The organism is Pseudomonas sp. FG13, assembly GCF_057809755.1.
The window spans coordinates 1-49,810 of the sequence record NZ_JBMDKO010000037.1; the positions used below are offsets into that span (position 1 = coordinate 1).

At 60.5% G+C, this 49,810-nt stretch carries 44 protein-coding genes; 26 read left to right on the forward strand and 18 right to left on the reverse strand.

Features of this window, described 5'->3' with window-relative positions; all coding sequences use genetic code 11:
• Positions 1 to 169 precede the first annotated feature (169 nt).
• Positions 170 to 3,016 carry a valine--tRNA ligase gene (locus tag ACODTO_RS22650; RefSeq protein WP_139645014.1) on the forward strand — a complete coding sequence of 949 codons (2,847 nt, stop codon included), beginning with the start codon at positions 170 to 172 and terminating at the stop codon, positions 3,014 to 3,016.
• 254 nt (positions 3,017 to 3,270) lie between these two features.
• On the forward strand, positions 3,271 to 4,296 hold the full coding sequence (gene rlmF / locus ACODTO_RS22655) for a 23S rRNA (adenine(1618)-N(6))-methyltransferase RlmF (RefSeq protein ID WP_489107079.1): 1,026 nt from the start codon (positions 3,271 to 3,273) through the stop codon (positions 4,294 to 4,296).
• An 85-nt stretch (positions 4,297 to 4,381) separates the two neighbouring features.
• Here the strand turns inward: rlmF and ACODTO_RS22660 are convergent, their stop codons facing one another.
• Positions 4,382 to 4,666, reverse strand: coding sequence for an HU family DNA-binding protein (locus ACODTO_RS22660; RefSeq protein WP_024777638.1), 285 nt, complete (start codon positions 4,664 to 4,666; stop codon positions 4,382 to 4,384).
• Between the two features lie 396 nt (positions 4,667 to 5,062).
• On the opposite strand from ACODTO_RS22660, the gene yejK reads away from it, so the two are divergent.
• Together yejK and ACODTO_RS22670 are read left to right on the forward strand one after the other, a co-directional pair.
• Complete coding sequence (gene yejK / locus ACODTO_RS22665; protein ID WP_014340016.1) at positions 5,063 to 6,067, forward strand: nucleoid-associated protein YejK; 1,005 nt, start codon at positions 5,063 to 5,065, stop codon at positions 6,065 to 6,067.
• Positions 6,067 to 6,423, forward strand: a complete 357-nt coding sequence (locus ACODTO_RS22670; protein ID WP_139645010.1) for a glutaredoxin family protein — start codon at positions 6,067 to 6,069, stop codon at positions 6,421 to 6,423. The genes yejK and ACODTO_RS22670 overlap by 1 nt, the downstream gene beginning before the upstream one ends.
• A 194-nt stretch (positions 6,424 to 6,617) precedes the next feature.
• Here ACODTO_RS22670 and ACODTO_RS22675 read toward each other — a convergent pair whose 3' ends face one another.
• The 5 genes from ACODTO_RS22675 to ACODTO_RS22695 all read right to left on the reverse strand — a co-directional run bounded on the left by ACODTO_RS22675 (position 6,618) and on the right by ACODTO_RS22695 (position 10,525).
• Positions 6,618 to 7,553: a glutathione S-transferase family protein gene (locus ACODTO_RS22675; protein WP_139645008.1), complete on the reverse strand. Its 936-nt coding sequence runs from the start codon at positions 7,551 to 7,553 to the stop codon at positions 6,618 to 6,620.
• A gap of 79 nt (positions 7,554 to 7,632) precedes the next feature.
• Positions 7,633 to 7,947 carry a GIY-YIG nuclease family protein gene (locus ACODTO_RS22680; RefSeq protein WP_139645006.1) on the reverse strand — a complete coding sequence of 105 codons (315 nt, stop codon included), beginning with the start codon at positions 7,945 to 7,947 and terminating at the stop codon, positions 7,633 to 7,635.
• A gap of 41 nt (positions 7,948 to 7,988) precedes the next feature.
• Positions 7,989 to 8,459: a nuclear transport factor 2 family protein gene (locus tag ACODTO_RS22685; protein WP_139645004.1), complete on the reverse strand. Its 471-nt coding sequence runs from the start codon at positions 8,457 to 8,459 to the stop codon at positions 7,989 to 7,991.
• Between the two features lie 88 nt (positions 8,460 to 8,547).
• The gene (locus tag ACODTO_RS22690; protein WP_489107080.1) at positions 8,548 to 9,876 is read right to left on the reverse strand and encodes a CynX/NimT family MFS transporter; all 1,329 of its coding nucleotides are present in this window, start codon (positions 9,874 to 9,876) and stop codon (positions 8,548 to 8,550) included.
• Positions 9,866 to 10,525, reverse strand: coding sequence for a FadR/GntR family transcriptional regulator (locus ACODTO_RS22695; protein ID WP_139645000.1), 660 nt, complete (start codon positions 10,523 to 10,525; stop codon positions 9,866 to 9,868). The genes ACODTO_RS22690 and ACODTO_RS22695 overlap by 11 nt, the downstream gene beginning before the upstream one ends.
• 167 nt (positions 10,526 to 10,692) lie before the next feature.
• Here ACODTO_RS22695 and ACODTO_RS22700 point away from each other — a divergent pair, with 167 nt between their 5' ends.
• Together ACODTO_RS22700 and ACODTO_RS22705 are read left to right on the forward strand one after the other, a co-directional pair.
• Positions 10,693 to 11,004, forward strand: coding sequence for a type II toxin-antitoxin system MqsR family toxin (locus ACODTO_RS22700; RefSeq protein ID WP_489107081.1), 312 nt, complete (start codon positions 10,693 to 10,695; stop codon positions 11,002 to 11,004).
• Positions 11,001 to 11,483, forward strand: a complete 483-nt coding sequence (locus ACODTO_RS22705; RefSeq protein WP_489107082.1) for a type II TA system antitoxin MqsA family protein — start codon at positions 11,001 to 11,003, stop codon at positions 11,481 to 11,483. Before ACODTO_RS22700 ends, ACODTO_RS22705 begins: the two co-directional genes overlap by 4 nt.
• A 62-nt stretch (positions 11,484 to 11,545) precedes the next feature.
• Here ACODTO_RS22705 and ACODTO_RS22710 read toward each other — a convergent pair whose 3' ends face one another.
• The 4 genes from ACODTO_RS22710 to ACODTO_RS22725 all read right to left on the reverse strand — a co-directional run bounded on the left by ACODTO_RS22710 (position 11,546) and on the right by ACODTO_RS22725 (position 15,707).
• Positions 11,546 to 12,310 carry an amino acid ABC transporter ATP-binding protein gene (locus ACODTO_RS22710; protein WP_003178331.1) on the reverse strand — a complete coding sequence of 255 codons (765 nt, stop codon included), beginning with the start codon at positions 12,308 to 12,310 and terminating at the stop codon, positions 11,546 to 11,548.
• A 10-nt stretch (positions 12,311 to 12,320) separates the two neighbouring features.
• A complete protein-coding gene (locus ACODTO_RS22715) occupies positions 12,321 to 13,418 on the reverse strand; it encodes an amino acid ABC transporter permease (protein ID WP_139644994.1) in 1,098 nt (365 codons plus the stop codon).
• 10 nt (positions 13,419 to 13,428) lie between these two features.
• Positions 13,429 to 14,610 carry an amino acid ABC transporter permease gene (locus tag ACODTO_RS22720; RefSeq protein WP_139644993.1) on the reverse strand — a complete coding sequence of 394 codons (1,182 nt, stop codon included), beginning with the start codon at positions 14,608 to 14,610 and terminating at the stop codon, positions 13,429 to 13,431.
• Between the two features lie 65 nt (positions 14,611 to 14,675).
• Positions 14,676 to 15,707 (reverse strand): amino acid ABC transporter substrate-binding protein, encoded by a 1,032-nt coding sequence (locus tag ACODTO_RS22725; protein WP_139644991.1) that lies wholly within the window; start codon positions 15,705 to 15,707, stop codon positions 14,676 to 14,678.
• A gap of 474 nt (positions 15,708 to 16,181) precedes the next feature.
• Here ACODTO_RS22725 and ACODTO_RS22730 point away from each other — a divergent pair, with 474 nt between their 5' ends.
• The 5 genes from ACODTO_RS22730 (at position 16,182) to ACODTO_RS22750 (ending at position 21,486) form a co-directional block, all read left to right on the forward strand.
• A complete protein-coding gene (locus ACODTO_RS22730) occupies positions 16,182 to 16,838 on the forward strand; it encodes an alpha/beta hydrolase (RefSeq protein ID WP_139644989.1) in 657 nt (218 codons plus the stop codon).
• 89 nt (positions 16,839 to 16,927) lie between these two features.
• Complete coding sequence (rhlB, locus tag ACODTO_RS22735) at positions 16,928 to 18,394, forward strand: ATP-dependent RNA helicase RhlB (protein ID WP_175363651.1); 1,467 nt, start codon at positions 16,928 to 16,930, stop codon at positions 18,392 to 18,394.
• Between the two features lie 126 nt (positions 18,395 to 18,520).
• Positions 18,521 to 19,468, forward strand: coding sequence for an ornithine cyclodeaminase family protein (locus ACODTO_RS22740; RefSeq protein ID WP_489107083.1), 948 nt, complete (start codon positions 18,521 to 18,523; stop codon positions 19,466 to 19,468).
• A gap of 175 nt (positions 19,469 to 19,643) precedes the next feature.
• On the forward strand, positions 19,644 to 20,771 hold the full coding sequence (locus ACODTO_RS22745; RefSeq protein WP_175363649.1) for an NAD(P)/FAD-dependent oxidoreductase: 1,128 nt from the start codon (positions 19,644 to 19,646) through the stop codon (positions 20,769 to 20,771).
• A gap of 88 nt (positions 20,772 to 20,859) precedes the next feature.
• Positions 20,860 to 21,486 carry a helix-turn-helix transcriptional regulator gene (locus ACODTO_RS22750; protein ID WP_041021610.1) on the forward strand — a complete coding sequence of 209 codons (627 nt, stop codon included), beginning with the start codon at positions 20,860 to 20,862 and terminating at the stop codon, positions 21,484 to 21,486.
• Positions 21,487 to 21,586: 100 nt separating this feature from the next.
• Here the strand turns inward: ACODTO_RS22750 and ACODTO_RS22755 are convergent, their stop codons facing one another.
• From ACODTO_RS22755 to ACODTO_RS22785, 7 genes are all read right to left on the reverse strand, one after another.
• Entirely contained in the window at positions 21,587 to 22,363 is a 777-nt protein-coding gene (locus tag ACODTO_RS22755; protein WP_139644982.1) for an ABC transporter substrate-binding protein, read from the reverse strand.
• 236 nt (positions 22,364 to 22,599) lie between these two features.
• Entirely contained in the window at positions 22,600 to 23,055 is a 456-nt protein-coding gene (gene moaE, locus ACODTO_RS22760) for a molybdopterin synthase catalytic subunit MoaE (protein ID WP_139644980.1), read from the reverse strand.
• A gap of 3 nt (positions 23,056 to 23,058) precedes the next feature.
• Positions 23,059 to 23,301, reverse strand: a complete 243-nt coding sequence (moaD, locus tag ACODTO_RS22765; RefSeq protein WP_139644978.1) for a molybdopterin converting factor subunit 1 — start codon at positions 23,299 to 23,301, stop codon at positions 23,059 to 23,061.
• On the reverse strand, positions 23,298 to 23,771 hold the full coding sequence (gene moaC, locus ACODTO_RS22770; RefSeq protein ID WP_139644976.1) for a cyclic pyranopterin monophosphate synthase MoaC: 474 nt from the start codon (positions 23,769 to 23,771) through the stop codon (positions 23,298 to 23,300). Before moaC ends, moaD begins: the two co-directional genes overlap by 4 nt.
• A gap of 277 nt (positions 23,772 to 24,048) precedes the next feature.
• Positions 24,049 to 25,443 (reverse strand): PhoH family protein, encoded by a 1,395-nt coding sequence (locus tag ACODTO_RS22775; protein WP_041021615.1) that lies wholly within the window; start codon positions 25,441 to 25,443, stop codon positions 24,049 to 24,051.
• A gap of 86 nt (positions 25,444 to 25,529) precedes the next feature.
• Entirely contained in the window at positions 25,530 to 25,736 is a 207-nt protein-coding gene (locus ACODTO_RS22780; RefSeq protein WP_175363646.1) for a hypothetical protein, read from the reverse strand.
• A gap of 43 nt (positions 25,737 to 25,779) precedes the next feature.
• Entirely contained in the window at positions 25,780 to 26,904 is a 1,125-nt protein-coding gene (locus ACODTO_RS22785; RefSeq protein ID WP_139644974.1) for a polysaccharide deacetylase family protein, read from the reverse strand.
• Positions 26,905 to 27,106: 202 nt separating this feature from the next.
• On the opposite strand from ACODTO_RS22785, the gene yaaA reads away from it, so the two are divergent.
• From yaaA to ACODTO_RS22850, 13 genes are all read left to right on the forward strand, one after another.
• Entirely contained in the window at positions 27,107 to 27,886 is a 780-nt protein-coding gene (gene yaaA / locus ACODTO_RS22790; RefSeq protein WP_139644972.1) for a peroxide stress protein YaaA, read from the forward strand.
• An 810-nt stretch (positions 27,887 to 28,696) separates the two neighbouring features.
• Entirely contained in the window at positions 28,697 to 30,013 is a 1,317-nt protein-coding gene (locus ACODTO_RS22795; RefSeq protein WP_139644970.1) for a nucleotide sugar dehydrogenase, read from the forward strand.
• Positions 30,014 to 30,113: 100 nt separating this feature from the next.
• Positions 30,114 to 31,595: a mannuronan synthase gene (gene alg8, locus ACODTO_RS22800; RefSeq protein WP_373682460.1), complete on the forward strand. Its 1,482-nt coding sequence runs from the start codon at positions 30,114 to 30,116 to the stop codon at positions 31,593 to 31,595.
• A 35-nt stretch (positions 31,596 to 31,630) separates the two neighbouring features.
• On the forward strand, positions 31,631 to 32,800 hold the full coding sequence (locus ACODTO_RS22805) for an alginate biosynthesis protein Alg44 (RefSeq protein ID WP_139644966.1): 1,170 nt from the start codon (positions 31,631 to 31,633) through the stop codon (positions 32,798 to 32,800).
• 9 nt (positions 32,801 to 32,809) lie between these two features.
• Positions 32,810 to 34,318: an alginate biosynthesis TPR repeat lipoprotein AlgK gene (algK, locus tag ACODTO_RS22810; protein WP_175386805.1), complete on the forward strand. Its 1,509-nt coding sequence runs from the start codon at positions 32,810 to 32,812 to the stop codon at positions 34,316 to 34,318.
• Between the two features lie 5 nt (positions 34,319 to 34,323).
• A complete protein-coding gene (locus tag ACODTO_RS22815) occupies positions 34,324 to 35,808 on the forward strand; it encodes an alginate export family protein (protein ID WP_175386814.1) in 1,485 nt (494 codons plus the stop codon).
• Between the two features lie 26 nt (positions 35,809 to 35,834).
• On the forward strand, positions 35,835 to 37,424 hold the full coding sequence (gene algG, locus ACODTO_RS22820) for a mannuronan 5-epimerase AlgG (RefSeq protein WP_139644962.1): 1,590 nt from the start codon (positions 35,835 to 35,837) through the stop codon (positions 37,422 to 37,424).
• Between the two features lie 11 nt (positions 37,425 to 37,435).
• Complete coding sequence (locus ACODTO_RS22825; RefSeq protein WP_489107084.1) at positions 37,436 to 38,884, forward strand: alginate O-acetyltransferase; 1,449 nt, start codon at positions 37,436 to 37,438, stop codon at positions 38,882 to 38,884.
• Between the two features lie 23 nt (positions 38,885 to 38,907).
• Positions 38,908 to 40,029, forward strand: a complete 1,122-nt coding sequence (locus ACODTO_RS22830; protein WP_489107085.1) for a mannuronate-specific alginate lyase — start codon at positions 38,908 to 38,910, stop codon at positions 40,027 to 40,029.
• Between the two features lie 193 nt (positions 40,030 to 40,222).
• A complete protein-coding gene (locus ACODTO_RS22835) occupies positions 40,223 to 41,788 on the forward strand; it encodes an MBOAT family O-acyltransferase (RefSeq protein WP_175386804.1) in 1,566 nt (521 codons plus the stop codon).
• Between the two features lie 11 nt (positions 41,789 to 41,799).
• Positions 41,800 to 42,975 (forward strand): alginate O-acetyltransferase, encoded by a 1,176-nt coding sequence (locus ACODTO_RS22840; protein ID WP_041021623.1) that lies wholly within the window; start codon positions 41,800 to 41,802, stop codon positions 42,973 to 42,975.
• Positions 42,976 to 42,989: 14 nt separating this feature from the next.
• Positions 42,990 to 43,655, forward strand: a complete 666-nt coding sequence (locus ACODTO_RS22845) for an alginate O-acetyltransferase AlgF (protein WP_139644954.1) — start codon at positions 42,990 to 42,992, stop codon at positions 43,653 to 43,655.
• Between the two features lie 146 nt (positions 43,656 to 43,801).
• Positions 43,802 to 45,253 carry a mannose-1-phosphate guanylyltransferase/mannose-6-phosphate isomerase gene (locus ACODTO_RS22850; protein WP_464709636.1) on the forward strand — a complete coding sequence of 484 codons (1,452 nt, stop codon included), beginning with the start codon at positions 43,802 to 43,804 and terminating at the stop codon, positions 45,251 to 45,253.
• A 100-nt stretch (positions 45,254 to 45,353) separates the two neighbouring features.
• On the opposite strand, the gene ACODTO_RS22855 is transcribed toward ACODTO_RS22850, so the two are convergent.
• Positions 45,354 to 48,143, reverse strand: coding sequence for an RHS repeat domain-containing protein (locus ACODTO_RS22855; protein WP_489107086.1), 2,790 nt, complete (start codon positions 48,141 to 48,143; stop codon positions 45,354 to 45,356).
• Between the two features lie 166 nt (positions 48,144 to 48,309).
• Between ACODTO_RS22855 and ACODTO_RS22860 the strand changes: the two genes are divergently transcribed.
• Positions 48,310 to 48,774: a multidrug transporter gene (locus tag ACODTO_RS22860; RefSeq protein ID WP_489107087.1), complete on the forward strand. Its 465-nt coding sequence runs from the start codon at positions 48,310 to 48,312 to the stop codon at positions 48,772 to 48,774.
• Between the two features lie 39 nt (positions 48,775 to 48,813).
• Entirely contained in the window at positions 48,814 to 49,638 is an 825-nt protein-coding gene (locus tag ACODTO_RS22865) for an SDR family oxidoreductase (protein WP_139644945.1), read from the forward strand.
• Positions 49,639 to 49,810 lie beyond the last annotated feature (172 nt).

The following is a 49,810-nucleotide window of genomic DNA, read 5'->3' on the forward strand; positions in this document are numbered from 1 at the left end:
GCATTGGATGCAACTGATCCGCCGCCATCGCGAGCAAGCTCGGCTCCCACAGGGTTCAACGGTGTCCATAAACTCTGCGCCCGGCGCCTCCCGCCAGTGGCTTGCATCTGCCCCGCCCGCTATACTTCCCGGCTTTTCCTGAATAAATGCCAATAGGGTCCCGCCGCGCATGGATAAGACCTACCAGCCGCACGCCATTGAAACTTCCTGGTACAACACCTGGGAGTCCGAGAATTATTTCGCTCCGCAAGGCGCGGGCGATTCCTACACCATCATGATCCCGCCGCCGAATGTCACCGGCAGCCTGCACATGGGCCACGGCTTCAATAACGCGATCATGGACGCCCTGATCCGTTTCCGTCGCATGCAAGGCCGCAACACCTTGTGGCAGCCGGGCACCGACCACGCCGGCATCGCCACGCAAATGCTGGTGGAACGCCGCCTTGAAGCCCAGGGCCAGAATCGCCACGACCTGGGCCGCGAGAAGTTCCTCGAGAAAGTCTGGGAATGGAAAGACGAGTCCGGTGGCAACATCAGCCGCCAGATCCGTCGCCTCGGCTCGTCCGTTGACTGGAGCCGCGAGCGCTTCACCATGGACGACGGCCTCTCGGAAGCGGTGAAGGAAGCCTTCGTGCGCCTGCATGAAGACGGGCTGATCTATCGCGGCAAGCGCCTGGTCAACTGGGACACCAAGCTGCACACCGCCATTTCCGACCTCGAAGTGGAAAACCACGACGAGAAAGGTTTCCTGTGGAACCTGAAGTACCCATTGGCCGATGGCGCCAAGACCGCCGAAGGCAAGGATTACCTGATCGTCGCCACCACCCGTCCGGAAACCATGCTGGGCGACTCGGCCGTGGCGGTGAACCCGAACGACGAGCGCTACAAGGCCCTGATCGGCAAGTTCGTGGAGCTGCCCCTGGTCGGCCGTCGTATCCCGATCATCGGTGACGATTACTGCGATCCTGAATTCGGCACCGGCTGCGTGAAAATCACCCCGGCCCACGATTTCAACGACTACGAAGTCGGCAAGCGCCACAACCTGCCGCTGCTGAACATCTTCGACAAGAACGCCAACGTTTTGCCGGCAGCCCAGGTGTTCAACCTGGACGGCACGCTGAACGAGAGCATCGACGGCCAGATCCCGGCCGAATACGCCGGCCTCGACCGCTTCGAAGCGCGCAAGCAGATCGTCGCCGCGTTCGATGCCGCCGGCCTGCTGGTCAGCGTCGACGACCATGCCCTGAAGGTGCCGAAAGGCGACCGTTCCGGCACCGTCATCGAGCCGTGGCTGACCGACCAGTGGTACGTCTCCACCAAGCCGCTGGCCGAGCCGGCGATTGCCGCCGTGGAAGACGGCCGCATCCAGTTCGTGCCCAAGCAATACGAGAACATGTACTTCTCGTGGATGCGCGACATCCAGGATTGGTGCATCAGCCGCCAGCTGTGGTGGGGCCATCGCATCCCGGCCTGGTACGACGAGTCGGGCAAGGTCTACGTCGGTCGCGACGAGGCCGAAGTCCGCGCCAAGCACAACCTGGGCCCGGACGTTGCGCTGCAACAGGACAACGACGTCCTCGACACCTGGTTCAGCTCGGGCCTATGGACGTTCTCGACCCTGGGCTGGCCGCAACAGACCGAGTTCCTGAAGAAATTCCACTCCACCGACGTGCTGGTCACCGGTTTCGACATCATTTTCTTCTGGGTCGCCCGGATGATCATGCTGACCATGCACCTGATGAAGAACGAAGACGGCACGCCGCAGGTCCCGTTCAAGACCGTCTATGTCCACGGCCTGGTGCGCGATGGCCAGGGCCAGAAGATGTCCAAGTCCAAGGGCAACGTCCTCGACCCGCTGGACATCATCGACGGCATCGACCTGGAAACCCTGGTGCAGAAACGCACCTCCGGGCTGATGCAGCCAAAACTGGCGAAGAAGATCGAGAAAGCCACCCGCGAAGAGTTCGCCGATGGCATCGCCAGCTACGGCACCGACGCCCTGCGCTTCACCTTCTGCTCCCTGGCGTCCACCGGTCGTGACATCAAGTTCGACATGGGCCGCGTCGAAGGCTATCGCAACTTCTGCAACAAGATCTGGAACGCCGCGCGCTACGTGCTGGACAAGGGTGAAGACTGCGGCCAGAACGGCGAGGCCTTTGAGCTGACCCTGGCGGACCGCTGGATCATCTCGCAGCTGCAACGTACCGAAGCCGAAGTGACCCGTCAGCTGGACCAGTTCCGTTTCGACCTGGCTGCGCAAGCCTTGTACGAGTTCATCTGGAACCAGTATTGCGACTGGTACCTGGAACTGTCCAAGCCGGTGCTGTGGGACGACAACGCACCGGTCGAACGCCAGCGCGGCACTCGTCGGACCCTGGTTCGGGTATTGGAAGTGGCCCTGCGTCTGGCGCACCCGTTCATGCCGTTCATCACCGAGGAAATCTGGCAGCGCATCGCGCCGCTGGCAGGCGCCCAAGGCAAGACGATCATGCTGCAACCGTGGCCTGTGGCCAACGAGAGCCGCATCGACCCGGCGGCCGAAGACGACATCGAATGGCTCAAGACCTTCATGCTCGGCCTGCGCAACATCCGCGCCGAGATGAACATCGGCCCGGGCAAGCCGCTGACGCTGTTCCTGAAGAACGCCAGCGCCGAAGACCTGCGCCGCCTCGAGGAAAACGAAGCGCTGCTCAAGAAACTGGCGAAGCTCGAATCGGTAACGGTCCTGGCTGCCGGCGAAGAAGCACCACTGTCTGCCACCGCTCTGGTCGGTGAGATGGAAGTGCTGGTGCCGATGGCCGGCCTGATCGACAAGGCCGCCGAGCTGGCGCGCCTGGACAAGGAAATCCTGCGTCTGAAGGGCGAAGTGCAGCGGGTCGGCGGCAAGCTGTCCAACGCCGGCTTCGTCGACAAGGCCCCGGCCGAGGTCATCGAGAAGGAACGGGCCAAACTGGCCGAGGCGGAACAGGCCTTGGGCAAGCTGGCCGAGCAACATGCGCGGATTGCCAGTCTGTAACGGCAAGCTGCAATGAACGAAGGAGGCCCTGGTGGCCTCCTTTTTTCTGCCCGCCATTTCCTCCAAACGCTGAACAAACCCTGTGGGAGCGAGCCTGCTCGCGATGACGGCAGTAAATTCGCCACGGATGCAGCCTGCCCCACCGCTATCGCGAGCAGGCTCGCTCCCACATTTAATTCGTACAAGCCTCAATACCGTGCGGGATATGGGACAATGCCCGCCACTTTTTGAGCCAGCCCCGAATCGACCCGCCCATGACCGCGCCCCGCCCCCCCAGACCCGCACGCCATAAGCCCAAGCCCACCACCGAAGCCAAGGCCGTCGTGCCCCGTGAGAAAGCCAGCCTGCACCCGCGCAATCGCCACCAGGGCCGCTACGACTTCCCGGCATTGATCAAGGGCACACCAGAACTGGCCAGGTTCGTGATCATCAACCCCTATGGCAAGGAAAGTATCGACTTCGCCAGCCCTGAGGCCGTGCGGGTGTTCAACCGGGCGCTGCTCAAGTCCTTCTATGGCATTGCCCACTGGGACATTCCGGCCGACTACCTGTGCCCTCCGGTGCCGGGTCGTGCGGACTACGTGCACTTCCTCGCCGACCTGCTCGCCAGCCATAACGAAGGGGAAATTCCTCGGGGGGCGGCGGTGAAGGTGCTGGACGTCGGCACCGGCGCCAACTGTGTGTATCCGCTGATCGGTTACAGCGACTATCGCTGGCACTTCCTGGGCTCGGAGATCGACCCGACGGCCATCGCCTCGGCCAAGGCCATCGTCCAGTCCAATGGGTTGGCCAAGGTGATCCAACTGCGCCAACAAACCAATCGCAAGCAGATCCTGCTGGGCCTGCTCGACGAAGCCGAGCGGTTCGACCTGACGATGTGCAATCCACCGTTCCACGCGTCCCTGGAGGAGGCCACCCGCGGCAGCCAGCGTAAGTGGCGCGCCCTGGGCAAGGCCGATCCGAAACGCAAGTTGCCAGTCCTGAATTTCGGCGGTCAGGCCGCCGAGCTTTGGTGCGAGGGGGGAGAAGTCCGCTTCGTGACCCAACTGATCGGAGAAAGCGCGCAGTTGGCCCGGCAGGTCCTGTGGTTCAGTACCCTGGTGTCGAAGGTTTCGAATCTGCCGGCGATTCAGGCGGCACTGAAGAAGGCCGGCGTGGTGCACAGCGAAGTGGTGGAGATGTCCCAAGGACAAAAGCAGAGCCGCTTCGTGGCCTGGACGTTCCATACCGAGGCCCAGCAGCAGGCCTGGCGTCAGGCGCGATGGGTTCGCAAGGACTGAACGGGGCTTATTGCACCGACCACTTTATTCAGGACAACAAAAAACCGTGCCCGGACTGCTCCGCTGCACGGTTTTCTTAAGCGTCTTACTTGGCGTTGATCGAATCAACCAGGCCTTTGGCCGGAACCAGTTTGACGACTTTCTTTGCAGCGATTTCGATGGCAGCGCCAGTCGAAGGGTTGCGGCCGGTACGGGCAGGACGCTCGGTGACTTTCAGCTTGCCGATACCTGGCAAGGTGATTTCGCCGCCGCTTTCCAGCTGATCGGCAACGATTTGGCCCAACTGGTCCAGAGCGTTACGCGCGGTGGTTTTCGGCGCGTCGATAGCTTCAGCAATGTCAGCGATCAGTTGGTCTTTAGTAAGAGCCATGTAGTGTTCCTTCCCTATCAAATTCATATGGATTGCAGAGTGCAGTGTCAGCCATCGAGCCCGATCTCCTCGGATCAGACACCCTCGGTCATCACCACGACGGGTCGGGGTAATAGATGCCGAAATCCGGGTTTGGTTCGACCTGACAAATGCTGAATGCACGCTTAACGCAGTGCCTTCGCGTAAGACCGGGCAAAACTAGCACAACGCCTGTGAAATATCCGCCCTTAGCTACCCATTTGGTCAGCTTTATTGCGCTAAATCGGTAAAAAAATGCATATAGGCCGTCGGACGGCTCCGAAATCCCCTTCGCAGCGCTCCAAAACCAGTGATTGCGGTACACTGGGCGCTTTTCAGGGGAGCGTGCCCTCCTCTCTTTCATCAGCCGAGAAGCCCATGCCGATCCGTCATTGCATCGTCCACCTGATCGACAAAAAACCCGACGGCACCCCTGCTGTGCTCCATGCCCGGGACTCCGAACTGGCAGAGTCCACGGCCATCGAAAACATGCTTGCCGACCTCAACGAGAGCTACAACGCCAAACAAGGCAAGGCCTGGGGTTTTTTCCATGCCGAGTCCGGGGCACATCCGTTCAGCGGCTGGCTGAAGGAATATCTGGACGGCGGCAAGGATTTCACCGCGTTCAGTCGCGTGGCGGTGGAGCACCTGCAGAAGCTGATGGAAGAGTCCAACCTGTCGGTGGGCGGCCACGTGCTGTTCGCCCATTACCAACAGGGCATGACCGACTACCTGGCCATCGCCCTGCTGCACCACAGCGAAGGCGTGGCGGTCACCGATGAGCTGGACGTCACCCCGTCCCGTCACCTGGACCTGGGCCAGTTGCACCTGGCGGCGCGGATCAACGTGTCGGAATGGCAGAACAATAAACAGTCCAAGCAGTACATTTCCTTCATCAAGGGCAAGAACGGCAAGAAGGTCTCGGAATACTTCCGCGACTTCATCGGCTGCCAGGAAGGTGTCGACGGCCCCGGCGAAACCCGCACACTGCTCAAGGCCTTCAGCGACTTCGTCGAAAGCGAGGACCTGCCGGAAGACGATGCCCGGGAAAAGACCAAGACCCTGGTGGATTACGCCAGCAGCCAGGCCAAGCTCGGCGAACCCATGGGCCTGGAAGAACTGTCCGAGCTGATCGACGAGGATCGCCCGAAAGCTTTCTACGATCACATCCGCAACAAGGACTACGGCCTGTCGCCGGAAATCCCGGCGGATAAACGCACCCTCAATCAATTCCGCCGCTTCACCGGCCGCGCCGAAGGCTTGTCCATCAGCTTCGAAGCACACCTGCTGGGGTCCAAGATCGAATATGACGAAGAAGCCGGTACGTTGATCATCAAAGGGTTGCCGACGTCGTTGACGGACCAGTTGAAACGGCGAAATTGATGTTCGGCGGGGTCCTGAGGAAGTTTCTGCTGATTCTGCTGGTCGTCGTGGCTTACCAGAACTGGGGTAAGATCGAGCGGTTGCTCAACCCTTCGCAGATGGTGTCACAGCAGATTCGCAGCAATGCCCGCGTTACGTTGTATGCCACCGACTGGTGCGGCTACTGCAAGGCAACGCGACGGTTCCTGGATGAGAAAGGCGTGCCGTATCGCGAGTTCGACATCGAGAAAGACCCCGAAGCGCGCAAGGCCTATGAGGCGCTGGGCGGTCGGGGAATTCCGATCCTGGACGTGAATGGCACGTTGATTCGTGGGTATGAACCGCAAAGGGTTCTTGAGGCGTTGTCTGCAACATAGCTTTTTGCAACCGCTGGCCTCAATCGCGAGCAGGCTCGCTCCCACATTGAATCAGCTGCTGACCGCCATCCTGGGAACATCGCCAATCCAGTGTGGGAGCGAGCCTGCTCGCGATGAGGGTATTCCAGTCACCATTTGCACTGACTGTCACACCGCTATCGCGAGCAGGCTCGCCCCCACAGGTCATGGGTGACTTAGCGAGCCTCTATTCGAAATCCAAACCGCGGAAAGTGCACATGCACCACCCCGCCGCGCTCATCTTCACGACGCAGGATCAGCTCTTCGCGCCCGGCAAACAGCAACTCCCCCGCCACCGGATCGACACCATAGTCAGTCGCGGCGACGCTCACCCGTTGCCCTTTCGCAAACCCGTTCGACTCATCGAATGGTTCATCCGGCAACGCGGCCGGCGTGGCGTTGCGGGCCACTTCCAAGGCTTCTTCGGAACTCATCGCGCTCGACGCACCATGACCGAAAGCCAACACCCGCGCCAGCCAGGCCGAGACAGCCGGGTACGCATCCACCAGTGGCGAAGTCACCGGTGTGCCCTTGAGAAACCACAGGGGGTGCGCCATGGCGAAGTCGGCAATCGAGGGTTCCCCCAACAGGAAGTCGCCTTCCTCGCGCTGCAACTGCTGCTCAAGACGCGCCATGATTGTCGTCCACTGATGCCTGGCCTGCTCGGCAGCCAAACGCGTGGCGCTGCCACCACTGAACAGCCCGGCGCGATCCGCGATGAACGCCTTGATCGCTTCAGGCGACAACTTGGCGAAACGCACGGCCATCGACTCAGGCTGGAACACCAGGCTCACACCATGCTGGAACACCACCGAATCGGCCCAGGCCGCGAAGGAGGCTGCAATCATCTCCCGGCCTTCGGGAAACAGCGCCGGCGTGGCCTTTTCCTGCTCCAATCGACGAGCGATCAAGGCCGTATCGCAATAAACATCCGCGCCGATCTGCAACACCGGCGTCTTGCGGTAGCCCCCCGTCAATGCCGTCAGGTCGGGCTTGGGCATCATCGGAGGGATGTTGACCGAGCGCCAGGACAAGCCTTTGAACCCCAACAACAGGCGGGCTTTCTCGGCGAAGGGGGACGTCGGGTAGTGATGAAGAATCAGCTCTGACATGAGATTTGCCAATGCAGGAAGGAAGGCCGCAAGCTTAGCGCGCCATGGACAGACAGCCTACCCACCTGATGAGCGCTCATCAGTGGGATGGATGATGCGACGCCACCAGGCACTCCTTGGCGCTTTTGCGCAGCTTCTTGATCAGCCGCTCCTGGCGCAAGGCTTCGCCCTTATCACGGCAGGCTTCGGTATAAACCAATGCCACCGCCGGGCTGGAAAGAAAGAAACGTGCGCCCTTGCCGCTCTGGTGCTTGGCGAAACGGCGCACCGGGTCATCGCTGATGCCACAGTACAACGCGCCGTTGGCAGCCCGCACCAGGTAGACGAACCAGGGCTTGCCCGGCTCGGCCGCAGCCTCCACAGGAAGCTCTGAAGTGTTGTTGGCAATCGTCACGAAATGTTCAACAGGCGCGTAGGAAACATGCCGCGATCTTATCAGCGACTGGCCTGGAACGCCCGAAGCCCTTTGAGGGCCTGGGCCCTGACCGCGTTGCGCACCAGCGGCGTCCAGCCCAGCAGCAGGCCCTTGGCACCCAAGGCCTGGCGGGACCAGCGCCACAGATCGAAGCTGTCGTGATGCTCGCAGATCTTGCCATCACGAAACACGAAGCGCGCCTGAATGTCGTTGACCACAACGTTGCCGGTCTGGCTGAACAGGTAAGTCGCCACCCAATGCGCGCCACCGGAACGCTCGTCGCTGTGCACATTATCGAAAGTCAGGGAAAAGTCCTTGGCGCGGGTGGTGAGCATGCGCCACATGTCACCGGCGTCACGCCCACGCAGCTCGCCGAACGCCGGATCGCTGAAGACCACGTCATCGGTGTAGCAGGCGCTCATGGCTTCGGCGTCCAGGCGCTGGAAGGCCTGATAGAACCGGTTGATCAGGGCATTGTGGGCATCACTCATGGACAGACTCCGAAAAGCGTTTCAGTGGACCCACCACAATAATCTGCCGCCGCCGGGAACACTATCGTCATTCGCCATGTAAATGACATCAGCGAAGGCCGGTGATTTTCTCGCTGCTGACCCCGACGTACAACGCCCGCCCCGCCCCGATACCGGCGATGATCGCACCCAGGCCGATCAAGCCGAAGATCCAGCCCAGGGCTTGCCACCCACCGGTCCAGTCATGCACCACGCCCACTGCAAACGGCCCCAGGGACGCCAGGGTATAACCGAAGCCCTGGGCCATGCTGGAGAGGTTCGCGGCCACATGGGCGTCTCGCGAACGCAGCACGATCAGCGTAAGCGCCAGGCTGAACGTCGCCCCCTGCCCCAACCCCAGCAGGATCGCCCAACCCCACAAACCGTCGAGGGGGGCGTAGAGGCAACCGAACAACCCTCCAAGGGTCATGATCATGACGATCACGATGGCCGGGCGTTGATCCTTGCCACGGGTCGCCAGCCAGGGCGCCGCCAGGGAACTGATCAACTGCACGATGACCGAACCCGACAACACCAGGCCGGCCTGGGTTGGGGTCAGGCCACGGCCGATGAGGATCGACGGCAGCCAACCGAACACGATGTAGGCCAGGGACGATTGCAACCCCATATACAGCGTCACTTGCCAGGCCAATGGATCGCGCAACAACCCGCGAACCCGATACGCCGCTTGGTGGGCACCCTGCTTCTGAGCGGTTTGCGGCAGCCAGAATATGGCGGCCAGCAACGCCGGAATCGCCCAGAACCCAAGCCCCAGGGCCCAACTGTGGTTCAGTTGCTCGCTCAACGGCACCGTTGCCCCGGCGGCCATCGCCGCGCCCAGGCACAACGCCATGGTGTAGACCCCGGTCATGGTCCCGGCCTGGCGGGCGAAGTCACGCTTGACGATGCCCGGCAACAGCACCCCGATCACACCGATGCTCGCACCGGCCAGGATACTGCCGGCGAACAGGCCAACCTGGCCGAACGAACTGCGCAGCACAATCCCCCCGGCAAGCGTCAGCAAGATTCCCAGCACCACGCGCTCGGCACCGAAACGCCGCGCCAGCACAGGCGCCAGTGGCGCGAACAAGCCAAGACACAGCACCGGCAACGTAGTCAGCAAACCGGCCTGGGCAGCCGACAGGCCGAGGTTTTTCGACACCTCGCTGAGCAACGGCGCCAGGCTCGACAGCGCCGGGCGCAGGTTCAACGCGACCAGGATCAACCCGAGCAGCAACAGCCAGGGCCGGCTCAGCAGCGGATGGGCCTGCTGGGCCAGTTCGTCGTCGGCCTCGGCGTCGATCAACAATTCTTCGAGCTCGGCGCCGCGCTTGGGCGTCTTCGAGGGGGCAGGGTCAGGCAGATCGCGGGACATGGAAAACTCGGACTCAGGGTTCATTGATCAACTGTCGACAAAGGGCCTTGGCCCGTTGCGGGTCTTGCTGCTCGACGGCTTCGAGGATTTCGGCATGCAGGTCGAACACGTGTTGATGACGCGGGGCGATGTTGAGGCTCTGGCGCAGTTGCGCAGCGATCACGCTGGAAAAATAGCGATACAACTCACTGAGCGCCGGGTTGTGCGCAGCGTCTACCAAGCGGCGATGGAACACCAGGTCGCAGGCGATGTACTGCTCCAGGTCGCCGTGATAGTGCGCGCCACTGGCGCGTAGCGCCTGGTGCAAGGCCTGCAGGTCTTCGTCGGTACGCCGCATCGCCGCCAGGCCGATGGCCTCGACCTCCAGGATATGTCGGGTTTCCCGAGCCTGCTCCAGCGAACAGCGGGACAGCACCTTGAGGGTATCCAGTGGATCGACCAGCGCCCGTACATAACTGCCGTCGCCCTGGCGAACCTCGATCAACCCAGAAAATGCCAGTACGCGCATGGCCTCACGCACGGTATTACGGCTGATACCCAGCTCGGCCACCAGTTCCGGCTCGGTGGGCAGTCGCTGCCCCACCGGCCACAGGCCGTCACTGATGCGCCGACGCATCTGGTCCAGTGCCTGATCGACCAATGATCGACGGATTATTGGAGAAATTTCTGTCATTGAAAGCGCCCTTTCATCCAATCATAGGATGAATTTTCTGACATGTTAGTCAGCTTCATGCAGGACGGCAACCGCCTACGGTCAAGAAGAGGGAAACGAAGCAACATTTTCGATTGGTCAGAATTACCCTTTTAGGGTAATCCTAGAAGCAGGGGTTCAAGTTTCTTATGGAAAAGAACACACCTCATTACGCGCTGGCGGTGATACAGGCGGATGTCAGGCGGCTCGGGGGGAATGCATTCACCAGTATGGCAAAAAACAACGCCTGGGCGCTCGGCCTGACGCTCCCAGAGATGCTGGAGGTCATTTCCGGACTCCGGCGAAAACAGTTCCATAAATCGATGACCACCTATAACGATCATCGGCTCTGGCACGACGTCTATCACGTCAATACACATGGTCTGGAGATTTACATCAAGGTCACCTATCGCCCGAGCGGAGGTCCACCGGTAATCTCCTTCAAGGAGAAAAACGCATGAAAACCCAGCAATGCTTCAGCTGTGGCGCCCCGGAGGGGATGTTGCACTTCAAAGGTCGTGGCGAAACCCTGAGCGTCAAGGGCCTGGAACGCCGAGTCGATGATTTGTCAGGCTGGGAATGCCGGATGTGCGGGGAGGTCGAGCTTGATGCCCATTGCTCGGAACGCCATGCGAAGGCGGGTGATGAGTTGGTCAATGCCGCCAGGCAGATGATCGGAGAGGAAATGAAGCGCATCCGCCGCAAGCTGCACCTCTCGCAGAAAGAAGCCGTATCGCTTTTGTCAGGCGGAGGGCATAACGCGATTTCCCGCTACGAGCGCGGCGAGATATTGCCGCCAAAACCACTGATACTGCTGATGCGCTTGCTTGACCTCTACCCTCATTTGCTCGCAGATGCACGGACCCTGGCGGAAGGAGCGGACTTGAGGCAATTCAAGACCAAGGTGCACAAGGAGCTCGAAACCCTCACGGCGTCCTGAGCACCGACGCACTAAAAAATAAACCCGGACAAGTCCGGGTTTATTTCATTACCTGGCGTCGATCAATGCAGGATCTGGCTCAGGAACAGTTTGGTGCGGTCGTTCTGCGGGTTGTCGAAGAAGTCGTTCGGCGCCGCCTGTTCGACGATTTCACCCTTGTCCATGAAGATGACGCGGTTGGCCACGGTGCGGGCGAAGCCCATTTCGTGGGTTACGCACAACATGGTCATGCCGTCTTCGGCCAGGCCGATCATGGTGTCGAGTACTTCCTTCACCATTTCCGGGTCGAGAGCGGAGGTCGGCTCGTCGAACAGCATGATTTTCGGTTTCATGCACAGGGCGCGAGCGATGGCCACACGCTGCTGCTGACCACCGGAGAGCTGGCCCGGGTACTTGTGCGCCTGCTCTGGAATGCGCACGCGCTCCAGATAGTGCATAGCGATTTCCTCGGCCTTGCGCTTGGGCATCTTGCGCACCCACATCGGCGCCAGGGTGCAGTTCTGCAGAATGGTCAGGTGCGGGAACAGGTTGAAGTGCTGGAACACCATGCCGACTTCGCGGCGGATCGCTTCGATCTGCTTGAGGTCGTTGGTCAGCTCCACGCCATCGACCACGATGCGGCCTTGCTGGTGCTCTTCCAACCGGTTGAGGCAACGGATGGTGGTGGACTTGCCGGAGCCCGACGGGCCGCACAGCACGATGCGCTCGCCCTGCTTGACGTTCAGGTTGATGTCTTTCAACACATGGAACTGGCCGTACCACTTGTTTACACCCTGCATCTGAATAATGCCTTCAGGGCTCACAGGCTGCTTGATTGCTTCGCTCATTACAGAACTCCTAACGCTTGTGGCCAGTGTCGAGCTTGCGTTCCAGATGCATGGAATAGCGCGACATACCAAAACAGAAAATCCAGAACACCAGGGCGGCGAACACATAGCCTTCGGTGGCCATGCCCAGCCATTTCGGGTCGGCGGCAGCTTGTTTCACGCTGTTGAGCAAGTCGAACAGGCCGATGATGATCACCAGGCTCGTGTCCTTGAACAACGCGATGAAGGTGTTGACGATGCCCGGGATCACCAGCTTCAGGGCTTGCGGCAGAATCACCAGGCCCATGCTGCGCCAGTAACCCAGGCCCATCGCCGCAGCCGCTTCGTATTGTCCCTTTGGAATGGCTTGCAGACCGCCGCGCACCACTTCGGCTACATAAGCCGACTGGAACAGGATGACCCCGATCAGCGCCCGCAGCAGCTTGTCGAAGTTCATGCCTTCAGGCAGGAACAGCGGCAGCATCACCGACGACATGAACAGTACCGTGATCAACGGCACGCCACGCCAGAACTCGATGAAGGTCACGCAGACCACGCGGATCGCCGGCAGGTTCGAGCGACGCCCGAGCGCCAGTACGATACCCAGCGGCAGTGCGCCGGCGATACCGACGGTAGCGATTACCAGGGTCAGCATCAGGCCGCCCCATTGGCTGGTCGCCACGGCGTCCAGACCGAACACACCACCGTGCAGCAGACACCAGGCGACGATCGGATACACCACCAGGAAGCTCAAGCCATAGATCGCCTTGCGCGGGAAGCGCGAGATGAACAACGGCGCCACGCCGATCACTGCCAGCCACACAGTCAGGTCCACGCGCCAGCGCAGGTCCGCCGGGTAGTAGCCGTACATGAACTGGCCGAAACGCTGTTGGATGAATACCCAGCAGGCGCCGTCCTTGGTGCAGTCGGCGCGGGTAGTACCTACCCAGTTCGCATCCAGGATCGCCCAATGCAGCAGCGGTGGGATAATCAGGTAGATCAGGTAGAACGCAAACAGGGTCAGCAGCGTGTTGATCCAGCTGGAGAACATGTTGGCGCGCATCCACGCCACCACACCGATGCTGTTGCTCGGTGGAGGCATGTCGGGTTTGAAAGTATGGGATGTCATGCGCGTTTCCTCACCGCTCGATCAGCGCAATGCGCTTGTTGTACCAGTTCATCAGCAGGGAAATGCTGATACTGATCGCCAGGTACACACTCATGGTGATCGCGATCACCTCGATGGCCTGGCCGGTCTGGTTCAACACCGTACCTGCGAACAGCGACACCATTTCCGGGTAGCCGATACCGGCCGCCAGGGAGGAGTTTTTCGCCAGGTTCAGGTATTGGCTGGTCAACGGCGGAATGATCACGCGCAGAGCCTGCGGGATGATCACCTTGCGCAGGGTCGGACCGTTGCGCAGCCCCAGGGAGCGGGCCGCCTCGGTCTGGCCGTGGCTGACCGACTTGATGCCCGAACGCACGATCTCGGCGATGAATGCCGCGGTGTACACAGTCAACGCCAGGGTCAAGGCCAGCAGTTCCGGGATCAGCACCCAGCCACCGACGAAGTTGAAGCCCTTGAGTTCCGGCATTTCCCAACGCACTGGGGCACCGAACACCAATGCGCACACGGCCGGGATCACCAGGAACAGCGCCAGGCCCACCCAGAACTTGTGGAACGGTTCGCCGGTCGCTTCGAAACGCTTGTTGGCCCAGCGCGTCATCAGCACGATGGCGACAATCGCCAGCACGACGCTGACCACGAACGGCCAGAACCCATCGGCAACCAGCGCGGCCGGCATGTTCAGGCCCCGGCTGCTGACGAAGAAGGTGTCGCCGAAGTTATGGCTGTTGCGCGGCCCAGGCATGCTCAGGAATACCGCGAAGTACCAGAACAGGATCTGCAGCAGCGGTGGGATGTTACGGAAGACCTCCACGTAAACGGTCGCCAGCTTGGAGATGATCCAGTTCTGCGACAAGCGCGCGACACCGATGATGAAGCCGAGAATGGTCGCCAGGATCACCCCGATGAAGGTCACCAGCAACGTGTTGAGCAAACCGATGACAAAGACGCGGGCATAGCTGTCCGCTTCGGTGTAGTCGATCAGGTGTTGAGCGATGCCGAACCCGGCACTGCGTTCCAGGAAACCGAAACCGGATGTGATACCACGGTGCTGGAGGTTGGTCTGTGTGTTGTCGAACAGGAACCAGCCCAGCGTGATAACCGCCACGACAGTGACGATCTGAAATACCCACGCACGCACTTTTGGATCGCTGAGACTGAGCCTCTGCTTTGGTGCGCCGATTGAATTTTGCATGAAGTGCCCCGCAAAGAATGGAACAGAACATCACCCGGTGGTTGGCCCACCGGGTGATAGAACCATCAGCGCACTGGTGGTGCGTATTGGATGCCGCCAGCGTTCCACAGCGCGTTCAGGCCGCGGTCGATTTCCAGCGGGGTGCCCTTGCCGAGGTTGCGCTCGAACATTTCACCGTAGTTACCGACTTGCTTGACGATCTGCACGACCCAGTCTTTCGGCAGTTTCAGGTCCTTGCCGTATTCACCGTCAGCGCCGAGCATACGAGCGACGTCCGGGTTCTTGGTGGACTTGGCTTCAGCCTCGACGTTCTTCGAGGTCACACCGGCTTCTTCAGCGTTGAGCAGTGCATAGCCAGTCCAACGAACGATTGCCAGCCACTCGTCGTCGCCGTTACGCACGACCGGGCCCAGCGGTTCCTTGGAAATGGTTTCCGGCAGAACCACGTAGTCCTTCGGCGAAGCCAGCTTGCTGCGCTGGGCGAACAGCTGGGATTTGTCGGAGGTCAGTACGTCGCAACGACCGGATTCCAGCGACTTGGCGCTTTCATCGGAGGTGTCGAACGTGATCGGGGTGTACTTCAGGCCGTTGGCGCGGAAGTAGTCGGAAACGTTCAGTTCGGTGGTGGTACCGGCCTGGATGCAGATGGTTGCACCGTCCAGTTCCTTGGCGCTCTTGACGCCCAGTTTGTTGTTGGCCAGGAAGCCGATGCCGTCGTAGTAGGTGATGAAGCCTGGAAACTTCAGGCCCATGCCCGCGTCACGGGAACTGGTCATGGTGGAGTTACGCGAAAGCACATCGATTTCGCCGGACTGCAGCGCGGTGAAGCGCTCCTTGGCGTTCAACTGGCTGAACTTGACCTTGCTTGCATCACCGAATACCGCAGCGGCAACCGCGCGGCAGAAGTCTGCGTCGATACCGACGATCTTGCCGGTCGAATCAGGCACCGAGAAACCCGGCAGGCCATCACTTACGCCGCACTGTACAAAACCTTTCTTCTGCACTGCGTCCAGGGTTGCACCCGCCTGAGCGAACCCGCTGACGCCGAGGACAGCTGCTGCGGTCACGACAGCCAGGGTGGATTTCAGTAACTTCATTCAAACCTCCAGTTTTGCTCTTGTTGTGTCGGAGCTTGAGTCCTGTCGCACCCTTTTGGGGCATTGCCGACCCTTGTTGGCTTTTTTTAGGGTCAACCGACGTCTGGACCTTCGCTATGAGTCTATTAATGAGGAAGGTGCACCATTGGCGACCATACCCACTTCTCACCAATCGGCCGAACGGGCTGTAGCCCTTCACGTTCGCGAAGCCCGTAGCGGCTATTGGCGAACATCCATCACCGGATTTCTGATATCCCATGCGTCGCGTCGAGCTGATAGTGTTACCGCGCAGCGTAAGATTCATCACTCAAGTATCCTCATAGCAAAGCCCGTACCAGACCGCCGCGCTTGGCCCTTGAGAAATACGTCAAGACAAAAAGTTGTACTTTTGCGACATCTAATTAACTGAGACACCGGGCACGCACCGTAACCACGCACTGATTGAGCGCGCCCGCACAGATTTGGAGCACAACCATGACCGACCCCCTGATTCTCGAGCCCAACGGCACTGCGGACGCGTGTGTTATCTGGCTCCACGGCCTGGGCGCCGATCGTTATGACTTCATGCCGGTTGCCGAAATCTTGCAGCAAAGCCTGCACACCACCCGTTTCGTTCTACCCCAGGCACCCACCCAGCCAGTAACGATCAACGGCGGCTACGCCATGCCCAGTTGGTACGACATCCGTGCCTTGAGCCCGGCCCGAGCCATTGACGAGCAGCAGCTGGAAGTGTCGGCCAAACGGGTCATGGACCTGGTCGAAAGCCAGCGAGCCAGCGGAATAGACGCTTCGCGAATTTTCCTGGCTGGCTTTTCCCAAGGCGGTGCGGTGGTCTATCACACGGCCTTCGTGAAGTGGCAGGGACCACTGGGTGGTGTGATCGCACTGTCCACCTATGCACCGACATTCGGTGACGAACTGCAGTTATCCGCCAGCCAGCAACGCATTCCGGTCCTGGCGCTGCACGGGCAATACGACGAAGTGGTGCTCAATCCCATGGGCCGGACCGCGAAAGAGTATTTAAAGCAGCATGGTGTCACCGTGACATGGCAGGAATACCCAATGGGCCACGAAGTGTTACCCGAGGAGATTCGCGACATCGGCACCTGGCTGGCCGAACGGTTGCGCTGAATCACCGCCAAGCCTTTGACTAACACACTACGCCGCGCCCGTTTCTTGCATTACACTGGCCGGCGTACATTCCTTAACCAATCGATGAGATGACCGTGCTCAAAGCACTCAAGAAGATGTTCGGTAAGGGCGAGGCCGAGCAGCTCGCGCCTGGCCCCAGCGCCCCTGACCACGGCCCGAGCCGTACCGAGGCGCCACAACAATCGCGCCGCCCCGCACCTGTCGCGCAGACGAAAAAAGAGCCGGTGACCTCGCCGGCCGCCGCTCCTGCGCCGGACAAGCCGCGCAACGAAGCTCCCAAGCCACGCCGCGAACGGGCACCGAAGCCACCGGTCGTCGCCTGGAAGCTCGAGGACTTCGTCGTAGAGCCCCAGGAAGGCAAGACCCGCTTCCACGATTTCAAGCTGGCCCCGGAACTGATGCATGCCATCCAGGACCTGGGTTTTCCGTACTGCACGCCAATCCAGGCCCAGGTGCTGGGTTACACCCTCGCCGGCAAGGACGCCATCGGTCGCGCCCAGACCGGCACCGGCAAGACCGCTGCGTTCCTGATCTCCACCATCACCCAGTTGCTGCAGACGCCGCCGCCCAAAGAGCGCTACATGGGCGAACCGAGGGCACTGATCATCGCGCCGACCCGCGAGCTGGTGGTGCAGATCGCCAAGGACGCTGCCGACCTGACCAAATACACCGGTCTGAACGTCATGACGTTCGTCGGCGGCATGGACTTCGACAAGCAGCTCAAGCACCTCGAAGCCCGTCATTGCGACATCCTGGTGGCAACCCCCGGCCGCTTGCTGGACTTCAACCAGCGCGGCGACGTGCACCTGGATATGGTTGAGGTCATGGTGCTGGACGAAGCCGACCGCATGCTCGACATGGGCTTCATCCCGCAAGTGCGCCAGATCATTCGCCAGACCCCGCCGAAAAGCGAACGCCAGACCCTGCTGTTCTCCGCCACGTTCACCGAGGACGTGATGAACCTGGCCCGGCAATGGACCACCGACCCGGCCATCGTCGAAATCGAAGCCGAGAACGTCGCCAGTGAAAACGTCGAACAACATATCTACGCCGTAGCCGCTGCCGACAAGTACAAGCTGCTCTACAACCTGGTCAACGACAACGGTTGGGAACGGGTCATGGTGTTCGCCAACCGCAAGGACGAAGTGCGGCGCATCGAGGAACGGCTGGTGCGCGACGGCGTCAACGCGGCCCAGCTGTCGGGTGATGTGCCCCAGCACAAACGCATCAAGACGCTCGAGGGCTTTCGCGAAGGCAAGATCCGCGTACTGGTGGCGACTGACGTGGCCGGACGTGGCATCCACATCGACGGCATCAGCCATGTGATCAACTTCACCCTGCCGGAAGTGCCGGACGACTACGTGCACCGCATCGGCCGTACCGGTCGTGCCGGCGCCGAGGGCGTGTCCATCAGCTTCGCCGGAGAGGACGACTCCTATCAGTTGCCGTCCATCGAGGCACTGCTGGGCCGCAAGATCAGTTGCGAAATGCCGCCGACCCATCTGTTGCGGCCGGTTGAGCGCAAACGTCACTGACAATCGCTCCCCCCCAAAAAGCGCAGCCCTCGACGGCTGCGCTTTTTTTTGCCCGGGATATTGCTCGAATAAACTAAAAGTCCATAATGGACAAATTAGTTTACACGGAACACTCCGGAGCCCCCCATGTCCAGCACACCTTATGTGATGACCCAAGCCCAGGCTCGCGCACTGCTCGGGCAAGTCGATGTGCCGCAGATCCTGCGCAAACTGTTTCGCGACCTTGCGGCCGGGCAAGCGGTGCAACCGGCCCAGCAATGGGTGGAATTTCCCCAGGGCGCCGGGGACTTCATCAACTACCTGGGCGTGTTGGCCGAGGATCAGGTCTATGGCGTCAAGACGTCGCCCTACATCGTGCGCGACCAGGGCCCGCTGATCACCGCCTGGACCTTGCTGATGTCGATGCGCACCGGCCAACCGCTGTTGTTGTGCGATGCCGCCGAACTGACGACCGCTCGCACCGCAGCCACCACGGCCGTCGCCGTCGACGCCCTCGCCCTGCCCCAGGCCCAACGCCTGGCCGTCATCGGCAGCGGTGCGGTAGCGCGGGCGCATGTGCATTACGTCAAGGGCTTGCGGGAATGGAAGACCATCAGCCTCTACTCGCCAGGCCTGCAGAGCAAGACGGCACAGGAACGTGCATCGATCACCGGCCTGGATCCGCGCCTGGAGATTGCCGACAGCCTTGCGGCGGCGGTACGCGATGCCGACGTAGTGATGCTCTGCACCTCGTCCGCCAAAGCAGTGCTCGAACCGAAGATGCTGGGCAAGCCGGCGCTGATCACTTCAATCAGCACCAACGCCCCGCGCGCCCATGAAGTGCCGCCCCACAGCCTCGATGACATGGACGTGTACTGCGATTATCGTCAGACCACACCTGGCTCGGCCGGCGAGATGCTGATCGCTGCCGAACAACATGGCTGGCAACCGTCGAGCATCATCGGTGACTTGCCTGAGCTGCTCAGCGGACAGGTTGCGCGGCCCGCCCTTGAGCGTCACGTGTTCTTCCGCTCCATCGGCCTGGGGCTGGAAGATGTGGCGTTGGCGAATGCGCTTTACCAACTCCGCAACTGATACACCACATACCCCGGTGGGAGCGAGCCTGTGGGAGCAACGCTTGCTCGCGATGAACGAAAACACGGTCAATGGATCGAGGCGTCTTCATCGCGAGCAAGCTCGGCTCCCACACAGGCTCGCCCCCACAGGGGGCCAGCGACGTCCTCAGGATCGCGCTCCACAGGAGAGTTTCATGACCTCAGCAGATTTCATCATCATCGGCGGCGGCATTGCCGGTGCCTCCACCGGCTACTGGCTGGCCCCCCATGGCCGGGTCGTTGTGCTCGAGCGTGAATCCCATCCGGCCTACCACTCCACCGGCCGTTCGGCGGCGCTGTACACCGCCGCCTACGGCACCCCACAGGTACGGGCATTGACCCAGGCCAGTCGCGATTTCTTCGACACACCACCGGCCGGCTTCTGCGAACACCCGCTGCTCACGCCCCGGGGCGAAATGACCGTGGACTTCACCGGTGATCCGGCCGAGTTGAACAATCAGTACCTCAGCGCCAAGGCCACCGTGCCGCAGATGCAATTGCTCAGCGCCGACGAAGCCTGCACGCGTCTGCCGATCCTGCGCCGGGAAAAAGTCCATGGGGCCATCTATGACCCCACGGCCGCCGACATCGACACGGATGCGTTGCACCAGGGCTACTTGCGCGGCATCCGCCGCAACGGCGGCGAGGTGCACACCGACAGCGAAGTCCTGGACCTGATTCGCGACAACCAGGGGCTGTGGCAGGTGAGAACGGCCAACCGGACCTTCACTGCGCCGATTCTGATCAACGCGGCCGGTGCCTGGGCCGACCAGGTTGCGCAAATGGCCGGCGCCCGGACGCTGGGCCTGCAACCCAAGCGGCGGGCGGCTTTCATCTTCGCCGGCCCCGAAGGCCTGGATATCCATGACTGGCCGATGCTGGTGAGCCTCGACGAATCCTTCTACATGAAGCCCGATGCCGGCATGTTCCTGGGTTCGCCGGCCAACGCAGACCCGGTGGAGCCCCACGATGTACAACCGGAAGAGCTGGACATCGCCCTGGGTATCTACCAGATCGAAGAGGCCACTACCCTGAGCATCCGCCGCCCGATCCGCACTTGGGCCGGGTTGCGCAGTTTTGTCCACGACGGCGACCTGCTGTCCGGTTTCGACCCGCAGCTACCCGGATTCTTCTGGGTCGCCGCCCAGGGCGGCTATGGCATTCAGACTTCCCCGGCAATGGGCCAGGCCAGCGCAGCGCTGGTACGCGGCGAACCGCTGCCCGAAGCCCTGACTGGCTTCGGCCTGAGCAGCGCAATGCTGTCGCCGGCGAGACTTGGCTGACCTTCCCGGAGGTGACGCATCGCCACGATTGCGGCACACTCCCTGCGCCCCTGCTTCACGGGGCGCCGACGCTGCCTGGAGCCCTGTGATGACCGCCCCGCAACCCGATCCGGCCATGGACAATTTCCACACCATCGCCGACGCCATCGCCACCCTGTTCTACCCTCACGCCGAGGTGGTGCTGCACGACCTGCGCACGCAGAAAGTCGATTACATCGCCAATAATCTTTCCAAGCGCGAGATCGGTGACGACTCGTCCCTGGAGGACATGCTCAGCGAGGACGTCAACGAACGAAACATCGGTCCGTATGAAAAGCTGAACTGGGACGGGCAGAAGATTCGCAGCCTCAGCAGCGTCTTGCGCGACGCCGAAGGCCGACCATTGGCGGTACTGTGCATCAACCTGAATATTTCACTGTTCGAGAATGCCAAGGCGGCGCTGGACCTGTTCCTGTCACCCGGCAAGTTGATTCCGCAGCCCGACTCCCTGTTTCGCGATGACTGGCAGGAACGCATCAACACCTTTTTGCATGCCTGGATGCGCGAGCGTCAGTTGAGCCTGAACCTGCTGACCCGCGACCATAAACGCGAGCTGGTGCTGGCGCTGCACGCCGAAGGTGCCTTCAAGGGCAAGAGCGCCTCCAACTATGTGGCCAATGTGCTGAATATGGGGCGGGCGACGGTGTACAAGCACTTGAAGGAATTGAAGGGCTGAGGTTTGTGTTGCCTGGGCTGACGCCATCGCGAGCAGGCTCGCTCCCACAGGTTCGCACGGATCAAAATGTGGGAGCGAGCCTGCTCGCGATGACAATCAATCAGTCACCATAGATATCCGACTTGAAATACTTGGCCTGGATCTTCTGATACTCGCCGTTGGCCCGAATACCATCGATGGCCTTGTTCAAATCTGCCACCAACTGGGTATTGCCCTTGCGCACCGCAATACCAGCACCTTCCCCAACGTATTTCGGGTCCTTGAGTTCAGGACCGACAAAGCCGTAGCCCTTGCCCCGGGGCATCGACAGGAAATCCTCCAGCGGGATGGTGTCGGCAAAAATCGCGTCCAGGCGGCCGGATGCCAGGTCCATGTAGATTTCTTCGTTGTTGCTGTAGCGCTTGACGATCACACCTTTGGGTTCGAGGACTTCGGTGGCGTAGCGGTCGGTGGTGGTCGCCCGCTGCACACCCACGGTCTTGCCCTTCAGGCTGGCGTACTGGTCATCCACCACGGCCCCCTCCTTCATGACCAGCCGCGAAGAGGTGAAATAGTACTTGTGGGTGAAATCCACCGACTTCTTGCGCTCTTCGGTGATGGTCATGGACGACAGCGCCATGTCGATCTTCTTCACCTTCAACGATGGAATCAGTCCGTCGAACTCACCTTCGACCCATTCACACTTGACCTTCATCTGTATGCACAACGCATTGCCGATGTCGTAGTCGAAACCCTCGATCTTCCCTTCCGAGGTCTTGGAAGCAAATGGCGGATAGGCCGCTTCGATGCCGATGCGCAGGGTCTTCTCTGCGGCGAACAGGCTGCTGGAGGCCAGCAGGCTCAGGGCCAGGCCAGTGACGAGGGGGAATTTCTTCATGATCGTTCTCTCGCGGGATTGTTGTTGGTTTGGCAGAGAAACAGCAGGCACGACTAATTATGTACTTATAAATCCATACTGGACTTTAATGTACACGCCGTCAATTGAAGAAATGATGGAAGGCCGATGGCCCCCATCGCGAGCAGGCTCGCTCCCACAGAGGATCCCGGCTTGCACGGATCCATTGTGGGAGCGAGCCTGCTCGCGATGACGGACTATCAGATAACAAAGAAGGTCTACTGCTGCTTCCAGCGATCCGCCGCCGCATGATCGCTGTCCCGTCCCTCGACCCAGCGCGGGCCATCCGCAGTGTTTTCCTTCTTCCAGAATGGGGCGCGGGTCTTGAGGTAGTCCATGACAAAGGCGCAAGCGTCGAATGCCGCCTGGCGATGGGCGCTGGCGGCAGCGACGAAAACGATGGGCTCGCCCGGCTCCAGGGCGCCGATGCGGTGCAACACTTCCAGCTTCAGCAGCGGCCAGCGCTGCTGCGCCTCGATGGCAATCTTGCCCAGGGCTTTCTCGGTCATGCCCGGGTAGTGCTCCAGGAACATCCCGGACACATCCAGGCCGTCATTGAAGTCCCGCACGTAGCCGACAAAACTCACCACCGCGCCCACGCCGACATTGGCCGCGTGCATCGCGTTGACTTCGGCGCCCGGATCGAACGGGTCGGCCTGTACACGAATCGCCATGACTCAGCCTCCGGTCACCGTAGGGAAGAACGCGACTTCGTCACCGTCCACCAGCGGTTCATCGAGCTGGCACAACTCTTCGTTGCGGGCGCACATCAGGGTCTGCTCGCTCAACACGTCGAAGCCCTGGCGATCCGCCAACAGCGCGCGAACGTCGTCGACCGTAGTGAATTGACCATCGACGCTCAAAGCGTCCATGCCCACGGCCTCGCGGTAACGGGCAAAGAACTTCACATGGATTTTCATGACGCGTCCGCCTGGAAATGACCACTCTTGCCGCCGAGCTTTTCCAGCACCCGAACCCCTTCAATGGTCATGGCCCGGTCCACGGCCTTGCACATGTCATAGATGGTCAGCGCGGCGACACTGGCGGCGGTCAGGGCCTCCATCTCCACCCCTGTCTGTCCCGAGAGCTTGCAACGGGCAACGATGCGCACCCGATCCTCCCCTTCGGCATTGAGCTCGACCTTGACGCCGGTGAGCATCAGCGGATGACAGAGCGGAATCAGATCGCTGGTTTTTTTCGCCGCCTGGATGCCGGCAATACGTGCGACGGCGAACACATCGCCCTTGGGGTGACCGCCGCTGACGATCATCTGCAGCGTAGCGGGCAACATGCGCACAAAAGCTTCGGCGGTGGCCTCACGGAACGTCACGGCCTTGTCGGTCACGTCGACCATGTTGGCGCGACCTTGGGAATCGAGATGGGTCAGCACAGGGTTACTCCTGATCAGGAGCGTCGATTGTAAACCCGTGAGTCAAATTCCGGCACGCCTGATTGTCGCACCTGCTCTGTCCTATGAGAGCCGGCTCGCTGAAGTAGAGCTTGCTGTGGGAGCAAGGCTTGCCCGCGATGAAGTTGATGCGGTCTGTCAGAAATCACGGTGTCTTTATCGCGAGCAAGCTTTGCTCCCACAGCAGGCTCGCTCACAGGGTTATTTGGCGTGTTCAGGAACCGGGCGACCACAAGGTCGCCCGGTTTTTCTTCAGGAGTTACAGATGGGATTCGGCATATTCGGCCAGGATCGAGCGCGGTACGCCCTGCAGGGTGATGTGGACCCCGTTGGGGAAGTCCTTGAAGCGTTCGGTCAGGTAGGTCAGCCCGGAACTGGTCGCGGACAGGTAAGGGGTATCGATCTGCGCCAGGTTACCCAGGCACACCACTTTGGAACCGGCGCCGGCACGGGTGATGATGGTTTTCATCTGGTGCGGGGTGAGGTTCTGGCATTCGTCGATCAGGATCAGGCTCTGCTGGAAGCTGCGGCCCCGGATGTAGTTGAGGGATTTGAACTGCAACGGCACCTTGCTGAGGATGTAGTCGACGCTGCCATGGGTGCTTTCGTCATCCATGTGCAAGGCTTCGAGGTTGTCGGTAATGGCCCCCAGCCAGGGCTCCATTTTTTCCGCTTCGGTACCGGGCAGGAAGCCGATCTCCTGGTCCAGGCCCTGCACGCTGCGGGTGGCGATGATGCGCCGGTAGCGCTTGCTGACCATGGTCTGCTCGATGGCGGCGGCCAGGGCCAGGATGGTCTTGCCGGAACCGGCCGCGCCGGACAGGTTGACCAGGTGGATATCCGGGTCGAGCAAGGCGAACAGAGCCAGGCTCTGGTAGATGTCACGGGGTTTGAGGCCCCAGGCCTCCTGATGCAGCAAGGGTTCCTGGTGCAGGTCGAGAATCAGCAGCTTGTCGTCTTCGATCTCCTTGATCCAGCCGACGAATCCCTGTTCGTCGATGATGAACTCATTGATGTGCACCGCCGGCAGGTTGTCGATCAGTTGCACCTGATGCCAGGTGCGACCATGGTCCTGGCGAGTATCGACCTTGCTCACGCGGTCCCAGAAGGAGCCGGTCATGGTGTGGTAGCCATTGGGCAACAGCGAGACGTCGTCGACCAATTGGTCGGTGCTGTAATCCTCCGCCGCAATCCCGCAGGCTCGGGCCTTGAGGCGCATGTTGATGTCTTTGGTCACCAGCACCACGGCGCGATCCTGGTTGCGCGAGTGCAGGTCGATCAATTGGTTGATGATGATGTTGTCGTTCAGGTGTTCGGGCAGTACGAGGTTGGGCTCGGTGCGCTTGCTCATCAGGATCGAGAGCAGGCCCTTGGGGCCGCCTTTGCCACGCTGGATCGGCACGCCCAGCTCGACGTCTTCGGGAGATGCATCCCCCAGGGTCTTGTCGATCAGGCGGATCGCCTGCCGGCATTCGGCCGCAACGCTGTGGTGACCGCTCTTGAGCTTGTCCAGCTCCTCGAGCACGGTCATCGGGATGGCAACGTGGTGTTCTTCGAAATTCAGCAGTGCGTTTGGATCGTGGATCAATACGTTGGTATCGAGTACATAGAGGATTGGCTGGTTGGAGGAAGGGCTACGTCCGTGGTCATCCATACTCGGTCACCTTTGTGGGGGCCATTCGACGCAATACCATGACAGTGCTGCGCCTCGAGGTAGCCACCGAATTCACCCGCGAGGATTCAGGTGAACTGCACACAAACGGGGTCTGGGAAGACGCCACCTGTGTTGCAGGTTTCGGCGGTCTGACTTCTTGATACCCCAAAAACCATGACAGGAAAAAGCACTTTGACGCTTTTTTGAAGTTTATTTTTCAGAGTGACGAAAAGCCCTTGGCGTACCGTCGCTACGCCGTTAAAGTCGGAAGTCCGGTCGTCATGAATGCGCACCGATTTTTTCCTCTCCCCCCGTGTTTCCGGGCCTTGCGCGGTTTCAGCGAAACGCCTCCTGACAATCTTGCCAACCGATCCCGCTTTGCGCCGTCTGCGTAATGAGCCAGGGCATTGCCGTCTTCACCGCATCCTGCTTGGCGTTGAAGTTGATCACCCCGTGGCGCCACAGCAGCATCAAGGTCAACGCGCGCTGGGCACTCTGTTCGGGCTTGAGCCGGTTGGTGCCGTCCTGGGGATCGATATCCCACAACGCTACTTGCAGGCCCTGCTGCCTGAAAAATGCCTCGGCATCGCCACGCCGCTGGCCCTGGGGCGGGCGGAACAACGGCACATAGTTCTCCGGCAGCTTGCCTTTGACCAGATCGACGCTGCGCCGTATCGAGTCCTGCCAGTCCTGCCAATAGCTATGGGAGCGGAACTCCCAGCCCTGAACCCCCACGCACTGTTCCGAATATAACGATTGGAGGTTGTTGACCGAGTCCTCCACCAGCCGCGCCTGGATGTCCTTGCCCAACACAAAAAAAGTGCCGTTCATGTTCGACTTGCGCAAGTAATCCGCCAGCCACGGGGTATTGTCTGGCGCAACGTTGGCACCGCTGTCGAACGTCAGCAGAAACAGCCGGTCATGCATGTCCTCGCCGTTGCGTTCGTAATCGCCGAAACGTTCTATTTCGCTGCTGGTTTGCGGAAAAAGCGCGGCTTTTCGCAGCAACTCATCCCGGTATTGGGTATGAAAAATCTGGCTTGGCCCGGCCCATTTGAAATAGAACGAGTCTTCATCGAGATGAAACCTGCGCGCCTCCTCACGCAAAGTCGCCATGTCCTCCACCAGGTAACAGAAAGAGGCGTCTTGATCACAGCTCCGTTGGGCGAAGTTGTAACTGGCCAGTAACCGCCGCCACAACCGTGCACGCAGGGTGGAGATCGCCGCCATATTCACCGAGCGCAGCCCCAGGTATTGCTTGAGGGCGATTTCGTCCATGGCATCGGTGTCCAGCAACACCCGGGCGAACATCAGGATCTCGGCCCGCGAAGCGACGTCGAACAGGGTCGGACTGGTGAGTTGTTCCGGCCAGGTGCTGCGGTCCAGGGTGGCGATGTCGTTGGGCGCGGCAATGGCAGTGAGGCTCAAGAGCCAGGCCGATAACACAAGCACGATACGCAAAAGGGATGTCTCCATAACGAAACCCGCGCGGCATCATAGCTGATCCAAGAACGACGCCCGCTTATCTCATTGCTCGAACAGGGCTTTTGTGGCGAGGGGATTTGAATATTTCCTTCACGCCACCGATCACCTATTACCCCGATAGCTGGAGTCCACCCGGACAACCCCCTAGAATCGCCGCACCCTCAAAGGAGACGATTGCATGCTGATGGTGATTTCCCCCGCCAAGACCCTCGATTACGAAACACCGCCGGCCACCGAACGCTTTACCCTGCCCCAGTACCTGGACCATTCCCAGGAACTGATCGAGCAGCTGCGTGAATTCTCGCCGGCACAGATCAGCGAACTGATGCACGTCTCCGACAAGATCGGAGGCCTCAATGCTGCGCGATTCGGCAGCTGGACCCCGGCGTTCACCCCGGCCAATGCCAAGCAGGCCCTGCTGGCCTTCAAGGGTGACGTGTACACGGGCCTGGACGCACAGAGCTTCAGCGAAGCCGACTTCGAGCACGCCCAACAGCATCTGCGCATGCTCTCCGGCCTTTACGGCCTGCTGCGGCCGTTGGACCTGATGCAGCCCTATCGTCTGGAAATGGGCACGAAACTGGCCAATGCCCGAGGCAAGGATCTCTACGCATTCTGGGGCACCCGTATCAGTGAATGGCTGAACGAAGCCCTGGCCGACCAAGGCGATGACGTGCTGTTGAACCTGGCTTCCAACGAGTATTTCTCGGCAGTCAAACGCAGTGCCTTGAACGCACGCATCATCGATACCGAATTCAAGGATCTGAAGAACGGCCAGTACAAAATCATCAGTTTCTACGCTAAAAAGGCCCGCGGATTGATGAGCCGGTTTGTCATTCAGGAACGCATCGACGATCCGGCGCGGCTAAAACAGTTCGATGTGCAAGGCTATCGTTACAGTGCCGAGCAGTCTTCGCCCGAAAAACTGGTTTTCCTGCGCGACCACGCCCCACAATAACGCAACACCTCTTCCGGGCCCCTGATCAGGGGCCTCGATCAGACCTCGACAGGTCATCTCACTTCCCCGCTCAATTCGACACATTATTGACGCCAATATTTAATCCACCCCCTGGGCTAACTTTTCTTTCACTCGACAAATGTCAGTTTTTTCCGTAGTGGCACAGAAAATTTTCAACAGTAGTGGCAAAAAAATATCTAGGCCTCTTAACTCCCCGTAACTAAAGGGCGAAATCACAAGTGCTATCAATATGAGAGCAGTGCCATCTCTGCCTATATTTCAAAAAATTTCCGAAATCGCGATGAGCGGGCTGGAACTATGTCCAAATGCACGGCTCATACCACCCGTAACGATTCTCGCCGAACGTGTACGAGATAACTTACATGGGACGTCGATCGAAGTAACCAAGTTGTCATGGCAACTAAGTGAAACGGTCGCTCTTATAGATCCAAGATGAAAGGACAGGAGATAAGGCACCATCGCTATCCCCTACAAGGCCAAGGCTGCGCCCCTATAACGTGCTCACCCGAGCACACAAGCTTCTGATTTTGTGGGCTTTTTGCCAGAAACCAGAAGTGAACGACCTTTGCACGAACGTTCTGGATAACGAGGACTGGCTGCATAACAGGGCAGGTCATAACAAGAAGGCCGCACTGCGCACAACTTGAGTGCAATTATTTAGACACTCGGAACTTAGTATGCCTGCACACGGCACTGTGGCGCCTGCATTCCACACTTCCGAGTGCACTATGACCGCTGAACACTATTAACTCCGGCCATTTAATGGCGTGAAAAACAGAGGTAAATGCGATGCGCATTAGCATATTTGGTTTGGGTTACGTCGGTGCAGTATGTGCCGGTTGCCTGTCTGCACGGGGCCATGATGTGGTTGGCGTAGATGTCGCCAAAGACAAGATCGATATGATCAACGCCGGCAAATCGCCTATTGTGGAACCGGGTCTTGGGGAGTTGCTGGCTCAAGGTATTCAAACAGGTCGCCTGCGTGGCACCACCAACTTCGCGGAAGCCATTCGCGATACAGACCTGTCGATGATCTGCGTCGGCACGCCGAGCAAAAAGAACGGCGACCTGGAACTGAACTACATCGAGGCCGTCTGCCGCGAGATCGGTTTTGTCCTGCGCGAAAAGAGCACCCGCCACACCATCGTGGTGCGCAGCACCGTGCTGCCGGGCACTGTCGCAAACGTTGTCATCCCGATCCTCGAAGACTGCTCCGGCAAAAAGGCCGGTGTCGATTTCGGCGTTGCGGTCAACCCTGAGTTCCTGCGTGAAAGCACCGCGATCAAGGACTATGACCAGCCACCGATGACCGTCATCGGCGAATTCGACAAGGCCTCTGGGGACGTCCTGCAATCGCTGTACGAAGAACTCGATGCGCCGATCATCCGCAAGGACATCGCTGTCGCCGAGATGATCAAGTACACCTGCAACGTCTGGCACGCCACCAAAGTGACCTTCGCCAACGAGATTGGCAACATCGCCAAGGCCGTGGGCGTCGACGGTCGCGTCGTGATGGATGTGGTCTGCCAGGACAAGGCCCTCAACCTGTCCCAGTACTACATGCGTCCAGGCTTCGCCTTCGGTGGCTCGTGCCTGCCCAAGGACGTACGTGCCCTGACCTATCGCGCCAGCTCCCTGGACGTGGAAGCGCCGCTGCTCAACTCGCTGATGCGCAGCAACGAATCCCAGGTGCAGAACGCCTTCGACATCGTCTCCAGCCATGAGAAACGCAAAGTCGCCCTGCTGGGCCTGAGCTTCAAGGCCGGCACCGACGACCTGCGTGAAAGCCCACTGGTAGAACTGGCGGAAATGCTGATCGGCAAGGGCTACGACCTGCGCATCTACGACAGCAACGTCGAATACGCCCGTGTCCACGGCGCGAACAAGGATTACATCGAGTCGAAGATTCCTCACGTCTCGTCCTTGCTCAACTCCGACTTCGACTCGGTGATCGACAACTCCGACATCATCATTCTCGGCAACCGCGACGAGAAGTTCCGCGCGCTGACCGAGAACGTACCGGAAGGCAAACAGGTCATCGACCTGGTTGGGTTCATGTCCAAGGCCACGACACCGAATGGCCGGACCGAAGGCATCTGCTGGTAAGTCTGTTTGCCGGTCGGGGCTTGCCCCGGCCGGCCTTTCGCCTGCCTTAACCCATCGGGCCGCCCACAAGGCCCGCCCGAGATAGAGACGGATGCAGATTATGCACAGGCTAAAGCACGGCCTGCTTCAGGCCGCCGGTTGGCTGTTTTACTTGAGTTTATTGATGGGCATCGCCATGGCGTTGCCCACGTCCACGTTCGACTCCGAATCCAAGGATTTCATTTTCCTGATCGGCGCCGTGGGCATCTGGCGTTACTCCATGGGAGCAACGCATTTCGTGCGTGGCATGATCTTCCTGTACATCGTCTACCCGCACCTGCGTCGCAAGGTACGCAAGCTGGGCGCGGCGGCGGATCCTTCCCACGTCTACCTGATGGTCACCAGTTTCCGGATCGACGCGCTGACCACTGCCCAGGTGTATGGCTCGGTGATCCGCGAGGCCATCGAGTGCGGGCTGCCCACCACCGTGGTCTGCTCCATCGTGGAAATGTCCGACGAACTGCTGGTCAAGAGCCTCTGGGCCCGCATGAACCCGCCAGCACGGGTCAAGCTGGACTTCGTGCGCATCCCTGGCACCGGCAAGCGTGATGGTCTGGCCTACGGTTTCCGCGCCATCTCCCGCCACTTGCCGGACGACCGCGCTGTGGTTGCCGTGATCGATGGCGACACCGTGCTCGCTGAAGGCGTCGTGCGCAAGACCGTGCCGTGGTTCCAGCTGTTCGGCAACGTCGGCGGCCTGACCACCAACGAGTTCTGCGAAGTGCGCGGCGGCTACATCATGGCCGAATGGCACAAGCTGCGTTTCGCCCAGCGCCACATCAACATGTGCTCCATGGCCCTGTCCAAGCGCGTGCTGACCATGACCGGCCGGATGTCGGTGTTCCGCGCCACCGTGGTGACCAACCCGGACTTCATCGCCGACGTGGAAAGCGACTCGCTGCAACACTGGCGCCTGGGTCGCTTCAAGTTCCTGACCGGTGACGACAAGTCGAGCTGGTTCAGCCTGATGCGCCTGGGCTACGACACTTTCTACGTACCCGATGCGGCGATCAACACCGTTGAGCACCCGCCGGAGAAAAGCTTCATCAAGGCCAGTCGCAAGCTGATGTTCCGCTGGTACGGCAACAACCTGCGGCAGAACTCCCGGGCACTGGGCCTGGGCTTGAGACGTCTGGGCCTGTTTACCTCGGTGGTGCTGTTCGACCAGCGCGTGTCGATGTGGACCTCGCTGCTGGGCCTGACCGTGGCATTGATCGCCAGCTTCAAGTACGGCACCGCGTTCATCCTGGTGTACCTGCTGTGGATCGGTATCACCCGGTTGATCCTGACTCTGTTGCTGTCGTGCTCCGGACACCGGATCGGCCCCGCTTACCCGGCGATTCTCTATTACAACCAGATCGTCGGCGCGATGGTGAAGATCTATGTGTTTTTTCGCCTCGATCAACAGTCCTGGACCCGTCAACCCACTTCGCTTACCCGTGATCTCGCCAGCTTTCAACGTTGGTTCAACACCTGGTCGTCTCGGACCATGACCTTCTCTGCCGGCAGTATTTTCGTCGCCGTGCTGTTGACGATGGTCTGACCGAACTCGCCTGAATTAACTAGGAAATCGCCCCTATGAACACCGCCGTGAATGTCAACGTAGTGCATGAATCCGAAGCCCAGCGCCAACACGCCCGAGTGAAAATCCCGGCCAAGTTGCGCTTCTTCGGCCCCGACCGTACCCCCATGGAAGTCAAGGTCCTGGACCTGTCCGCCGGCGGCCTGAGCTTCAACGCCGGCCAGATGCCGCTCAAAGTGGGCGAGTCCTACAAGGGCCGCCTGCAATTCGTCATCGACAACCTTGGCCTGGCCATGGACGTCGAATTGCAGATCCGCTCCCACGAGCGCCAGACCGGCCGTACCGGTTGCCAGTTCCAGAACCTGGAGCCTCGGGATATCTCGACACTGCGTCACATCATCACCTCGCACCTGGCCGGCGACATCGTCGGCGTCGGCGATGTGCTGGCGACCCTGCAACGCGACAACTTCACCAAGGCGCGCAAGCAGAAGGATGAAAACAGTGGCATGAGCGCCATGGGTCGCCTGCGGGCTGTGACCTTCAGCCTGGGCGTGTTCATCGTCGGCCTGGCGGCGTTCGGGTTCATCTTCAAGTCGGTGTACGGCATGTACTTCGTCAGCCACGCCCAGGCAGGCCTGGTAAACGTACCGGGCATGGCAATCACCATGCCACGCGACGGCACCGTGCAGAGCCTGGTCAAGGCTGACGGCGTTGCCGCCAAAGGCGCCCCGCTGGCGACCTTCAGCACCAGCATGCTCGACGTGCTCAAGGGCCACCTGGACGACAACCAGCTGCAACCGGCCAAGGTCGAGGAGCTGTTCGGCAAGCAGATGACCGGCACCCTGACCTCCCCTTGCGATTGCATCGTGGCCCAGCAATTGGTCGCCAACGGTCAATACGCCAGCAAGGGCGACGTGATCTTCCAACTGGTTCCACGCGGCACCGAAGCCAATGTGGAAGCACGCTTCTCCTATCGCCAGTTCGGCGAAGTGCGTCCAGGCACCTCGGTCAACTTCCAGGTCGCCGGTGAAGACATCACCCGCACCGGCAAGATCGTCAGCAGCACCAGCCTGAAAAGCGAAGACCTGTCGTCGGATATCCGCGTGCTGATCAAGCCCGACGAGCCTCTGGACAGCGCCCTGGCCGGCCGTCCCGTGGAAGTCAACAGCGACCGTGGTCCGAACCTGAACTGGCTGGTCGAAAAAGCCATGGCTGTCGGTAAGTAAGCGGAGGACATGCCAGTGACGACTCCACAAAACAACAATGCGCTGCATTCCCTGTGGGAGCGAGCCTGCTCGCGATGGGATCAGCGCGGTGTGTCTGATGTATCGAGTGGCCCGCATCGCGAGCAGGCCCGCTCCCACATGGGAACCCTCAGTGCCATTGCGCTGGCAATCAGCCTGGCCGGTTGCGCCGGTCTGCCCGATCAGCGCCTGGCCAACGAAGCCCTCAAGCGTGGTGACACGGCGCTGGCGCAGCAGAACTATCAGCAGCTGGCCGACCTGGGCTACAGCGAGGCCCAGGTGGGTCTGGCCGATATCCAGGTGGACAGCCGCGACCCCGAGCAGATGAAAAAGGCCGAAGCGACTTACCGCGCGGCCGCCGATATCTCGCCACGGGCCCAGGCTCGCCTGGGTCGCCTGCTGGTGGCCAAACCGGGTTCCACCGAGGCTGAAAAGCACGAGGCCGAAGGCCTGTTGAAAAAAGCCTTCGCCAACGGTGAAGGCAATACCCTGATCCCGCTGGCGATGCTGTACCTCCAATATCCCCACAGCTTCCCGAACGTCAACGCCCAGCAGCAGATCAGCCAGTGGCGCAGCGCCGGCTATCCGGAAGCGGGCCTGGCGCAGATTCTGCTCTATCGCACCCAGGGCACCTACGACCAGCATCTGGATGAAGTCGAGAAAGTCTGCAAGGCCGCCCTGGCAACGACCGACATCTGCTACGTCGAACTGGCCACGGTCTATCAGAAACGCGGCCAGCCGGACCAGCAGGCCGAGTTGCTCAAGCAACTGCAGGCCGCTCACCGCAGTGGCGCGGCCTCTGCCCAACGGGTGGACAGCGTCGCCCGTGTCCTGGCCGATGCCAGCCTGGGCAAGACCGACGAAAAGACCGCCCAGTCCATGCTCGAGGAAATTGCCCCGGGCTACCCCGCTGCCTGGGTCAGCCTGGCGCAGTTGCTCTACGACTTCCCCGAACTGGGCGACGTCGACAAGATGATGCAATACCTGGAAAACGGCCGCGCCGCCGACCAGCCTCGCGCCGAGCTGTTGCTGGGCAAGCTGTACTACGAAGGCAAATGGGTGCCAGCCGACGCCAAGGTCGCCGAAGCGCATTTCCAGAAAGCCGTCGGCCGAGAAGTGGCCGCCGATTACTACCTGGGCCAGATCTATCGTCGTGGTTACCTGGGCCAGGTGTACTCGCAAAAAGCCCTGGACCATCTGCTCAAGGCCGCCCGCAACGGCCAGAACAGCGCCGACTTCGCCATTGCCCAGCTGTTTTCCCAAGGCAAGGGCACCAAGCCCAACCCGGTCAACGCCTATGTATTCAGCCAGTTGGCCAAGGTCCAGAACACCCCGCAAGCCAACGAGCTTGCCCAGACCCTCGAAGCACAACTACCGCCGGAGCAGCTTGCCCAAGCCAAACGCCTGCTACAACAAGAGCAGGCCATTCGTGGCGTCATGAGCCCCGATACGCTGGAACTGCAAGCCCTAAAAGAAGATAACGGCGAGGAACAACTATGAAGTCTTTGAAATTCAATCCTTTTGTGCAGGCTGGAATTGGCCTGACATGCGCATTGATGTGGTCCTGCCCGACGCTGGCGGCCCTGACCGAAAGCAAGAATTTCGGCCTGGAGGTGAAGATCACCGGCCAATCCGAAGACGACCGTGACCTGGGCACCCAGAGCGGTGGCGACGTCAACGGCGTGGGCCTGGACCTGCGTCCTTGGGTCTATGGCGAAAGCGGTAACTGGAGCGCCTACGCCATGGCCCAGGCCGTGACCTCCACCGATGTCATCGAGACCGACACCCTGCAACAGTCCGATGGCGCCAACCAGCAGACCGACAGCGGCGATCGCGAAGCCAAGAAAAACTACCTGGCCATGCGTGAATTCTGGATTGGCTACAGCGGCCTGACGCCTTACCCGGGCGAACAGTTGAAGTTCGGGCGCCAGCGCCTGCGCAACGACGACGGCCAATGGCGTGACACCAACATCGAAGCCCTGAACTGGACCTTCGACACCACGTTGCTGCGCGCCAACCTCGGCGTCGCCGAACGTTTCAGCGAATACCGCACCGACCTCAAGGAGCTGTCGCCCAAGGATAAAGATCGACTGCACGTCTATGGCGATGTGGCTTACCAGTGGATGCCAGGCCAGTGGGCCGGAATCCGTGCCCATCACACCCATGACAACGGCAGCCTCGATTACCCGACCCCGGGCGAACCCACCGACACCCTGGACAAGACCCAGAACGGTGACTTGACCTGGCTCGGCCTGGAAGCCAACAGCGACGCCTACAACTGGCGCAACACCAACACCGTCAACTACTGGGCCAGCCTCACCGGCATGTCCGGCGACCGCGACACCGTCAACCCGCTCAACGCCGACGGCACGCGTCCTGCGCAAGCCAAGCGCAGCGAAGACCTGAATGGCTGGGCCACTGACCTGGGTATCCGCCTGCGCCTCGATCCGCAATGGCAAGTCGGTGCGGCCTATGCCCGCGCCAGCGATGAGTACCAACAGAACGGCCTGCAGAGCAACCGTTCGAACTTCACCGGCACCCGCTCGCGGGTCCACCGTTTCGGCGAAGCGTTCCGTGGCGAAATGGCCAACACCCAGAGCGCCAGCCTGTTCGGCTCCTGGCAGCTGCGCGACGAATACGACGCCAGCCTGGTGTACCACAAGTTCTGGCGTGTGGACGGCAACAAGCCGGTGGGCAGCAACGGCATCAACGCCGTGGAAAACAACACCGACGACGTGACCGGCGCCATCCTCTCCACCTCGACCCTGCCGCTGCGTGACGGCGACAAGGATCTGGGCCAGGAGGTCGACCTGGTGGTCACCAAATACTTCAAGCAAGGACTGCTGCCGGCGGCACTGAGCCAGTCCATCGACGAACCATCGGCGCTGGTGCGCTTGCGTGGCGGCGTGTTCAAGCCAGGCGATGCCTACGGCAAGGACGTCGACTCGTACATGCATCGCGCCTTTGTCGACGTGATCTGGCGCTTCTGATGCAAATGGCCATGGGAGTGCCCGAAATGAACCGCTACCTCAGGAACAGCCAGGCGATGAAAGGTTCGATCAGCCTGTTGGTCGCAGCGATGCTGCTGGCCGGCTCGCCGGCGTTCGCCAACGTTGAACCGGTGGTCAAGCCGGGCAACGTGGTCAAGGAACTGCAACGCGCCAAGACCTACACCGTCAACAGCGCGCCGACCGAGCCGCTGGAACTGGCCAAGCCGACCTTGCCCGACCTCAAAGGCTTCACCGCCGAAGCGGTCGCGGCCAAGATCGTGCGGACCAAGCCCGGCAAGATCAGCGTGCGCCGGATGATGCAGGAAAACGCCTTGAAGGACTTCATCGGCGGCGACAACAAGATGGCCGAGTGGGTGGTGCGCCAGCACGGCATCCCACAGGCCATCTTCATCGACGATGGCTACATGAACTTCAAGGACCTGGCCAAGAAACTGCCCAAGTACATCATCGAAACTTCGCCGGGTGTCTACCTGGCGAAGATTCCGATCGTGGTCGGTCAGAAAGGCATTCTGGAAATCGACAAGCAGACCCAGGAACTGCGCCTGTCCCAGGAAGGCGGCTCGTTCCTGGTCAACGATGGCCGGATGTTCATCCGCGATACCAAGGTCACCGGCTGGCGTGAGAAGGACAACGGCCCCGCCACGTTCCGCTCGCCCAAGGAGTTCCGTCCGTTCCTGCTCGCGTGGGGCGGCACCGAGACCTACATCGTCAACACCAAGATGGCCAGCTTCGGTTACTCCAACAGTAAGTCGTACGGGGTGAGTATTTCCCAGTACACGCCGAACATGGCCAAGGTCCTCAAGCGCCCGGAACCGACCGGCTGGATCATCGGTTCCGAGTTCTCGGACATGTGGTACGGCTTCTACTGCTACGAGACGCGCGACTTCGTGGTCAAGGGCAACACCTATAAGGACAACATTGTCTACGGCATCGACCCCCACGACCGGTCCCATCGGCTGATCATCGCCGACAACACCGTCTACGGGACGAAGAAGAAGCACGGGATCATTATTTCCCGTGAGGTCAACGACAGCTTCATCTTCAACAACCGCAGCTACGACAACAAGCTCTCGGGCCTGGTGATCGACCGTAACAGCGTCAACAACATCATTGCCTACAACGAGATCTACAAGAACCACACCGACGGCATCACCCTCTACGAGAGTGCCGACAACCTGTTGTGGGATAACAAAGTGATCAGCAACCAGCGCCACGGCATCCGGATTCGTAACAGCGTGAACATCCGCCTTTACGAAAACGTATCCATGGCCAACGGCCTGACCGGCATCTACGGCCACATCAAGGACCTGTCCAACACCGACCGGGACATCAAGCTCGACCCGTTCGACGCCGAGGTCTCGCTGATCGTGGTGGGTGGCGAACTGGCCGCCAACGGCAGTGGCCCGCTGTCCATCGACTCGCCCTTGAGCGTGGAGCTGTATCGCGTGTCCATGCTCGCGCCGACCAAATCCAGCGGCATCAGCTTCACCGGGATCCTGGGCGAGCGCCAGGATGAAATTCTCGACCTGCTGGTGCGCCAGCAGAAAGCCGTACTGATCGACCCTGTCGAACGCCAGACCGAATTGCGGGACTGAGGATGACCTTTATGAACCCACAGATGATCAAACTCCTGGGCCTGTCTGCCCTGACTGCCGGCATTCTCGCCGCTGCAAGCGGCGCGCGCGCCGACGAAATCAAGGCGCCTGCGTTTACCGCGGAGCCCTGCTGCAACCTGTGCCCTGCCGCTCACGATGCAAAGAACTACACCACGCGCTACCAGCAAAACTTCACCACGCTGGTACAGGCCCAGGGCGATTGGCTGTTCCGGACCCAGGAAGACCTGCGCACCGAATTCAACACCACCCCGGCCGGCTACAAGCGCCTGCAGCAGTTGCACGATGCGTTCAAGGCAAAAGGCGTCGAGCTGGTGCTCGTCTATCAACCGACCCGGGGCCTGGTGAACCGCAACAAGCTCAACCCACAGGAAAAGGCCGCTTTCGACTATGAGAAAGCCCTGACCAACTACAAATCCATGCTCGGCCGTTTCGCCCAGATGGGTTATGTAGTGCCGGACCTGTCGCCGCTGACCAACGAGAACCTGCCCGAAACCCTGCCAGCCCACGATTTCTACTTCCGTGGCGACCAGCACTGGACGCCATACGGTGCCCAGCGCACGGCGAAAATCGTCGCCGAGAAGGTCAAGCAGATCCCGGCCTTTGCCGACATTCCCAAGCGTGAGTTCGAGACCAAGAGGTCCGGCCGCATGGGCAAGACCGGCACCCTGCATAACATGGCCGGACAACTGTGCGGCACCAGCTACGCGATCCAGTACATGGACCAGTTCACCACCGAGCCCAAAGGCGAGGCCGGTGACGGCGATCTGTTTGGCGATTCCGGCAACCCGCAGATCACCCTTGTAGGCACCAGTCACAGCGGCAAGAACTACAACTTCGCCGGTTTCCTGGAAGAAGCCATCGGCGCTGACATCCTCAACGTGGCCTTCCCCGGCGGCGGTTTCGAAGGCGCAATGATCCAGTACCTGGGCAGCGAAGAGTTCCAGAAGAACCCGCCGAAAATCCTCATCTGGGAATTCTCGCCGCTATATCGCCTGGACCAGGAAACCATCTATCGCCAGATGATGGCGCTGCTGGACAACAACGGTTGCGAAGGCAAGCCGGCATTGATGAGCAGCAAGACCGCCCTCAAGCCGGGCAAGAACGAATTGATGGTCAATAGCAAGAACATGGATCTGCGTAACAGCAGTCACCAGGTCGATATCCGTTTCGCCGATACCTCGGTGAAAACGTTGCAAGCCACCCTCTGGTACATGAATGGGCGCCACGAGGATATCAAGATCGAAAAACCGAATACCTCGGACACCGACGGACGTTTCGCCTTCCAGTTGCGCACCGATGAGGACTGGGCTTCGCAGAACCTGCTTGCCGTTGAAGTCCAGGGCCCCGAAGCCGGTGCGGCACCGCAGCAAGTGGAAGCGAAAATCTGCAAACGCAATGTCTCTCCGCAAGCCGAACAAACGGCTCAAATCGGACAATGAGGTCTCGCTTTATGACCAGGAACATGCGCAACCGAACGTTGAAAACGCTGCTGGCACCGTCCCTGCTGACCCTGGCGATATTCGCCGGGGCCACCCAGGCCGCGGCCCCGCTGCGCCCGCCGCAGGGTTACTTCGCGCCGATCGAAAAGGCCAAGACCGGCGATTCCGCCCAAGGCTGCGACGCCGTGCCGGCACCCTATACCGGCTCCCTGCAGTTTCGCAGCAAGTACGAGGGCTCCGACAAAGCCCGTGCGACGTTGAACGTGCAATCGGAAAAAGCCTTTCGTGACAGCACCGCCGACATCACCAAGATCGAGCGCGGCGTCAGCAAGCAAGTAATGCAGTTCATGCGCGACGGCCGTCCCGAGCAATTGGACTGCACCCTGAACTGGCTGACCACCTGGGCCAAGGCCGATGCGCTGATGTCCAAGGACTTCAACCACACCGGCAAGTCCATGCGCAAATGGGCCTTGGGCAGCATGGCTTCGGCCTATGTGCGCCTGAAATTCTCCGACTCGCATCCGTTGGCGAACCATCAGGAGCAGGCGCAACTGATCGAAAGCTGGTTCAGCAAGATGGCCGATCAGGTGGTCAGCGACTGGGACAACCTGCCGCTGGACAAGACCAACAACCACTCCTACTGGGCCGCCTGGTCGGTGATGGCCACTTCGGTCGCGACCAACCGCCGCGACCTGTTCGACTGGGCCGTCAAGGAATACAAGGTCGGCGTCAACCAGATCGATGCCGACGGCTTCCTGCCCAACGAACTCAAGCGCAAGCAACGGGCCCTGTCCTATCACAACTATGCCCTGCCGCCATTGGCGATGATCGCCAGCTTCGCTCAGGTCAACGGTGTGGATCTGCGCCAGGAAAACAACGGCGCCCTCAAGCGCCTGGGTGACCGGGTGCTGGCCGGGGTGAAAGACCCGGATATCTTCGAGAAGAAGAATGGCGAAGAGCAGGACATGAAGGATCTGAAAATCGATTCGAAATTCGCCTGGCTCGAACCGTTCTGCAGCCTCTACACCTGCTCCGGCGATGTGCTGGAACGCAAACATGAAATGCAACCGTTCAAGACGTTCCGCCTTGGCGGGGACTTGACCCGGGTCTACGACCCAGCCAACGAGAAAGGCAAAGGAAGCTGATTCACCGCTGATCGTTCCCACGCTCTGCGTGGGAATGCAGCCGGGGACGCTCTGCGTCCCAAAAAGCCGAACGCGGAGCGTCCGTAGAGGCATTCCCACGCAGAGCGTGGGAACGATCATCACCGCCCTTTTTCATGGGGGGGTTTGGGGGGGCTCTGGCCCTTGACTGTTGATTCAACATGGAGAGATCGGGATGGTATTTTCATCCAACGTGTTCCTGTTCCTGTTCCTGCCGATCTTTCTCGGCTTGTACTACTTGAGCGGGCAACGCTATCGCAACCTGCTACTGCTGATCGCCAGCTATGTGTTCTATGCCTGGTGGCGGGTGGACTTCCTCGCACTGTTCGCCGCCGTGACCCTGTGGAACTACTGGATCGGCCTGAAAGTCGGTGCCGCCGGCGTACGCACCAAGCCGGCCCAGCGCTGGCTGTTGCTCGGCGTGGCGGTGGACCTGTGCATCCTGGGCTACTTCAAGTACGCCAACTTCGGGGTGGACAGCCTCAACGCGATCATGACCAGCTTCGGTCTCGAACCCTTCATCCTGACCCATGTGCTGTTGCCAATCGGGATCTCGTTCTACATCTTCGAGTCCATCAGCTACATCATCGACGTCTATCGCGGCGACACTCCGGCGACCCGCAACCTGATCGACTTCGCAGCGTTCGTGGCGATCTTCCCGCACCTGATCGCCGGCCCCGTGCTGCGTTTCCGTGACCTGGCCGACCAGTTCAACAACCGCACCCACACCTTGGACAAGTTCTCCGAAGGCTGCACGCGCTTCATGCAGGGCTTCATCAAGAAAGTGTTCATCGCCGACACCCTGGCGGTGGTGGCCGACCATTGCTTCGCCCTGCAGAACCCGACCACCGGCGATGCCTGGCTCGGTGCCCTGGCCTACACCGCACAGCTGTACTTCGACTTCTCCGGCTACAGCGACATGGCCATCGGCCTGGGCCTGATGATGGGTTTCCGTTTCATGGAAAACTTCAAGCAGCCCTACATCAGCCAGTCCATTACCGAGTTCTGGCGGCGCTGGCACATCAGCCTGTCGACCTGGCTGCGCGATTACCTCTACATCACCCTGGGCGGTAACCGCAAAGGCACGCTGATGACCTATCGCAACCTGTTCCTGACCATGCTGCTCGGTGGTCTGTGGCACGGCGCGAACATCACCTACGTGATCTGGGGCGCCTGGCACGGTATCTGGCTGGCCATCGAGAAAGCCGTGGGCATCAACACCACCCCACGCAGTCTCAACCCGATCCGCTGGGCGCTGACCTTCCTGCTGGTGGTGATGGGCTGGGTGATCTTCCGTGCCGAGAACCTGCACGTGGCCGGTCGCATGTACGGCGCCATGTTCAGCTTCGGCGACTGGTCGCTGTCGGAACTGACCCGCGCCAACCTCACCGGCCTGCAGATCGCCACGCTGGTGGTGGCCTACATCACCCTCGCCTTCTTCGGCCTGCGGGATTTCTACACCAACCGTCCGCCGGTCAAGACCAAGCCCGAGGTCAACACCGAAGCCAATGGTCCGGCCACTGCACAACCGGGGCTGATCAAGGCCGTACCGGGCGACAACCCGTCGCAGATCCACGAACCGGGCTACACCGTGGGCGTCGAAGCCCAGGTGCAACCGGCCTACTGGGTCGCTGACTGGCCACGTTATGTCATGCGTGCGTTGGTGTTGCTGCTGTTCATCGCTTCGATTCTCAAACTCTCGGCGCAAAGCTTCTCGCCGTTCCTTTACTTCCAGTTCTGAGGGATCTGAACATGACCCGCTCATTACGCATCTTTTACATCGCACTGTTCCTGCTGATCCTCGCGGTCCTGGGCCTGTGGTCGATGCGCAGTTTCTTCGGCTTCAGCACCAACCCCGATGCCACCGTGCTCAACGGGCGCTGGACCAAGGCTGTCGAAACCCACTACGACGACCAGTTCCCGATCAAGCGCCTGGGCACCAACATCTGGGCCGCGCTGGACTACAAGCTGTTCAACGAGGGCCGTAAAGGCGTGGTCCTGGGCCGCGACCAGTGGCTGTACAGCGACGAAGAGTTCAACCCGATCGTCAACGAAGAACTGAACCTGCAAGGCAACTACGCGCTGGTCGAAGGCGTACGCCAGAAACTCAAGGAACAGGGCATCACCCTGGTGATGGCGATCGTGCCGGCCAAGGCGCGACTGTATCCGGAGCACTTGGGTGAAGTGAAGCCAGCCAGCATTCACGCCAATCTCTATCAGGATTTCCATGCCCGCGTCGCGGCCGACAAGATCCTCGCCCCTGACCTGCTCGGCCCACTGCAACAGGCCAAGCAGAGCGGCCAGCAGGTATTCCTGCGCACCGACACCCACTGGACTCCGGAAGGCGCCCAGGTCGCAGCCGAGAACATCGCCAAGGCCATTGCCGAGCGCGCGCCTCTCAACGGCGAGCCGCAACGTTTCGTCACCGAGCCTGCGGAAAAGATCATCCACAAGGGTGACCTGCGCCAGTTCCTGCCCCTGGACCCGCTGTTCGAAAACCTGATGCCGGCCCAGGAGCCGCTGGTCAAGCGCAACACCCGCGAGGCCGACGACCAGCCGGCCGGCGACGACGCGCTGTTTGCCGATGCCCAGGTTCCCGTGGCCCTGATCGGCACCAGCTACAGCGCCAACCCCAACTGGAACTTCGTCGGTGCACTCAAGCAAGCCCTGCACAGCGACGTCGTGAACTACGCCGAAGACGGCCATGGCCCGATTCTGCCGATGCTCAGCTACCTCAAGAGCGACGCCTTCAAGAACAGCCCGCCACAAGTGCTGATCTGGGAGTTTCCTGAACGTTATCTGCCCGTGAACAACGAAATCGGCGACGCCGACCCGCAGTGGGTCGCAGAACTCAAACAAGCCGGTGCGCGCCAACAGAACGTTGCCGCCAACACTCAATCCGAGACGCCCGACCGGGCGCAAAACTGAAAGAGAGGTCCATCATGACTTTCAACACTACTCCTCGTCGTCTCGCTGCTCGTTCCTTCAAGGCCGTTGCCCTGGTTGCCAGCATGAGCGCCCTTTCCCTCTCCGCCTTTGCCGGTGACTCGGCGCTGTACGGCCCGGTCGCACCAAAAGGCTCGAGCTTCGTGCGTATCTACAACGCCAGCAACAGCGAAGTCAGCGCCACCGTCGGCAGCACCAACCTCAACGACGTCGCGCCATTGGCCAGCAGCGACTTCAGCTTCATGCCCGGCGGCGACTACAGCGCCAAGGTAGGTAGCCAGACCGTTCCGGTCAAACTGGCTCCCGATCACTACTACACCCTGGTCAACAACGCGACCGGCCAGCCGCAACTGATCGAAGAACCACCGTTCAAGAACAAACAGAAATCCCTGGTGCGTGTGCAGAACCTCACCGACAAGGCGCTGACCCTCAAGACCGCCGACGGCAAGACCGAGGTGGTGCCGAACGTGGCGGCCAAGGGCCGTGGCGAACGTGAAATCAACCCGGTGAAAGTCAGCCTGGCGCTGTTCGAAGGCGACAAGAAAGTCGGTGACCTCAAGCCCGTGGCCCTGGAGCGCGGCGAAGCGGCCGTGCTGTATGTCACCGGCTCCGGAAGCAGCTTGTCGCCGGTCTGGGTAAAGCGTCCAGTGTCAACTCGCTGACAGATTGGCCTGATTGACACTCCCCTGTGGGAGCGAACCCGCTCCCACACTGAACCGGGGCGTCATTCGGGTACGGAATAAAAACAAGAGTGAAACGACAGAACGCAGTAGCTCTATAACCATTACGCTTCAAAGGAGTAACACACATGATTCCGGTGATCTTGTCAGGTGGTAGCGGCTCACGTCTTTGGCCGCTTTCGCGCAAGCAATTCCCTAAACAGTTCCTGGCCCTGACCGGCGAACACACCCTGTTTCAGCAGACCCTCGAACGCCTGGTGTTCGAAGGCATGGATACGCCGATCGTGGTCTGCAACAAAGACCACCGTTTCATCGTCAACGAGCAGTTGAGCGGTCGTAACCTCGAAGCCCAGCGCATCCTGATGGAACCGTTCGGCCGCAACACCGCACCAGCCGTCGCGCTGACCGCGATGATGCTGGTCAACGAAGGTCGCGACGAGTTGATGCTGGTGCTGCCGGCCGACCACGTGATCGAAGACCAGAAAGCCCTGCAACGCGCCCTGGCCCTGGCCACCGTGGCCGCCGAGCGTGGTGAAATGGTGCTGTTCGGCGTACCGGCCACCAAACCGGAAACCGGCTACGGCTACATCAAGTCGACCAACGACGCGCTGCTGCCCGAAGGCGTGAGCCGTGTTTCGCACTTCGTCGAAAAACCCGACGTCAAGCGCGCCACCGAGTTCGTCGAGGCCGGCGGCTACTTCTGGAACAGCGGCATGTTCCTGTTCCGCGCCAGCCGTTTCCTCGAAGAGCTGAAAAAGCACGATCCGGATATCTACGACACCTGCCTGCTGACCCTGGAGCGCAGTGAGCAGACAGCGGACACCATCACCTTCGACGAAGCCACCTTCGCCTGCTGCCCGGACAACTCCATCGACTACGCCGTGATGGAAAAGACCCAGCGCGCCTGCGTGGTGCCGCTGTCGGCCGGTTGGAGCGATGTCGGTTGCTGGGCGTCGTTGTGGGAAGTCAATCCCAAGGATGCCGACGGCAACGTCACCAAGGGCGACGTGGTGGTCCAGGACAGCCGCAACTGCATGATCCATGGCAACGGCAAGCTGGTGTCGGTGATCGGCCTGGAAAACATCGTGGTGGTAGAAACCAAGGACGCCATGATGATTGCCCACAAGGACAAGGTCCAAGACGTCAAGAAGATGGTCAACACCCTCAATGCCCGGGGTCGCACCGAAACCCAGAACCACTGCGAAGTCTATCGTCCGTGGGGCTCGTATGACTCGGTGGACATGGGCGGGCGCTTCCAGGTCAAGCACATCTCGGTCAAGCCGGGGGCGTGCCTGTCCTTGCAGATGCACCACCACCGCGCCGAACACTGGATCGTGGTCAGCGGCACCGCTGAAGTAACCTGCGACGAGAACGTGTTCCTGCTCACCGAAAACCAGTCGACCTACATCCCGATCGCGTCGGTTCACCGCCTGCGCAACCCGGGCAAGATCCCGCTGGAAATCATCGAAGTGCAGTCCGGCAGCTACCTGGGCGAAGACGACATCGAGCGCTTCGAAGACATCTACGGTCGCTCCACCCCGATCGAGCGCGGCGTGTCGGTGAAGACCATCGCGCAGTAACGATCAGCGAAACAAGAAGCCCCCATCCAGCCCACTGCGTCCCCTATCCGCAGCGGGTTGGGTGGGGGCTTTTTAGTTGCTGCATTCGTATCTCTGATAATTATCTGGACTTTGAATGGGGCAACATTTTCGCTTTTATCACATATCGATGCGCCGTTCCGAATCGTTCTGCATTATTCATATAGGACCTTCCCTTTGGAATGTAATGCAAGGAAACTATTTGAATTTTGTTATATAGAGGAAACGTCACTTCGCCCTCAGATGCATACAGCCCCTCAGAAACACCTGCATGCCCAGATTCCAACTGAAAGTGCCACATTATTGACTTGCCGGATACGTAACCCATCCCGGGGTCTTTTGCCGTTGACATTATAAGTTGAGAATGGATCTCCAAATTTATTGTTTCTTCTATCGCTCTATCCCCGCCCCCCTTTGCAAAGGTCGCGAGCCATGGATAGCTTTTCAATATAGCCGGCGAGTCTCCGCGAAAAACCTCCGCTACCTCTGCGCGACGATACGTAGACCATTCTGCATCTATTTCCCTGAGCACATTTTGAACCTCCAAGGCCTTTTCATAATCTATGTTCCTGGCGGGCGGAATCATATTACGCCCGGTCTCACGCCAAACACTTACAAACGTCTCCATATCAGCAATCGAACTGTAATGTTCAATATTCAGCTTCTGCAGAGTAATTGAAAACGAAGAGTAGTAAGGGTACTCACCCCCCTGTTGCTTATATAATGCCGGGTCTTTTTTTATGACCCATTTTTTTTTGATGGGTAGCTGGGAGCCAACCCCAGGAAGAGGCGGCGGACCGCCCATAGGCGGAGGTGGCATGGGGGGACCTCTCATTCCAGGGGGCGGAGGGGGTGGTGGGCCGGAAGGATGCATGGGGGGCGGAGGGGGTGCAGCGCCTGTGGGTATCCTGCCATCGGTGTCGAACAGTGTGAGCGGGTTATTGCGGACCATCCGATAGAAATTCAGCCCATCCACCGCCCAGGCCGGATCCGGACTGGCCCAACGCTGCAACCACGGTACATAGAACCGATAGCCGTAGTAGTAGAGCCCCGTCGCATCCCGCTCCTTGCCCGAGTACCGGGCCGTCTTGTAGCTGACCTCGATCACATCGTCCCCGGCCAGGAACGCCGTTTCACCGAACGGGTAGAAGTGTTCCTGGCTGATGATTCGCCCGTCCTGGTCAAGCTCCAGACTGATCGAACCCAGGTGCTCGGCAACACCGTACCGATAGCGGTCGTTCGCGCCGGAGGGCGGTGGGCTGTCCCAGTGCAAGACCCGCACGCCGCCAAGCCCGCCCTGGGCGATGATGACCTGCAATGATTCCCCGGTGCCGCTGTCGGCACGCAGTTCCAACCCCGGCAGGTAACGGACCTCGGCAGCCAGGGTCCGCGCTCCGGTGTGCAGTGTGCGCAGCTTGCGCACCCGCTGACCGCCGCCATCGTAGACATAGGCCTCGCGGTCATTGAGCCCCGATTCGCGCTCGATCGGCGTGACCGAGCACAGCTGGTTGCGCAGGTCCCAGGCCAGGGTCCGGCTGCTCTCCAACGCCAGGCAGTTACCCCGTGCATCGAACGCTGCAGCGATCTCCTCTTCTGTCGGCGGCACGCCGTTGCGGTATGGCAAGCAACGATTGCTGTAGCGCGCCGCCTGCAACTGGCGACCATGGTTCTGCGCGCCGACATGGGTCAGTTCCAGCAGGTTGCCGCTGTCGTCGTAGTGATAGGTTTGTCGGTAATTGCTGAGCGCGGCTGGGTCGACGCGGCCGACAGGCCCTTGGTTCTGAGCACCCGCTTCCCATCCGATGGCCTCGATCAATTGATAGAGGCTGTCGTAACGGAAACGACTGATCGGGTCGATGCGCTGGTTGGCAAAGTAGCGCACCGGCAACGCTTTGTCCTCGATGCCCAGTACATTGCCCATGGGGTCGTAGGCGTAGACCAGGTGTTGCAGCGACTGACCGCTCCGCCGGACATGGCGCTCCATCAGCCATCCGTCTTCAGGAGCGTAAGTGAGCGTGGTCTGTACCCCGTTGCCGGCCACTTCCCGTTCGATCTGGCCTTGGGCGTTGTAGTCGATCTCGCTCACCAGCGATTGCCATTGGCTCTGGCCCTGCAACAGCAATTGGCTGCTGGACAACCGGCCATCGCGGGTCAGGGCCTGACGCTGCCGATTGCCCCTGGCGTCGATCTGCTCCAGCACATCCCCCTGCGGACCGAGACGCCACGTCGACAAAGCACCGTCGCCAGGTTCCAGCAGGGATTCGCGATCGGCCTCCGACGCCGGCCAGTCCGGCATGGCCCCATCCAGGCAGAAACGTCGGCTCAGGGCCAGGCTCTGGCCGGTCAGGGCAAAGGACGCCAGCAGCAAGGTGCCCGCCGGGTCATCGTGGCGAATCAATTGTCCGTACTGATTGAAGGCCTGCTGGCCCTGGCCCGGAGCGCCATATTGCATACGCTCGACGCAGGTGCGCGATTGCCCGCTACCTTGCTCGAACACCGCCACCGGACGGAGCAAATCGTCGAAGACCACGTCGCGCCGCGTGCCCCGCCCATCCCAGCCCCGCAGGCTTTCACTGGCGAGCCCGGGCAGATCGAGCTGCCAGCCCGCATCGACACTGCGCGCCAGCAGCGCGTCACCGGACAGCGTATACACCGTCGAAAGATTGGCCAGGGTCGCCGCATCGTCCTGTTGCAGGGCCCACAGGCGCGGGTCCCATTGCTTGATCGCGCGGCCGGCCAGGTCGAAAAGGCTGCGGTTGACCCGCGGTTGCGCAGGTTCACGCTCAAGCGCGCGGCAGTAATCGACCGAACGGACCAGCAAAGACCGTGGATCCACCGCAACCAACCTCGGCGTACCGTGATCCATGCTCATGCCTTGGCCTCCTGATAGTCGTGCGGTCTGGCCGACATCTAACAAGGGGCAATCCTTGGTGACTACTGTCAGAGATGACAGTGACGACCGATGGAGCGGGATGGATGAGATATCCATCGTCCCTCCCCTTCGGTAGGATGGAACGACGGTATCGGAGGCTTCGAACATGCTTATCGGCGTCTTGCTGGTCATAACCTGGCTGGTCCTGCTGCTGCGCTATCCGGCCAAGGCGCTGCCGGTGTCACTGGCCGCATTCGTCGGCTTGGGGCTGGTCGCCGCCTGGGTGGTCTGGCAGGAAAACCGTGAAACCCGGCAACTGGCGCGCCTGGAACTGCGCATTACCTACTCCCCCGAACGCTGCCCCGCCGATCGCCCTCTGTTGTTGAACATGAACAACGGTAACGACGTACCCTTGGTTGAGCTGCGCTGGCGAATCGCAGCCTATGCCCCCGGCGATACCATCAACCTGGCCGACACGCCCTACAGCGCGCCGCGCTACCGGGGACCAGGCCAATTGCAGGCGGGCAAGGACTGGCAGGATTGCCTGCCCCTGCCCTCCCTGCGACCCGGCTACCGCCCGCAGACCCTGGAGTTTCGCGCCGAGCGATTGCAGGGTAGTTTCTCCGACTGATTGCTTTCTCTCCGACTTTTTCTGCACAAGGAACGCGCCATGCCCGTTGCGTTGATTACCGGATGTTCCAGCGGCATCGGCCGCGCCCTCGCCGATGCGTTCAAGGTGGCCGGGTACCAGGTCTGGGCCAGCGCCCGCAAAGCTGAAGACGTTGCCCAACTCAGCGCCGCCGGGTTCACCGCGGTGCAACTGGATGTGAACGATGGCCCGGCCCTGGAGCAATTGAGCGAACGGATCAACCAACAGCACGGAGGCCTCGACGTGTTGATCAACAACGCCGGCTATGGCGCCATGGGACCACTGCTGGACGGTGGCGTGCCGGCGATGCAACGTCAGTTCGAAACCAACGTGTTCGCCATCGTCGGCGTGACCCGGGCACTGTTCCCGGTACTGCGCCGGGCCAAGGGGCTGGTGGTGAACATCGGCAGTGTGTCCGGCGTGCTGGTAACACCGTTCGCCGGCGCTTACTGCGCCTCGAAGGCGGCGGTGCATGCCTTGAGCGATGCGCTGCGCATGGAATTGGCGCCCTTCGGTATCCGCGTGATGGAGGTGCAGCCAGGCGCCATTGCTTCCAGCTTTGCGAAGAATGCCGGTCATGAAGCCGAACAGTTGATTCACGAACAATCGCCCTGGTGGCCCCTGCGCGACGGCATCCGCGCCCGGGCCAAGGCATCTCAGGACAACCCCACCCCGGCCAGCGAATTCGCCGCCGGGCTGCTCGCCGCCGTGCGACAACCAAGGCCACCGCGCCTGCTGCGCCTGGGCAACGGAAGCCGGGCGCTACCGTTGATGGCGGGATTGCTGCCCAAAGGGATGCTGGAGAAAGGCTTGATGAAGCGGTTCGGGCTGGGTCGGTTGCTCTGATCGAAATGGCATGACCGGGAACCCATCGACAACTGACCCACCGCCATCGCGAGCAAGCTCGGCTCCCACAGGGGATTGGTGGCGAACACTAGTCTCGCGCACCTGCAGGAAGCCTTTTGGGAGCAAGGCTTGCCCGCGATGACGGCGGCACTGGCAACCTCTCCTGCAACTG

Excerpts from the sequence above, each read along its gene's own strand:
- rhlB (WP_175363651.1), top strand. The coding sequence starts at position 16,928 with ATGACCGTGCTCAAAGCACTCAAGAAGATGTTCGGTAAGGGCGAGGCC.
- ACODTO_RS22700 (WP_489107081.1), top strand. The coding sequence starts at position 10,693 with ATGGAAAAGAACACACCTCATTACGCGCTGGCGGTGATACAGGCGGAT.
- ACODTO_RS22805 (WP_139644966.1), top strand. The coding sequence starts at position 31,631 with ATGAACACCGCCGTGAATGTCAACGTAGTGCATGAATCCGAAGCCCAG.
- ACODTO_RS22710 (WP_003178331.1), bottom strand. The coding sequence starts at position 12,310 with ATGAGCGAAGCAATCAAGCAGCCTGTGAGCCCTGAAGGCATTATTCAG.
- ACODTO_RS22670 (WP_139645010.1), top strand. The coding sequence starts at position 6,067 with ATGTTCGGCGGGGTCCTGAGGAAGTTTCTGCTGATTCTGCTGGTCGTC.
- ACODTO_RS22775 (WP_041021615.1), bottom strand. The coding sequence starts at position 25,443 with ATGGATGACCACGGACGTAGCCCTTCCTCCAACCAGCCAATCCTCTAT.
- ACODTO_RS22745 (WP_175363649.1), top strand. The coding sequence starts at position 19,644 with ATGACCTCAGCAGATTTCATCATCATCGGCGGCGGCATTGCCGGTGCC.
- yejK (WP_014340016.1), top strand. The coding sequence starts at position 5,063 with ATGCCGATCCGTCATTGCATCGTCCACCTGATCGACAAAAAACCCGAC.
- ACODTO_RS22860 (WP_489107087.1), top strand. The coding sequence starts at position 48,310 with ATGCTTATCGGCGTCTTGCTGGTCATAACCTGGCTGGTCCTGCTGCTG.
- ACODTO_RS22830 (WP_489107085.1), top strand. The coding sequence starts at position 38,908 with ATGCGCAACCGAACGTTGAAAACGCTGCTGGCACCGTCCCTGCTGACC.
- ACODTO_RS22835 (WP_175386804.1), top strand. The coding sequence starts at position 40,223 with ATGGTATTTTCATCCAACGTGTTCCTGTTCCTGTTCCTGCCGATCTTT.
- ACODTO_RS22705 (WP_489107082.1), top strand. The coding sequence starts at position 11,001 with ATGAAAACCCAGCAATGCTTCAGCTGTGGCGCCCCGGAGGGGATGTTG.
- moaD (WP_139644978.1), bottom strand. The coding sequence starts at position 23,301 with ATGAAAATCCATGTGAAGTTCTTTGCCCGTTACCGCGAGGCCGTGGGC.
- ACODTO_RS22725 (WP_139644991.1), bottom strand. The coding sequence starts at position 15,707 with ATGAAGTTACTGAAATCCACCCTGGCTGTCGTGACCGCAGCAGCTGTC.
- ACODTO_RS22845 (WP_139644954.1), top strand. The coding sequence starts at position 42,990 with ATGACTTTCAACACTACTCCTCGTCGTCTCGCTGCTCGTTCCTTCAAG.
- ACODTO_RS22865 (WP_139644945.1), top strand. The coding sequence starts at position 48,814 with ATGCCCGTTGCGTTGATTACCGGATGTTCCAGCGGCATCGGCCGCGCC.
- ACODTO_RS22740 (WP_489107083.1), top strand. The coding sequence starts at position 18,521 with ATGTCCAGCACACCTTATGTGATGACCCAAGCCCAGGCTCGCGCACTG.
- yaaA (WP_139644972.1), top strand. The coding sequence starts at position 27,107 with ATGCTGATGGTGATTTCCCCCGCCAAGACCCTCGATTACGAAACACCG.
- ACODTO_RS22850 (WP_464709636.1), top strand. The coding sequence starts at position 43,802 with ATGATTCCGGTGATCTTGTCAGGTGGTAGCGGCTCACGTCTTTGGCCG.
- ACODTO_RS22855 (WP_489107086.1), bottom strand. The coding sequence starts at position 48,143 with ATGAGCATGGATCACGGTACGCCGAGGTTGGTTGCGGTGGATCCACGG.
- rlmF (WP_489107079.1), top strand. The coding sequence starts at position 3,271 with ATGACCGCGCCCCGCCCCCCCAGACCCGCACGCCATAAGCCCAAGCCC.
- algK (WP_175386805.1), top strand. The coding sequence starts at position 32,810 with ATGCCAGTGACGACTCCACAAAACAACAATGCGCTGCATTCCCTGTGG.
- ACODTO_RS22720 (WP_139644993.1), bottom strand. The coding sequence starts at position 14,610 with ATGCAAAATTCAATCGGCGCACCAAAGCAGAGGCTCAGTCTCAGCGAT.
- ACODTO_RS22660 (WP_024777638.1), bottom strand. The coding sequence starts at position 4,666 with ATGGCTCTTACTAAAGACCAACTGATCGCTGACATTGCTGAAGCTATC.
- ACODTO_RS22730 (WP_139644989.1), top strand. The coding sequence starts at position 16,182 with ATGACCGACCCCCTGATTCTCGAGCCCAACGGCACTGCGGACGCGTGT.
- moaE (WP_139644980.1), bottom strand. The coding sequence starts at position 23,055 with ATGGCGATTCGTGTACAGGCCGACCCGTTCGATCCGGGCGCCGAAGTC.
- ACODTO_RS22795 (WP_139644970.1), top strand. The coding sequence starts at position 28,697 with ATGCGCATTAGCATATTTGGTTTGGGTTACGTCGGTGCAGTATGTGCC.
- ACODTO_RS22650 (WP_139645014.1), top strand. The coding sequence starts at position 170 with ATGGATAAGACCTACCAGCCGCACGCCATTGAAACTTCCTGGTACAAC.
- ACODTO_RS22715 (WP_139644994.1), bottom strand. The coding sequence starts at position 13,418 with ATGACATCCCATACTTTCAAACCCGACATGCCTCCACCGAGCAACAGC.
- ACODTO_RS22695 (WP_139645000.1), bottom strand. The coding sequence starts at position 10,525 with ATGACAGAAATTTCTCCAATAATCCGTCGATCATTGGTCGATCAGGCA.
- ACODTO_RS22840 (WP_041021623.1), top strand. The coding sequence starts at position 41,800 with ATGACCCGCTCATTACGCATCTTTTACATCGCACTGTTCCTGCTGATC.
- ACODTO_RS22675 (WP_139645008.1), bottom strand. The coding sequence starts at position 7,553 with ATGTCAGAGCTGATTCTTCATCACTACCCGACGTCCCCCTTCGCCGAG.
- ACODTO_RS22825 (WP_489107084.1), top strand. The coding sequence starts at position 37,436 with ATGAACCCACAGATGATCAAACTCCTGGGCCTGTCTGCCCTGACTGCC.
- algG (WP_139644962.1), top strand. The coding sequence starts at position 35,835 with ATGAACCGCTACCTCAGGAACAGCCAGGCGATGAAAGGTTCGATCAGC.
- ACODTO_RS22750 (WP_041021610.1), top strand. The coding sequence starts at position 20,860 with ATGACCGCCCCGCAACCCGATCCGGCCATGGACAATTTCCACACCATC.
- ACODTO_RS22690 (WP_489107080.1), bottom strand. The coding sequence starts at position 9,876 with ATGAACCCTGAGTCCGAGTTTTCCATGTCCCGCGATCTGCCTGACCCT.
- ACODTO_RS22755 (WP_139644982.1), bottom strand. The coding sequence starts at position 22,363 with ATGAAGAAATTCCCCCTCGTCACTGGCCTGGCCCTGAGCCTGCTGGCC.
- alg8 (WP_373682460.1), top strand. The coding sequence starts at position 30,114 with ATGCACAGGCTAAAGCACGGCCTGCTTCAGGCCGCCGGTTGGCTGTTT.
- ACODTO_RS22685 (WP_139645004.1), bottom strand. The coding sequence starts at position 8,459 with ATGAGTGATGCCCACAATGCCCTGATCAACCGGTTCTATCAGGCCTTC.